Origin of the sequence: Kitasatospora sp. NBC_00039, assembly GCF_045160625.1 — a bacterium.
Taxonomy (GTDB): domain Bacteria; phylum Actinomycetota; class Actinomycetes; order Streptomycetales; family Streptomycetaceae; genus Kitasatospora.
The window spans coordinates 7,181,611-7,237,459 of record NZ_CP108289.1 but is presented as its reverse complement, the minus strand read 5'-3'; the positions used below and the strand labels follow the sequence as shown (position 1 = coordinate 7,237,459).

The 55,849-nt window shown below is 73.0% G+C and carries 52 protein-coding genes and 3 pseudogenes (2 of these 55 running past the window's edge); 21 read left to right on the top strand and 34 right to left on the bottom strand.

Annotation, left to right across the window (positions count from 1 at the left end):
- The 3 genes in view from OG286_RS32330 to meaB are tightly spaced (at most 12 nt apart) and all read left to right on the top strand, a layout consistent with a single transcriptional unit that may run on beyond the window.
- Positions 1-825 carry the final stretch of a methylmalonyl-CoA mutase subunit beta gene (locus tag OG286_RS32330; RefSeq protein ID WP_405359089.1) on the top strand. It extends 1,083 nt beyond the left edge of the window, so the window shows 825 of its 1,908 coding nt (coding positions 1,084-1,908); its start codon lies off the left edge, out of view; its stop codon occupies positions 823-825.
- Positions 822-3,029 carry a methylmalonyl-CoA mutase gene (scpA, locus tag OG286_RS32325; RefSeq protein WP_396323866.1) on the top strand — a complete coding sequence of 736 codons (2,208 nt, stop codon included), beginning with the start codon at positions 822-824 and terminating at the stop codon, positions 3,027-3,029. Before OG286_RS32330 ends, scpA begins: the two co-directional genes overlap by 4 nt.
- 12 nt (positions 3,030-3,041) lie before the next feature.
- Positions 3,042-4,037 (top strand): methylmalonyl Co-A mutase-associated GTPase MeaB, encoded by a 996-nt coding sequence (gene meaB, locus OG286_RS32320; protein ID WP_405365951.1) that lies wholly within the window; start codon positions 3,042-3,044, stop codon positions 4,035-4,037.
- Between the two features lie 310 nt (positions 4,038-4,347).
- On the opposite strand, the gene cyaB is transcribed toward meaB, so the two are convergent.
- The 7 genes from cyaB to OG286_RS32285 all read right to left on the bottom strand — a co-directional run bounded on the left by cyaB (position 4,348) and on the right by OG286_RS32285 (position 9,684).
- Positions 4,348-4,914 carry a class IV adenylate cyclase gene (gene cyaB / locus OG286_RS32315; protein WP_396323864.1) on the bottom strand — a complete coding sequence of 189 codons (567 nt, stop codon included), beginning with the start codon at positions 4,912-4,914 and terminating at the stop codon, positions 4,348-4,350.
- The gene (locus OG286_RS32310; protein WP_405359092.1) at positions 4,911-5,387 is read right to left on the bottom strand and encodes an aldo/keto reductase; all 477 of its coding nucleotides are present in this window, start codon (positions 5,385-5,387) and stop codon (positions 4,911-4,913) included. The genes cyaB and OG286_RS32310 overlap by 4 nt, the downstream gene beginning before the upstream one ends.
- A 14-nt stretch (positions 5,388-5,401) precedes the next feature.
- On the bottom strand, positions 5,402-5,998 hold the full coding sequence (locus tag OG286_RS32305) for an aldo/keto reductase (protein ID WP_405359094.1): 597 nt from the start codon (positions 5,996-5,998) through the stop codon (positions 5,402-5,404).
- A 14-nt stretch (positions 5,999-6,012) separates the two neighbouring features.
- Entirely contained in the window at positions 6,013-8,175 is a 2,163-nt protein-coding gene (locus OG286_RS32300) for a B12-binding domain-containing radical SAM protein (RefSeq protein WP_405359096.1), read from the bottom strand.
- Positions 8,176-8,261: 86 nt separating this feature from the next.
- Positions 8,262-8,678 carry a hypothetical protein gene (locus tag OG286_RS32295; protein WP_405359098.1) on the bottom strand — a complete coding sequence of 139 codons (417 nt, stop codon included), beginning with the start codon at positions 8,676-8,678 and terminating at the stop codon, positions 8,262-8,264.
- Positions 8,678-9,235: an ATP-binding protein gene (locus OG286_RS32290; RefSeq protein WP_405359100.1), complete on the bottom strand. Its 558-nt coding sequence runs from the start codon at positions 9,233-9,235 to the stop codon at positions 8,678-8,680. Before OG286_RS32290 ends, OG286_RS32295 begins: the two co-directional genes overlap by 1 nt.
- A 173-nt stretch (positions 9,236-9,408) precedes the next feature.
- Complete coding sequence (locus OG286_RS32285) at positions 9,409-9,684, bottom strand: hypothetical protein (RefSeq protein WP_396323858.1); 276 nt, start codon at positions 9,682-9,684, stop codon at positions 9,409-9,411.
- A 180-nt stretch (positions 9,685-9,864) separates the two neighbouring features.
- Between OG286_RS32285 and OG286_RS32280 the strand changes: the two genes are divergently transcribed.
- The 3 genes from OG286_RS32280 to OG286_RS32270 are packed head-to-tail and all read left to right on the top strand — an operon-like array spanning position 9,865 to position 12,361.
- Entirely contained in the window at positions 9,865-10,959 is a 1,095-nt protein-coding gene (locus OG286_RS32280) for a helix-turn-helix domain-containing protein (RefSeq protein WP_405359102.1), read from the top strand.
- A gap of 15 nt (positions 10,960-10,974) precedes the next feature.
- Positions 10,975-11,646 (top strand): YdcF family protein, encoded by a 672-nt coding sequence (locus OG286_RS32275; RefSeq protein WP_396323856.1) that lies wholly within the window; start codon positions 10,975-10,977, stop codon positions 11,644-11,646.
- Positions 11,588-12,361 (top strand): WbqC family protein, encoded by a 774-nt coding sequence (locus OG286_RS32270; RefSeq protein ID WP_405359104.1) that lies wholly within the window; start codon positions 11,588-11,590, stop codon positions 12,359-12,361. The genes OG286_RS32275 and OG286_RS32270 overlap by 59 nt, the downstream gene beginning before the upstream one ends.
- Before the next feature lie 200 nt (positions 12,362-12,561).
- Here the strand turns inward: OG286_RS32270 and OG286_RS32265 are convergent, their stop codons facing one another.
- A complete protein-coding gene (locus tag OG286_RS32265) occupies positions 12,562-13,164 on the bottom strand; it encodes a superoxide dismutase (protein ID WP_396323854.1) in 603 nt (200 codons plus the stop codon).
- A 163-nt stretch (positions 13,165-13,327) separates the two neighbouring features.
- On the opposite strand from OG286_RS32265, the pseudogene OG286_RS32260 reads away from it, so the two are divergent.
- Positions 13,328-13,853: pseudogene (locus OG286_RS32260) on the top strand (hypothetical protein); the annotation flags it as partial.
- A 176-nt stretch (positions 13,854-14,029) separates the two neighbouring features.
- On the top strand, positions 14,030-16,321 hold the full coding sequence (locus OG286_RS32255; RefSeq protein WP_405359106.1) for a M9 family metallopeptidase: 2,292 nt from the start codon (positions 14,030-14,032) through the stop codon (positions 16,319-16,321).
- 173 nt (positions 16,322-16,494) lie between these two features.
- Here the strand turns inward: OG286_RS32255 and OG286_RS32250 are convergent, their stop codons facing one another.
- The 7 genes from OG286_RS32250 to paaK all read right to left on the bottom strand — a co-directional run bounded on the left by OG286_RS32250 (position 16,495) and on the right by paaK (position 23,873).
- Positions 16,495-16,992, bottom strand: coding sequence for a DUF5990 family protein (locus tag OG286_RS32250; RefSeq protein WP_396323852.1), 498 nt, complete (start codon positions 16,990-16,992; stop codon positions 16,495-16,497).
- A 275-nt stretch (positions 16,993-17,267) separates the two neighbouring features.
- Complete coding sequence (locus OG286_RS32245; protein WP_405359109.1) at positions 17,268-18,134, bottom strand: helix-turn-helix domain-containing protein; 867 nt, start codon at positions 18,132-18,134, stop codon at positions 17,268-17,270.
- Between the two features lie 155 nt (positions 18,135-18,289).
- A complete protein-coding gene (locus OG286_RS32240) occupies positions 18,290-19,132 on the bottom strand; it encodes an SDR family NAD(P)-dependent oxidoreductase (protein ID WP_405359111.1) in 843 nt (280 codons plus the stop codon).
- A gap of 318 nt (positions 19,133-19,450) precedes the next feature.
- Positions 19,451-20,752, bottom strand: a complete 1,302-nt coding sequence (locus OG286_RS32235) for an MFS transporter (RefSeq protein ID WP_405359113.1) — start codon at positions 20,750-20,752, stop codon at positions 19,451-19,453.
- 227 nt (positions 20,753-20,979) lie between these two features.
- Entirely contained in the window at positions 20,980-21,354 is a 375-nt protein-coding gene (locus OG286_RS32230; RefSeq protein ID WP_396323847.1) for an ArsR/SmtB family transcription factor, read from the bottom strand.
- A gap of 466 nt (positions 21,355-21,820) precedes the next feature.
- Positions 21,821-22,486, bottom strand: a complete 666-nt coding sequence (locus OG286_RS32225) for a disulfide bond formation protein DsbA (RefSeq protein WP_396323846.1) — start codon at positions 22,484-22,486, stop codon at positions 21,821-21,823.
- 40 nt (positions 22,487-22,526) lie between these two features.
- Entirely contained in the window at positions 22,527-23,873 is a 1,347-nt protein-coding gene (paaK, locus tag OG286_RS32220; protein ID WP_396323845.1) for a phenylacetate--CoA ligase PaaK, read from the bottom strand.
- Positions 23,874-24,321: 448 nt separating this feature from the next.
- Between paaK and OG286_RS32215 the strand changes: the two genes are divergently transcribed.
- Together OG286_RS32215 and OG286_RS32210 are read left to right on the top strand one after the other, a co-directional pair.
- The gene (locus tag OG286_RS32215; protein ID WP_405359115.1) at positions 24,322-25,272 is read left to right on the top strand and encodes an ABC transporter ATP-binding protein; all 951 of its coding nucleotides are present in this window, start codon (positions 24,322-24,324) and stop codon (positions 25,270-25,272) included.
- Positions 25,269-26,876 carry a hypothetical protein gene (locus tag OG286_RS32210; RefSeq protein WP_405359117.1) on the top strand — a complete coding sequence of 536 codons (1,608 nt, stop codon included), beginning with the start codon at positions 25,269-25,271 and terminating at the stop codon, positions 26,874-26,876. Before OG286_RS32215 ends, OG286_RS32210 begins: the two co-directional genes overlap by 4 nt.
- A gap of 68 nt (positions 26,877-26,944) precedes the next feature.
- Here OG286_RS32210 and OG286_RS32205 read toward each other — a convergent pair whose 3' ends face one another.
- Entirely contained in the window at positions 26,945-27,898 is a 954-nt protein-coding gene (locus OG286_RS32205; RefSeq protein WP_405359119.1) for a LysR family transcriptional regulator, read from the bottom strand.
- Between the two features lie 143 nt (positions 27,899-28,041).
- Between OG286_RS32205 and OG286_RS32200 the strand changes: the two genes are divergently transcribed.
- Positions 28,042-28,737 (top strand): type 1 glutamine amidotransferase domain-containing protein, encoded by a 696-nt coding sequence (locus tag OG286_RS32200; RefSeq protein WP_405359121.1) that lies wholly within the window; start codon positions 28,042-28,044, stop codon positions 28,735-28,737.
- Between the two features lie 103 nt (positions 28,738-28,840).
- Here OG286_RS32200 and OG286_RS32195 read toward each other — a convergent pair whose 3' ends face one another.
- From OG286_RS32195 to OG286_RS32160, 8 genes and pseudogenes are all read right to left on the bottom strand, one after another.
- On the bottom strand, positions 28,841-30,394 hold the full coding sequence (locus OG286_RS32195) for an MBL fold metallo-hydrolase (protein ID WP_405359123.1): 1,554 nt from the start codon (positions 30,392-30,394) through the stop codon (positions 28,841-28,843).
- Positions 30,395-30,399: 5 nt separating this feature from the next.
- Complete coding sequence (locus OG286_RS32190) at positions 30,400-31,542, bottom strand: sulfite oxidase (protein WP_396323839.1); 1,143 nt, start codon at positions 31,540-31,542, stop codon at positions 30,400-30,402.
- A 173-nt stretch (positions 31,543-31,715) separates the two neighbouring features.
- Positions 31,716-34,025, bottom strand: coding sequence for a BTAD domain-containing putative transcriptional regulator (locus OG286_RS32185; protein ID WP_405359125.1), 2,310 nt, complete (start codon positions 34,023-34,025; stop codon positions 31,716-31,718).
- A 254-nt stretch (positions 34,026-34,279) separates the two neighbouring features.
- On the bottom strand, positions 34,280-35,020 hold the full coding sequence (locus OG286_RS32180) for a Mut7-C RNAse domain-containing protein (protein ID WP_405359127.1): 741 nt from the start codon (positions 35,018-35,020) through the stop codon (positions 34,280-34,282).
- A 129-nt stretch (positions 35,021-35,149) separates the two neighbouring features.
- A pseudogene (locus tag OG286_RS32175) lies at positions 35,150-35,266 on the bottom strand (AraC family transcriptional regulator); the annotation flags it as partial.
- 144 nt (positions 35,267-35,410) lie between these two features.
- Positions 35,411-35,947, bottom strand: a complete 537-nt coding sequence (locus tag OG286_RS32170; RefSeq protein ID WP_405365950.1) for a SixA phosphatase family protein — start codon at positions 35,945-35,947, stop codon at positions 35,411-35,413.
- Positions 35,948-36,053: 106 nt separating this feature from the next.
- Positions 36,054-38,297, bottom strand: coding sequence for a heavy metal translocating P-type ATPase (locus OG286_RS32165; protein ID WP_405365949.1), 2,244 nt, complete (start codon positions 38,295-38,297; stop codon positions 36,054-36,056).
- Between the two features lie 132 nt (positions 38,298-38,429).
- The gene (locus OG286_RS32160; protein WP_405359133.1) at positions 38,430-38,705 is read right to left on the bottom strand and encodes a heavy-metal-associated domain-containing protein; all 276 of its coding nucleotides are present in this window, start codon (positions 38,703-38,705) and stop codon (positions 38,430-38,432) included.
- 197 nt (positions 38,706-38,902) lie between these two features.
- On the opposite strand from OG286_RS32160, the gene OG286_RS32155 reads away from it, so the two are divergent.
- Positions 38,903-39,811 (top strand): hypothetical protein, encoded by a 909-nt coding sequence (locus OG286_RS32155; protein WP_405359135.1) that lies wholly within the window; start codon positions 38,903-38,905, stop codon positions 39,809-39,811.
- Between the two features lie 81 nt (positions 39,812-39,892).
- Here the strand turns inward: OG286_RS32155 and OG286_RS32150 are convergent.
- Positions 39,893-40,325, bottom strand: a pseudogene (locus OG286_RS32150) (aminoglycoside phosphotransferase family protein); the annotation flags it as partial.
- 71 nt (positions 40,326-40,396) lie between these two features.
- A complete protein-coding gene (locus OG286_RS32145; protein ID WP_396326126.1) occupies positions 40,397-41,260 on the bottom strand; it encodes a LysR family substrate-binding domain-containing protein in 864 nt (287 codons plus the stop codon).
- Positions 41,261-41,317: 57 nt separating this feature from the next.
- Here OG286_RS32145 and OG286_RS32140 point away from each other — a divergent pair, with 57 nt between their 5' ends.
- The 4 genes from OG286_RS32140 to OG286_RS32125 all read left to right on the top strand — a co-directional run bounded on the left by OG286_RS32140 (position 41,318) and on the right by OG286_RS32125 (position 43,475).
- Complete coding sequence (locus OG286_RS32140; protein ID WP_396326127.1) at positions 41,318-41,758, top strand: DUF5997 family protein; 441 nt, start codon at positions 41,318-41,320, stop codon at positions 41,756-41,758.
- 523 nt (positions 41,759-42,281) lie between these two features.
- On the top strand, positions 42,282-42,407 hold the full coding sequence (locus OG286_RS32135; protein WP_405359137.1) for a hypothetical protein: 126 nt from the start codon (positions 42,282-42,284) through the stop codon (positions 42,405-42,407).
- A 158-nt stretch (positions 42,408-42,565) separates the two neighbouring features.
- A complete protein-coding gene (locus tag OG286_RS32130; RefSeq protein ID WP_405366091.1) occupies positions 42,566-43,090 on the top strand; it encodes an Imm50 family immunity protein in 525 nt (174 codons plus the stop codon).
- On the top strand, positions 43,077-43,475 hold the full coding sequence (locus tag OG286_RS32125) for an Imm50 family immunity protein (RefSeq protein ID WP_396326130.1): 399 nt from the start codon (positions 43,077-43,079) through the stop codon (positions 43,473-43,475). Before OG286_RS32130 ends, OG286_RS32125 begins: the two co-directional genes overlap by 14 nt.
- A gap of 106 nt (positions 43,476-43,581) precedes the next feature.
- Here the strand turns inward: OG286_RS32125 and OG286_RS32120 are convergent, their stop codons facing one another.
- The 3 genes from OG286_RS32120 to OG286_RS32110 all read right to left on the bottom strand — a co-directional run bounded on the left by OG286_RS32120 (position 43,582) and on the right by OG286_RS32110 (position 45,551).
- A complete protein-coding gene (locus tag OG286_RS32120; protein ID WP_396326131.1) occupies positions 43,582-43,980 on the bottom strand; it encodes a nuclear transport factor 2 family protein in 399 nt (132 codons plus the stop codon).
- A gap of 124 nt (positions 43,981-44,104) precedes the next feature.
- A complete protein-coding gene (locus OG286_RS32115; RefSeq protein ID WP_405359139.1) occupies positions 44,105-44,665 on the bottom strand; it encodes a GNAT family N-acetyltransferase in 561 nt (186 codons plus the stop codon).
- 160 nt (positions 44,666-44,825) lie between these two features.
- A complete protein-coding gene (locus tag OG286_RS32110) occupies positions 44,826-45,551 on the bottom strand; it encodes a dienelactone hydrolase family protein (protein WP_396326133.1) in 726 nt (241 codons plus the stop codon).
- Positions 45,552-46,000: 449 nt separating this feature from the next.
- On the opposite strand from OG286_RS32110, the gene OG286_RS32105 reads away from it, so the two are divergent.
- Positions 46,001-46,498, top strand: coding sequence for an LGFP repeat-containing protein (locus tag OG286_RS32105; protein WP_396326134.1), 498 nt, complete (start codon positions 46,001-46,003; stop codon positions 46,496-46,498).
- 72 nt (positions 46,499-46,570) lie between these two features.
- Here OG286_RS32105 and OG286_RS32100 read toward each other — a convergent pair whose 3' ends face one another.
- Together OG286_RS32100 and OG286_RS32095 are read right to left on the bottom strand one after the other, a co-directional pair.
- A complete protein-coding gene (locus OG286_RS32100) occupies positions 46,571-46,765 on the bottom strand; it encodes a DUF397 domain-containing protein (protein WP_405366090.1) in 195 nt (64 codons plus the stop codon).
- Between the two features lie 11 nt (positions 46,766-46,776).
- Positions 46,777-47,604, bottom strand: a complete 828-nt coding sequence (locus OG286_RS32095) for a helix-turn-helix domain-containing protein (protein WP_405359143.1) — start codon at positions 47,602-47,604, stop codon at positions 46,777-46,779.
- Positions 47,605-47,748: 144 nt separating this feature from the next.
- Between OG286_RS32095 and OG286_RS32090 the strand changes: the two genes are divergently transcribed.
- Both OG286_RS32090 and OG286_RS32085 read left to right on the top strand, forming a co-directional pair.
- Entirely contained in the window at positions 47,749-47,985 is a 237-nt protein-coding gene (locus OG286_RS32090; protein ID WP_405365948.1) for a hypothetical protein, read from the top strand.
- A 273-nt stretch (positions 47,986-48,258) separates the two neighbouring features.
- A complete protein-coding gene (locus OG286_RS32085) occupies positions 48,259-48,747 on the top strand; it encodes an NUDIX domain-containing protein (protein ID WP_405359147.1) in 489 nt (162 codons plus the stop codon).
- A gap of 61 nt (positions 48,748-48,808) precedes the next feature.
- Here OG286_RS32085 and OG286_RS32080 read toward each other — a convergent pair whose 3' ends face one another.
- Both OG286_RS32080 and OG286_RS32075 read right to left on the bottom strand, forming a co-directional pair.
- Positions 48,809-49,627: a class I SAM-dependent methyltransferase gene (locus tag OG286_RS32080; protein WP_396325552.1), complete on the bottom strand. Its 819-nt coding sequence runs from the start codon at positions 49,625-49,627 to the stop codon at positions 48,809-48,811.
- A 238-nt stretch (positions 49,628-49,865) separates the two neighbouring features.
- Entirely contained in the window at positions 49,866-50,744 is an 879-nt protein-coding gene (locus OG286_RS32075) for an S-methyl-5'-thioadenosine phosphorylase (RefSeq protein ID WP_405359149.1), read from the bottom strand.
- Between the two features lie 276 nt (positions 50,745-51,020).
- On the opposite strand from OG286_RS32075, the gene OG286_RS32070 reads away from it, so the two are divergent.
- Both OG286_RS32070 and OG286_RS32065 read left to right on the top strand, forming a co-directional pair.
- Positions 51,021-51,812 (top strand): ABC transporter ATP-binding protein, encoded by a 792-nt coding sequence (locus OG286_RS32070; RefSeq protein WP_405365947.1) that lies wholly within the window; start codon positions 51,021-51,023, stop codon positions 51,810-51,812.
- On the top strand, positions 51,809-54,553 hold the full coding sequence (locus OG286_RS32065; protein ID WP_396325555.1) for an FtsX-like permease family protein: 2,745 nt from the start codon (positions 51,809-51,811) through the stop codon (positions 54,551-54,553). The genes OG286_RS32070 and OG286_RS32065 overlap by 4 nt, the downstream gene beginning before the upstream one ends.
- Positions 54,554-54,641: 88 nt before the next feature.
- On the opposite strand, the gene OG286_RS32060 is transcribed toward OG286_RS32065, so the two are convergent.
- Positions 54,642-55,849, bottom strand: the final stretch of a protein-coding gene (locus OG286_RS32060; RefSeq protein ID WP_405365946.1) for a TIR domain-containing protein. The gene runs 4,699 nt beyond the window's last position; the window shows 1,208 of its 5,907 coding nt (coding positions 4,700-5,907); its start codon lies off the right edge, out of view; it ends in the stop codon at positions 54,642-54,644.

The window sequence follows — 55,849 nt, the reverse complement described above, 5'->3', positions numbered from 1 at the left end:
TTCGCCCGCCGGATCGCCCGCAACACCCAGTCGATCCTGCTGGAGGAGTCCCACCTGGCCCGGGTGATCGACCCGGCCGGCGGCTCCTGGTACGTCGAGCAGCTGAGCGAGGAGCTGGCGCAGGCCGCCTGGGCCTGGTTCCAGGAGATCGAGCGGGCCGGCGGCCAGCGGGCCGCCCTCACCGACGGGCTGGTCGGCGAGCGGATCGCCGCGACCTGGGCGGAGCGGTCCGTCCGGCTCGCCAAGCGGCGCGAACCGGTCACCGGCGTCAGTGAGTTCCCGCACCTGGGCGAGCAGCCGCTGGTCCGCGAGCCGGCCCCGGCCGCACCGCACGGCGGGCTGCCGCAGGTGCGCCGCGCCGAGGCGTACGAGACGCTGCGGGACCGCTCGGACGCGGTCCTGGCCGCCACCGGCGCCCGGCCCACGCTGTTCCTGGCCTCGATCGGCACCGCCGCCGCGCACACCGCGCGCACCACCTTCGCCGCCAACCTGTTCCAGGCCGGCGGCATCGCGACGACCTCGCTGGAGTCCGTCGACCCGGCCGCGTTCGCCGAGGCCTTCGCCGCCTCCGGCGCCACGGCCGCGTGCCTGTGCTCCAGCGACGCGCTGTACGGCGAGCACGCCGAGGCCGTCGCGGCCGCCCTCAAGGCGGCGGGCGCGCGCCGGGTGCTGCTGGCCGGGCGTCCCGGCGAGCAGCGCGCGGCCTACGAGGCGGCGGGCGTGGACGGCTTCGTAGCGGCGGGCGGCGACGCCGTCGCCACGCTGACCGGCCTGCTGGACGAGATCACCGACGAGAACATCGCCGACGAGAGCAAGGTGGCGTGATGATCCCCGACTTCACCGGAATCGGGCTGGACGGCGACGCCGCCCGGGACGTCACCGACGAGAGCTGGCAGGCCGCCTGGCGCCAGGCCACCGGCAAGGACGTCGACGAGCTGCGCTGGGACACCCCCGAGGGCATCGGCGTCAAGCCGCTGTACACCGCGGACGACCTGGCCGGCCTGGACTTCCTGGGCACCTACCCCGGCGTCGCCCCGTACCTGCGCGGCCCGTACCCGACGATGTACGTCAACCAGCCGTGGACGGTCCGGCAGTACGCCGGGTTCTCCACCGCCGAGGAGTCCAACGCCTTCTACCGCCGCAACCTGGCGGCCGGCCAGAAGGGCCTCTCGGTCGCCTTCGACCTGCCGACCCACCGCGGCTACGACAGCGACCACCCGCGGGTGACCGGCGACGTGGGCATGGCGGGCGTGGCGATCGACTCCATCTACGACATGCGCCAGCTCTTCGACGGCATCCCGCTGGACAAGATGTCGGTGTCGATGACCATGAACGGCGCGGTGCTGCCCGTCCTGGCGCTGTACATCGTGGCGGCCGAGGAGCAGGGGGTGCCGCCGGAGAAGCTCGCAGGGACCATCCAGAACGACATCCTCAAGGAGTTCATGGTCCGCAACACCTACATCTACCCGCCGCAGCCGTCGATGCGGATCATCTCGGACATCTTCGCGTACACCTCGCAGAAGATGCCGCGGTACAACTCGATCTCCATCTCCGGCTACCACATCCAGGAGGCCGGGGCCACGGCCGACCTGGAGCTGGCCTACACGCTGGCCGACGGCGTCGAGTACCTGCGGGCCGGGCTGGACGTCGGGCTGGACGTGGACGCCTTCGCGCCGCGGCTGTCGTTCTTCTGGGCGATCGGCATGAACTTCTTCATGGAGGTCGCCAAGCTGCGCGCGGCCCGGCTGCTCTGGGCCAAGCTGGTCAGGCAGTTCGACCCGAAGAACGCCAAGTCGCTGTCGCTGCGCACCCATTCGCAGACGTCCGGCTGGTCGCTGACCGCACAGGACGTGTTCAACAACGTCACCCGTACCTGTGTGGAGGCGATGGCCGCGACGCAGGGGCACACCCAGTCGCTGCACACCAACGCCCTCGACGAGGCGCTGGCGCTGCCGACCGACTTCTCGGCCCGGATCGCCCGCAACACCCAGCTGCTGCTCCAGCAGGAGTCCGGCACCTGCCGGGTCATCGACCCGTGGGGCGGCTCCGCGTACGTCGAGAAGCTCACCCACGACCTGGCCCGCCGCGCCTGGCAGCACATCCAGGAGGTGGAGGCGGCCGGCGGTATGGCCAAGGCGATCGACGCGGGCATCCCGAAGCTGCGCGTGGAGGAGGCCGCGGCCCGCACCCAGGCCCGGATCGACTCCGGCCGCCAGCCGGTGATCGGCGTCAACAAGTACCGGGTGGAGAGCGACGAGCAGATCGACGTGCTCAAGGTCGACAACTCCTCGGTGCGCGCCCGCCAGATCGAGAAGCTGCGCCGCCTGCGCGACGAGCGCGACGAGGCCGCCACCCAGGCCGCGCTGCACGCGCTGACCCGGGCCGCCGAGGCCGGTCCGCAGCGCGGCGGTTCGCTGGACGGCAACCTGCTCCACCTGGCGGTGAACGCGGCCCGGGCCATGGCCACCGTCGGCGAGATCTCGGACGCCCTGGAGAAGGTGTACGGCCGGCACTCGGGCCAGATCCGTACCATCTCGGGTGTGTACCGAGACGAAGCCGGGGCGTCGGCCCCGCTCCAGCGCACCCGCGACCTGGTCGAGCGGTTCGAGCAGGCCGAGGGCCGGCGGCCGCGCATCCTGGTCGCCAAGATGGGCCAGGACGGCCACGACCGCGGCCAGAAGGTGATCGCCACCGCCTTCGCCGACCTCGGCTTCACGGTGGACGTCGGCCCGCTGTTCCAGACCCCGGCCGAGGTGGCCCGCCAGGCCGTCGAGGCGGACGTCCACATCGTCGGCGTCTCCTCGCTGGCCGCCGGACACCTCACCCTGGTGCCGGCCCTGCGCACCGAGCTGGCCGAGGCCGGCCGGGAGGACATCACCATCGTGGTCGGCGGGGTCATCCCCCCGGGCGACTTCGACGCGCTGTACGAGGCGGGCGCCGCGGCGGTCTTCCCGCCCGGCACGGTGATTCCGGACGCCGCCTACGACCTGCTCAAGTCGCTGGCCGCCGACCTCGGCCACGAGCTCTGAGGCGCTGAGCCGATGGCGCCCCGGACGATCGACCTCGACCAGTACGCCCAGGGGGTGCGGGAAGGCTCGCGCGCGTACATCGCGCGGGCCATCACCCTCGTCGAGTCCACCCGGCCCGACCACCGCGCGCTGGCGCAGCAGCTGCTCACCATGCTGCTGCCGCACGCGGGCGGGGCGGTCCGGGTGGGCATCACCGGCGTCCCCGGTGTCGGCAAGTCGACTTTCATCGACGCGTTCGGCACCATGCTCACCGGCCTCGGCCACCGCGTCGCGGTGCTGGCCGTCGACCCGACGTCCAGCCGCACCGGCGGCTCCATCCTGGGCGACAAGACCCGGATGGAGCGCCTCGCCGTCGACCCTAACGCCTTCGTCCGCCCCTCCCCCACCTCCGGCACACTCGGCGGCGTGGCCCGGGCCACCCGCGAGTCGATGGTGGTGATGGAGGCCGCCGGCCACGACGTCGTGCTGATCGAGACGGTCGGCGTCGGGCAGTCGGAGACCACGGTGGCCGGCATGGTCGACTCCTTCCTGCTGCTCTCGCTGGCCCGCACCGGGGACCAGCTCCAGGGCATCAAGAAGGGCGTGCTGGAACTCGCCGACGTGATCGCCGTCAACAAGGCCGACGGCCCGCACGAGACCGACGCCAAGGCCGCCGCCCGCGAACTGGCGGGCGCACTGCGGCTGTTGCAGTCGCCGGACGCGCCGTGGACGCCGCCGGTGCTCACCTGCAGCGGCCGCGACGGCAGCGGGCTCGACGTGCTGTGGGAACGGCTGCAGCAGCACCGCAAGGTGCTCGACGCGACCGGCGCCCTGACGGCGAAGCGCCGCGACCAGCAGGTCGAGTGGACGTGGGCGATGGTCCACGACCAGCTCTTCGCGCGGCTGCACGCGCATCCGGAGGTCCAGAGGCTCGCCCCCGGGCTGGAGCAGCAGGTCCGCGCGGGCACGCTGCCGGCGGGGTCGGCTGCCCAGCAGATCCTGGAGGGCTTCTTCGGCCCCTCGTCCTGACGGTCACAACCGGCCGCGAACCCGGCCGCCACGGCGGCAGAGAAGAGCAGCCCACCACACGAGCCGCCCACGGCCTCCACTACGCCACCTGGCACAGATCGTGACGGTTGAGCGCCGTGCCCCGCCCATGCGTGGGGCACGGCGTTCCAGCAGTTTCCAGGTACTTGAACCTGACGCCCCTTAACCGCCCAGGGCCGGACGTCGGTGTCTCGGCGCTGCCGAGACACCGACGCATCTGTTGGGGGATCCGCTGATTGGCGCTGAGGCCGGTGCTCGTCCGCTGCGAGCACCGGCCCGTCCACGCGCTCGATCAGGCAGTCGCAGGCGTGATCCCCAGTGCCATGTGCGGGTAGCCAGCATGGATTCGGTCGCCCAGCTTGATGCCCAGCCCGGCGATGAACGTCTCGATCTTGGCCGTGGCCTCCTCAATGGTGCCGGCCTCGCCCTTGAACTCGAACTCGATGAACTCGCCCAGGCCGGCCACGGTGTCGAACGCCACCGCGATGCCGTCCGTGACCCACTCCTCCCTGACCTTGTCGACCGTGGTCAGGTGGGTGAAGGCGAGCGCGCCGAGGAGCCGGGTGACCGCCTCGGCGTCGGCAACGGCGGTCTCGAACTCGTCGCAGTGGGTCTTGATCTTTTCCTCCAGTGGGTACCACCGCTTGAAGTTGAGCGACGATCCCCCGTCCTCGACCCGCACCCGCAGCCACTCGGAGATGACCTCACCGGCCAGGAAGTCGCGGTGGGGCGCGTTGTAGTAGGTGTCCACCTGGCGCGAAGCCGTGTCGGCCTTGGCCCCACGGGCTGTGAGCGTGGCCTTGAGATCGTCCGGCGAGCTCAGCAGCTGGAACTTCTGCTCGACCTCGATGTACTTCATGCGCTGTGCTCCTGATGGGAGTTGGAGATGGCGGGTCCGGACGCGGCAAGCATGTCCCGGACGGACGACATGGCGAGCTGAATCGCGCCAATGTCCTCCAAGCTCAGGGGTTCACCCAGGCAGGTGACGTTGCTGCCGATCTGCCGGGCGTTGCGGAAGCCGAGCAGAACCACGGCGTTGGGGTCTCGCTGGAGGGCATATCGCACGGCCACTCGCGTGAGGTCTGCCTGGCCACCGCCGAACCGCTGACACAGCTGGTCCAGCCCGGCGTGGATAGCCCGCAGCGCGGTCGCCGTGAACAACGGGCCGCCTTGGCGGTGGTCTCCGGCGGGAAAGGCCATGGGCGAGCTGGGGCTGCGCGCGCCGATGAGCAGGCCTTGGCCGAGTACCTGCTTGAGCAGCAGGCCGACCTGGTGGCGGCGGGCGAAGCTGAAGACGTCGGTCTCATCGGGGGCGTACAGCGGGCTGAGCAAGTTGTAGCGGACGGTCAGGACATCTGGCTTGATCCGCTCGAACAGGGCCAGGAATCGAGCGCTCTCGGCCGCCTGCGGGTGGTTGGGGTCAGTTGCCCACTCGGCGGCGAACCGTGCGGCGCGCGCATCCCGACGGCGCCGATCAGGCCGTCGCGACGGAGGCGCTGGACGGTCTCCACCGCCTCGTCCAGGTAGCGGTCGTCCAGCCCGAAGTCGCTGGAGTGGAGGAAATAGACGTCCAAGTAGTCGGTGCCGAGGTTGCTCAAGGAGGTGAGCAGCTGCCGCCGCATCTGAGCCGCGGCGTACGGGTGGATGGCCGTGCCGGCGAAGTAGCCGACCTTGCTGGAGATGACCAAGCGGCTGCGGTTAACCAGCTTCAGGAGGCGGCCGATCAGCCGCTCCGACTGGCCCAGGCCGTAGACGTCAGCTGTGTCGTACAGACTGACGGCGAGATCGTGCGCCCGGACCAGGGCCGCGAGGGCCTCGTCGGCGTCCACCCCAGCCCAGCCGATCGGGACGCCCCGGTTGGTGGCCGGCCCGCCGATCGTCCAGCAGCCGGCGCCGACGGCTGAGACCTCATGATCCAGGCCGGGAAGGTGTCGTCGATCCATCTGGGCCGCCCTCATCAGGTGCCACACGGGTCGTTGGCGTTGATCGAGTGCCACCTGGTGTTGCGGGACCAGCGGCCGTGCTCAAAGACCAGCGTGCGGGCGTGGTCCGGCGGAAGAGTGCGGCCGACCTGCTCCACCACGTCTCCCATCCGTTCGGCCAGGGTTTTGATCTCGGCCTCCAGCCACATGCGCAGCCGGGCGGACAGCTCACCGCCGCCGACCTCGGCCCCGACCGCCTCGCTGGTGGCTTCAATCTCGCGAATCATGTGCCCGAAGATGGTGTAGGCGGCGTCCTTGAGCACCACGCGGGCCGCCCGGACGGCACGGCGCGGGTCGCCATCGAGAATCTTCTCCAGCGACTTGAAGGTGTAGTCGAGGGCGAAGTTGCGGTCCACCCACAGCTGCGCCCACTCGCTTGCCACGCCGATGCGCCAGTCCGCGAAGCGAGCGTCCACCCGGCCCATGGACGGCCGGACCTCACCGGTCAGGCCGGCGGCCTGGGCCTGCTTGGTGTAGGCCGCCCCGATCAGGTTCTCCATCGAGACGAGCATGTAGGAGATGCCGCTGTAGAACGGCCGACCGGTCGAATGAGCCGCCACCCAGTCGGGGTCGACGACGCCTTCCACGATCTCCTCGGGACTGAGCCCCCGCAGGGGCAACAGCAGCAGGTCGGTGCGGCTCTGGTAGGCGTAAGTGGCTTTGAGTTCCTCGAAGGTCATGAGCTGGTCGAAGCTGATGTACGTGAACCGGGTCGGCACGCCGAGCGCCGACAGCGTCCGAATGGCCACGGCGTTCTGTTCGCCGCCGGTCTCCTTGTTGAAGCGCTCCAGAATCGAGTCCACCCCGGATTCGACGCCGAACAGGCAGCGGCGGAGGCCACGGTCGACCAGCCCGCGCCACATGGCAGCGCGCTCGACATGCCAGGCGTGGTCACGGTCGGGCTTCGTCACCTGGTCGATGCGGCAGCTGGTCTCCCACTTGAACCCGGCCTGGTGCAGGGTGTCGGCCATGGCCAGGGCTCGCGGGACGGCGTCGTGGCCCCGGCCGATGAACTCCTCATCCACCAGGTAGAGCGTCCGCGAGATGTGGGGGCAGCGGTCGTAGACCCGGCCGATCTGGTCCAGCAGCCACGGGAAGGCCTCGGGTTGGCCGCCGAACCACTGGCCTTTGTGGCCGCGCGGGCAGAAGGAGCAGTAGTTGGTACAGCCGCGGGAGCCTTCCGCCTGGCCGACGCCGTGGTGATCGAAGGTGTCGGGTAACAGGTCCAGCTCGGGGAAGATGTCGTCCTGCGAACTCGACACCGGCTTGGCGGTCCGGCGCCGGCCGACAGTCAGGGTGCCGGATCCACGAGCCGCCCCGTTGTAGCCGATACCGCGGATGTCCTCGCGTGCGATGTCGCCGTGCCAGTGGGCCAGCACGTCTTGGATGGTGGCCTCACCGGCCCCACGGGCGATGAGCAGATCGGGGTACTGCTCCAGTAACAGCGCTTCGTTGCGGGCGGTCAGGCTGCCACCGGCCACCACCAGTGGCGGTACGGCCAGGCTGTACGTGGCGTCCAGCAGCTCGGTCATGAGGTCGTGCTGCCCGAAGGTGGCCGAGATGCCGAGGATGTCGGGGGCGTCCTGGGCCACACCCTTGACCAGATCAGCCATGGTGACGCCGAGTTGCATGTCAGTCGGCGTCACCTCGCCCATGAGGGTCGAGCGGCCCGCTCGAGCCACGTCGCTGATTCCCAACGGAAACCGGGGCAGCGGAAAGTACTCAGGGTGGTAGAGCGCCGCCAGCAGCAGCCTCGGTCGGCTGAAGCGGTGGACGGCGTAGTCATCCACGACGGCCAGCGACAACCAGGAGTCCGGCGTCTCAAGGTCCAGGTGGCCGCCGGTCCAGCTCGGCCAGTGCCGGGAGTCGTGCGGCTGGCCGGACAGGTCGGCCACCACCCACTTCGTGTCAGGCCGCTCGATCAATACCAACCGTCGGTCCAAGGTGCCGGTCACCCGGATACGGCCGATCTGGCCCGCCAGGTGGTGTTCGAGGTGCAGCCGCAGGCGGGGCGGTGCGATGAGGAGCCGATCCGCGCCAACAGAAGCGATGGTCGGGGCCTCGGGCAGCACCAACTGGATCGCTTCGACCAGCCGGTCGACCTGCGGCGTGGGCCGCGGGGTGGTGACGATAGTCATTCGAGCCTCGTTTCTCCGGTGAGATGCGGGCGTGACGGCTCACCTGGCGGGCGCAGAGCCCGTCGGGGAGGTGGTGGTTAGGAAGATCAGGAAGCGGCCGGGGCTGCCAGGACGGTCAGGGTGATCACGGGACGGGCCCCGACCTGGAGGCGCAGGCCGCCCGAAGGCAGCGCCAGCAAGATCGCCTCGCCTTGGATGAGGCCAAGGACGGCCGCGTGATAGCCGGCCGGGTCGTCCAACCACTCACCAGCCAGCCGCTTGGCGTGCTCGTCCAGCACCGGGGCCAGCCGCCGAACCGCCCGGCGCAGCCAGCGCATGGCCTGACCGGGCGAATCAGCGAAGTGGCTCGGCGGCAGCCCTTGAGCCACCTGCTCTCCGTCGGCCAGGACGAGCTCGTACTGGCCGAGGTAGCTACGTCTGGCCGCCGGAGCCCGCAGCAGCGAAGCCAGCTGACCTGGTGTGAGCGGTTTGTGATGTTCAGCCAGCTGAGAAACCGGTGCCATTACAGTGCTCTCAGCCCGACGAGTGTCCTGGCCACGAGGAGCGAAGAGGCCTTTTCCTCTTGGCCGAACGACGAACGCTGGAGCCCAGCACCAGGAATCGACGGCTGAGTGGCCGGTGCCTCCAGCAGTAGCTCGGACCAGACGACCTTGCCGCTCACAGCGGCCGGGACGTAGTAGCCCCAGCGGGCACTCATGTGGGCAACCAGGAAGACGCCGCGGCCGTTCTCGGCATCCAGGCCGACCTCCTTGAGCACGGGCACGTCGGGCTGGTAGTCGTGCACCAGCAGCAGGAGCCGGTGACCATACAGCCGCAGCGTCAGCGTGAAGGTGCTGACCGACGTCAGCGCCGAGTACGGCGCCGCCTCTTCATCCGGCCCGAGACGGCGTATGGCATTGGTGGTCAGCTCCGAGACGATCAGCTGAGCCGTGTCGACGACGCTGGTCGGGACTCGCCAGTGGCGCAGGACGGCGACGGCGTGTCGCCGGGCCCAGGACACGGCATTGGGGGTGTCAGCCAGCGCCAACTGACTAAGAGCAGGACGGGTTTCGTTGGGCACGGGAAGTGCCTCCCGGTTCGGGAGTAGCGCAGCGACAGGGGGAAGGTGAACTCATTCGAGGTCGTAGCTGGCCGCGCCGTCGAGATGCGACAGGCCAGGACTCGCAGTTGTCGGGCGGCGGATCAGCTGCAGCCGGACGCCGGCTATGCCGATCTGCTGTTTGCGTTCGGCGGCTATCGCCCGGGGCCGAGATGTGTAGCCGCGGGCAGGACCCCGCCGTAGGTGTCCGGCAGCGCCAGGACGTCGAGCAAGCCGGTGAAGGCCGCGGACTTCGAGGCGGAGGTGCAATCGCGCTCGGTAAAGACACCACTCAGCGTCAGTTCATGCTGCGTGCAGTACTGAGTGAGGACTTCGGACGACGCCCGGTGACGGGCGACGGCAGTGGTCGTCATCCGCAGGAAGCCGTAGACGACCGGGCCGTGGACCAGGCGATGTTCCGTGAGTTCCATCTGCGCGACCATCCAGGACGAAGGGGGCTTGAGAGACCGGCCTGCTGGGGCGTTGGCCTTGCGCTCAAGCCTCCTGGCATTCGGTGGGCGCTGAAATGACCTGCTGTTGCACTTGCGTGGCACTTCTGACTCACCGTCTGCGCGCTTCGTGCTTCGATGACTTCCCGAAAGGAGGGCCGCGTGGCGACCGTGCAACAGTGGAGTGGCCTGGAAGCATGGGCCCTCAGGCGTGCGCTGCGCATGAGCGTCCGGGCCTTCGCTGAGCACCTTGGCGTGGCAGTGCGGACGGTCTCCAAGTGGGAGAAGCTCGGCGTCGACACTCAGCCCCGCCCTGACACCCAGGCAATCCTCGACACCGCCCTGGCCAGGTGTGACGCAGCCGCCCATCTGCGATTCGAGACCCTGCTCTCCGAGGCTGGCAGGGCCACTGCGCGGCCAACGACTACCACGGCTGGTCCTCGGCTGTGGGACTTCGAATCCTGGACCGATGACCTTGAGCGCACGGTCGCGGCCCTGAGCCGGCAGAACTTCATCTTCGCCACCAGCCTTCTCAACCGGTGGCTGACTCGCTACGAGCCGCGCAGCCTGGACGAGAAGGGCCTCTATCTCTACGCCCGCTCCACCGCCTTGCTCGGTGACTTGCAGCGAGACCAGGGCTCCGTCCTCGGCCCGCTGTCAGCCCCGCACTCATACGCTCAGGCCCGCTCGGTCTTCACCCAGCTCGACATTCCCCGTCGGGTGGCCCAGCTCGACCTCTCCCTGGCCGTCGTCGCCGAAATGTCCGGCAAGCTCGATCTTGCGGCCCACCGGTACGAACTGCTCGCCACCGACGACCGGCTCAGCCGCCGCGATAGGGCCAGAGCCCGCCTCTGGGTAGGCACCGCACTGAGCAAGGACGGCAACCACGACTACGCGGCCCGCGTCATGACCACCGCCACCCGCGAGTTCGAAGACCTGTCCGAGCCCGAGGACTGGTCAGTCGCCCACCAGAAGCTCGCGCTTGCTTACCGTGGCGCCGGCGAGCTATCCGGTGCCTTGCAGTTCATCGAAATCGCCCGCCAGACAGGCACCACCGACGCACCGATGCAACGCGTCCGCCTGGACACCGCCCACAGTCACATCCTGCTGTCCGACGAGGCCACGGCCGCCGACGGCCTGGCCGTGCTCAGCCAGGCTGCCACACTCGCGGCCCAGTACGGTATGAGTCACCAACTGCGAAGCATTGAGGGCATTCGGCAGAGCTACGAGCGGCCGAGCGGCCTTCAGCCTCGGTGACCAGGGAGAACATGAGTGACGGACAGCCAGCAGCCTTCGATCACCGACGGACAGTGGGCCGATGCCACGCGGATCTGGGACTACCACCAGATGCACCACCAGCTCCGGCCGTGCGACGTAGCGATTGGCCTCGGCAGCCACGACCTCGGCGTGCCGGCCTACGCGGCCGGACTCTTCCATGCCGGGCTGTTCCCAACCCTCGTCTTCAGCGGCGCTAACAACCCCACTCGCCCTGAGCGTTTCCCACGCGGCGAGGCGGTTCACTTCCGCGAGCACGCTGTCGATCTTGGTGTTCCAGGCAGCGCAATCTTGCTTGAGCCCAAGGCCACCAACACCGGACAGAACATCAGCCTCTCGCGGCAGGTCTTGGCTGCCGCTGGCATCGAGCCCGCGTCGGTCATGCTGATTGCGATGCCGTACATGGAGCGGCGAGCATACGCGACCTGCCGCAAGCTCTGGCCCGAGGTTGACATCGTCTGCGCGTCCGCGCCGATGGCCCTCGATGACTACGTCAAGGTCATCGGAGACGACAAGCTCGTCATCGACTTGCTCATGGGCGATCTGCAACGGGTGATGGAGTACCCGAAGCTCGGCTTCGCCATCGAGCAGGAGGTTCCGGGGGAAGTCCATGCTGCTTACCAGCGTCTCCTCGCCGATGGATTCGACAGCAAGCTCCTGGTCGGCTGAGGAGCTCCCGTCGCCGGGTGGCGTGTGCGCCATCCACCAGCCAAATCTGTTCCCCAGGCTCTCAACGCTGGCAAAGCTGTTCGCGGCGGACTACTGGATTGTCCTGGACGACGTTCAGTTCGCCCGCCGCGACTACCAGCATCGGGCCCGATTGGCCGCCCTGGACGAGCCCGGCCGGCGCCAGTGGCTGTCGATCTCGACCCACCTGCCGCAAGGCCGCGCCACCCTTATCCGTCAGATGCTGATCACCGAGCCGGAGCGCTGTCAGAAGCGCACCGGCCAGATGATCCGGCAGCACTACTGCTCCAGCCCACACTGGCCCGAGCTGAGCGACGCACTCGATCCCGTGCTCGACTTGTTCGCCACCACTGATCGCACGGCCGTGGTCGCGGAGGCATCCACCCGAGCTCTGCTCGACATGCTCGGTTGGCCTGGAGTGATCCTTCACAGCAGCAGCTTGGAGTCGCGGCCCGACCGCTCACAGCGCCTCGCCGACTTGGCTGCCGCAACCGGAGCCAGCTCATACCTGTGCGGAACCGGTGGTATGCGATACCTCGACCCCACGGCCTTTCACCAGCACGGCATCGTGGTGACACCGTTCCAAACCGCCACGGACGGTTTCTGGGCCGCGGCCCGCACGATCAGCAGCCTCCAGCCCCTCATGGCACTTGGGCCTGGGCCCTTGGCGGCGCATCTAGGCCGCCCCACAAGCTGAGAGGCCGAGCCCACGCTGTACACAGCCGATGCGGCCCGCCGGTGCGGCGCTCTGCGGCTCGCCTGGCAGCACCGAAAGGTGCTGGTGTGCAGCTCCCTGATGATGCCGGGGCGCTCCCGCGACGGGGCGATGCGGTAGGGGAATGCAGGGACGGCCCCGGACCGCCCAACCGGTCCGGGGCCGTCTGCCTGAATTGGAACTCAGACGGCCGTGACGGCCGCGAAGCGCTGCGACACGTCCTGCCAGTTGACGACGTCCCAGAGCTTCTCGACGTAGTCCGGGCGGACGTTGCGGTACTGCAGGTAGTACGCGTGCTCCCAGGCGTCGAAGGCCAGCAGCGGGGTGGTGCCCTGGCCGACGTTGCCGTGGTGGTCGTAGACCTGCTCGACGATCAGGCGCTTGCCGAGCGGCTCCCAGGAGAGGATGCCCCAGCCGGAGCCCTGGACGCCGGTGGTGGCGGTGGTGAGCTGCTTGCGGAAGGCCTCGAAGCTGCCGAAGTGCTCGGTGATGGCGTCGGCGAGGGCGCCCTGGGGGCGGTCGCCGCCCTCCGGGGAGAGGTTCTCCCAGAAGAGCGAGTGCAGCACGTGGCCGGACAGGTGGAAGGCGAAGGTCTTCTGCAGGCCGACCAGGCCGCCGAACTGCTCCTTGTCGCGCGCCTCGGCGAGCTGCTCCAGGGTGTCGTTCGCGCCCTTGACGTAGGCGGCGTGGTGCTTGGAGTGGTGCAGCTCCAGGATCTCGGCGGACATCGCCCGCTCGAGCGCGGAGTAGTCGTACGGCAGGTCGGGAAGCGAGTAGGTGCCCATCAGGAGACGGTCCCTTTCAGCGAGTTCAACGGTGACGATCGTGCCGGAAACACACTATTGCGTATGAGTTGCAGAAACGAAGAATGAGCTCCTGCATATTCCTCACACCCCGTCGGGCGCAATGGTCACACGTATATGTAATGACCGATGAGGGCGAGTGACCATGACCGGATCGCCGGTGGTGCTGGGGATCGAATCCTCCTGCGACGAGACCGGCGCAGGCCTCGGCCAGGACGGACGGCTGCGCGGACAGGCGGTCGCGTCCTCCATGGACGAGCACGCGCGGTTCGGCGGTGTGGTGCCGGAGATCGCCGCCCGGGCGCACGTGCACGCGGTGGCGCCGGTGGTCCGGGAGGTGCCGGACCGGGCCGGACTGACCCCCGGCGACGTCGCCCCCGACGTGGCGGCCGCGCTCCAGGAGGCGATCGCCGACGTGCTCACCCGCAAGGCCGTCAGGGCCTGCACAGACCAAGGGATCTCGACCGTGGCGATGGTCGGCGGCGTGGCGGCCACTCCCGCGTCCGGGCGCTGGCCGAGGAGCGCTGCGCCGACGCGGGGATCACCCTGCGGGTGCCGCCGCTGCGGCTCTGCACGGACAACGGCGCGATGGTCGCCGCCTGTCGATCGACCCGTCGGCGCCGCTGGAGTACGCGGCACTGACGCCGATCGCCCCGGTGCTGGCCGGCGCGGCGCAGTGGCGACCACCCGTCGGCCTGCGGGTTCCTGACAACGTTTCGGTTGCGGTCGCGATCAATCCCGCCCGAGGCCTTCCCGTCGCGATGCGCCATGTGCCATTTTACATGTCACACATCGAGCGGTCGCGCCCCCAACACGCGGCCCCGAACGGCCCCGGAGGCCCCCACAGATGCGTCCCTTCCGGATATCCAAGGCCCAGGCGCGAAGGGTACCGGCGCTCGGCGCCGCGTTCTTCATCGCGCTCGGCCTGTTCGCACCGCAGAGCCAGGCCGCCCCGATCGGTCAGGCGTCCGCCGCCGCGCCGGCCGCCAAGGCCGCAGCCCCGCGGGCGATCCCGGTCCCCAAGTCCCCCGAGGCCACGACGGGAGGCCGTCCGCTCGCCTCGGAGACCGACGGCACCGCCGGCACCCCGAAGGCGGCCGCCGCCGGCACGCCGGCCAAGTCCGCCAAGCAGTTCTCGGCCGCCGCCGCGGCCAACGGCTGCGACACCTCCGCCTTCACCAACGCCACGGGCAGCGCGCTGGTCGCCAACGTCAAGGCCGCGAGCCTCGACTGCATCAACTCGCTCTTCCTGCTCACCGGTACCGACGCGACCAGGGCGTTCGGCGAGGCCCAGATGGCCACCGTCGCCAACGGCCTGCGCGACGCCTCCGCCGGCTACCCGGGTGACAACTCCACCTCCGTCGGGCAGTTGGTGCTCTTCCTGCGCGCCGGCTACTACGTGCAGTGGAAGTACCCCAACGACGTCGGCCAGTACGGCAGCACGCTGCAGACCGCGATCCGCGGCGGGCTCGACGCCTTCTACGCCGCTCCGCACAGCAAGGACGTCACCCAGGCCAACGGCGACACCCTCGCCGAGGCCGTCACCCTGATCGACAGCGCCTACGAGAACGGCCACTACACCGGCGTCGTGAAGCGGCTGCTCGCCGACTACACCACCAGCTGGCCCAGTTCGATGACCACGGCCGTCGCCAACACCGAGACGGTCATCGAGAACGGCTTCGACCGGGACGGCTTCATCCCCGCCCTCCAGGCCGATCCCGGCTTCGCCACCACCATGTCCTCGTTCGTGACGCGGAACGCCTCGCTGATCAACGGCGGCGACATGGTCACCTCGATCGGCATCCAGATCGGCAACCTCGTCGCCCACGACGAGCTCAGGGCCCAGGGCCGCCCGATCGTCAAGGACCTGGTCAGCCGCTACCCGCTGGTCGGCGCCACCGCCCCGCTCACCATGAACCTGGTCTGGTTCACGGAGAACAAGGACAAGGGCAACTGCTCCGTCTACGGCCTCTGCGACCTGCCCACCCGACTCCCCCCGCTGGTGCTCACCAACGAGCGCACCTGCAACGCCAACCTGCGCGTCCGCGCCCAGGAGATGACCGCGCAGCAGCTGGCGGACACGTGCACCAGCCTGATCAACGAGGACGCCCTGTTCCATAAGGTGATCCAGGACAACGGCGCGATCCCGGGTGACGTCAACACCAACCTGGAGGTCGTCGTCTTCGACGACTACTACGAGTACAGCCTCTACGCCGGATCGATGTACGGCATCGCCGTCGACAACGGCGGCATGTACGAGGAGGGCAACCCGGCCAAGGTCGGCAACCAGGCCCGCTTCATCGCCCACGAGGCCAGCTGGCTGCGCCCGGACTTCCAGATCTGGAACCTCAACCACGAGTACACCCACTACCTCGACGGCCGCTACAACATGTACGGCGACTTCGACGCCGGCATGACCACCCCGACCATCTGGTGGGTCGAGGGCGTCGCCGAGTACATCTCGTACACCTACCGCAACGTGCGCAACGCCGACGCGATCGCCGAGGCCGGCAAGAAGACCTACAAGCTCAGCGAGCTCTTCGACACCGTCTACGACCAGACCCCCGACGCCAACGTCAACTCCAACCGGATCTACCGGTGGGGCTACCTGGCCGTGCGCTACATGTTGCAGTCGCACCCGGACGACGTGAAGGCGGTGCTCGCCAAGTACCGTACCGGCGACTGGAACGGTGCCCGCACCCTGCTCAAGAGCACCATCGGCACCAAGTACGACGCCGACTTCGCCACCTGGCTCACCGCGTGCGCGGCCGACAAGTGCGGCACCCTGCCGCCCGTCAGCCAGGCCCCGCTCTGCACCGCCGCCGACACACGGCAGTTCGACAAGAACTGCCGTCGTGACAACCTCGCGGCCACCACCGGCAACTACAGCTACCACTTCCTGTACCTGCCGGCCGGCGTCAAGCAGCTGACCATCACCAGCAGCGGCGGCAGCGGAAACGCCGACCTCTACTACGGCGGCAGCAACTGGGCCACCACCAGCAGCTACCAGGCGAAGTCCACCAACGCCGGCAACGGCGAGAGCCTCACCATCGCCAACCCGCCGTCCGGCTGGGTCTACTTCAGCCTCTACGGCCAGCAGACCTTCGGCGGCGCCGGCGTCACCACGCAGTACCAGTAGGCAGTAGCACTAGGCTCCCGTTGTGATCGCTGCGCCCCGCCCGTGCCCGCCACGGCGCGGGGCGCACGCGCATCGCGGCGGGCTGCGTGCACGTCGAGGCGGGGTGCGGCTTCACCTCGGCGAGGCGCACACGCATCGCGGCGGGCGCAACCTCATCGCGGCCGGGTGCCCCCTCAGGCGGACCAGATGACCAGGGGCGGTCGGACGGCGGCGCAGAGCGGGTGCCCCTTGGCGTCGGTCAGGCCGAGCCGGGCCACCAGCAGGCCGCTGCGGACGGCCGCCTCGACCGTTGCGGCCGGCACCGCGTCCAGCATCAGCTTGGCGCGGCGGAACATGGTGAGGCCGTCCGCGTCGGCGTTGACCCAGGACAGGTAGACGAAGCGGGCCCCCGGGCCGCCCTGGACGTACGGGCCGAGGAGGTCCGGCCCCGCCTTGACCGTGCACTCCAGCGTCCAGACGGCGCGCGGTGCGTCACCGGGGACGGGGTCGAGCAACTCGCCCGGCTTCCCCCGGCGTTGGACGGCGACATGGATGTCGTCGTAGCCGGGGGAGCCCGGCGCCGGAGCACAGCTGCGCCCCGGCAGGCCGGTGGCCTCGATCCTGATCCGCACGGTGCTGCTCCGCGTGGTGGTGTCGGGCGTGCCGCTGTTGGGCAGGGCGCTGTTCGGCATGCTGCCATCCTGCCCCTTCCGGCCCCCTGCGGGACGCAGGCGCCAGCTGCTCCGCGCGACGACGACGAGCGCGACGACGATCTCGAAGAGGACGCCGACGGTGATCCCGGCCGCCGTGGGCGTCGGCCGGCCCCGCAGCTCCTTCGGCGGCCGGACCCGTGCGGCCCGGCCCGTGCGGCAGTGTCCAACCGGCCGGGTCCGTACGGCCGGGTCCGTGTCTTCGGCGCCCCGAGGTCGGCCAGCGGTCGGGCCGCCCTCCTGCGGCTCAACCACCCTCATTGGCCTTGGTGTTCGGACACCGGGGCGGCACCCCAGGCGAGGAGCATGCGCAGGGCGTCGTCGGACGGCGTTCCGGGCTCGGCGGCGTAGGTGATCAGCGCCTGGTCGGGGTCGGAGGCCGGGCGCAGCGTGTCGTAGTCCAGCTCCAGGGTGCCGACCAGCGGGTGGTGGAAGACCTTGCGGCCCGAGGTCTTGTCGCGGACCGGGTGCTCCGCCCACCAGTGCCGGAACTCCTCGCTCTGCATGGAGAGTTCGCCGATCAGCTCGGCCAGCCGGGGATCGTCGGGGCGGCGGCCGGCCTCCAGGTGGAGGAAGGCGACGCTCTCCCGGGCGCAGGTGGTCCAGTCGGCGTAGAGCGAGCGCGAGGCCGGGTCGAGGAAGGTGATGCGGGGGATGTTCCGCTCGTTCGGGGCGAGGGCGCCGTAGTCGCCGAGGAGGGCCGCGGCGGCGCGGTTCCAGGCGAGGACGTCCATCCGCCGGCCGATCACCAGGGCCGGGACGTCCGGCAGTTCGGCCAGCAGCCGGGCCAGCATCGGCCGGGCTCGCTGCGGGGCGGACGGTGTGCGCCCGGCCCGGCCGTCCACCCGGGTGCGGGCGAGCCGGTGCAGGTGCAGGGCCTCCTCCTGGTCGAGCTGCAGTGCGCGGGCCACCGCATCGAGCACGGAGTCGGAGGGGTTGCGCACCCGGCCCTGTTCGAGCCGGGTGTAGTAGTCGACGCTGACCCCGGCGAGCTGGGCGAGCTCCTCGCGGCGCAGGCCGGCCACCCGGCGGCGGCCGCCGAAGTCCGGCAGGGCCACGTCCTCGGGCCGCAGCCGGGAGCGGCGGGTCCGCAGGAACTCGTTGAGGCTGATCGCGGTGGTCATGGGAGGATTCTCGTCTCCCTGTGGCCGGGCAGCCTGGTCCTGTCAGAACCAGGCTGCCGAGGCCACTGCGGGCACTGCGAGCACCGCGGCGCCGGCCGGTACGGCGAACACGGCCGGCACGTCGGGCACCGCGGCGCCGGCCGCAGGGTGACCGCTCAGCCGGCCGGGGCCGCCGAGACCAACCCACCGTCGATCACGAAGTCCTGGCCGGTGAGGTACGAGGAGCGCGGCGAGAGCAGGAAGGCCACCGTCTCGGCGACGTCCTCGGCCTGCCCGAACCGGCCCAGCGGCACCCGGGCCCGGACGGCCTCCCGGTCGGCGACGGGGACGTTCGCCTCGAACATGTCCGTGACGATGTAGCCGGGGCTGACCGAGTTGACCCGGATTCCCTGACCGGCGAGGTCGCTGCCGAAGGTGCGGGCCAGGCTCTGCACGGCGGCCTTGGTGGCCGAGTACACCGGGGCGACGGCGAGGCCGCGGTGCGCCGTCCAGGAGGCGTTGAGGACGACCGAGCCGCCGCCGGCCGCCGCGAGCAGCGGCAGCGCGTGCCGAACGGTGAAGAAGACACCCTTGACGTTGACGGCCATCAAGCGGTCGAACTGCGCCTCGGTGGCCTCGGCGACTGGTTGGAAAACCGCGATCCCGGCGTTGGCGAACACCCCGTCCAGCCGTCCGTACCGCTCGCCGATCACACCCGCCAGCCGCTCCAGCTCGGCCGGCACGGCCGCGTCGGCGCGGACGGGGAGAACACGGCCCGGGGCGGCGCCCGTCGGGGAGCCGTGCCCGCCGCCGGTCAGTTCGGCCGCGGCGCACGCCAGCCGGGCCTCGTCGCGTCCGGTGATCACCACGCTCGCGCCGCCCGCCAGCACCAGCCGAGCGGTGGCGAGGCCCATCCCGCCGCTGCCACCGGTGATCAGCACCGTCCGGCCGGCGAACTCGCGGGCACCGTCGGGATTCTGGTTGTTCTCGTGCGGAGAGGTCGGGTTCGCAGAGGTCATGCCCCCACCTTCGCGACCGACCGCCCCCGTCCACCAGGCCCGCCGGAACCGGGGTCCGCCAGGACCACCCTCCCGGCCCACGGGGCCCGGAGGCCGGCCCGGTCCGTGGTGGCGGTCAGGACGGCGGGGTAGCCGTCGTCGCGGACGAGGCGGTCCATTCCCTGCCGGACGACGCCGCCGGAACCGCGGGCCCGTGCCGTCGCCCCGGGCACGGCGACGGCGAGGCGGCGGCCGTCGCGGCCACCAGCGTGATTCCCCGACGCGGCCGGCGGACGAGGTGCGGGCACGGCGAGGCTGGTGGGAACGGTCGGCCGCCCGCTACACCTGCGAGGCCCTCCTGTGCCGGTGCCGGCCCACCGCCGCCCGGCCGGTGACGCCGGAGCGGGGATGCGTCCGGGCCTCGGGGGCGGGCGCAGGGCGCCAGACCCGGGTGGCTGCCCCGGCCGCCCCCAGCGCGAGCGCGCCCAGCGCCACCGTGGCGGCCGGGAGGCCGGCGCTGGCGCCGAGCCAGCCGGCCAACGGGTAGGTGAGCAGCCAGCAGCCGTGGGAGAGGGAGAACTGGGCGGCGAAGACGGCGGGCAGGTCGGCCGGGCCCACCGCGTCGCGCAGGAGGCGTCCGGTCGGGGTGAGGATCAGCGAGCCGGCGGCGCCGAAGGCGGCCCAGAGCGCGAGCAGCGCGGGCCAGCGCCAGCCGGCCGTACCGTACGGGCCGGCCACCGCGAGTGCCGCCAGCGCGCCGAGGAGTCCGGCGGTGCCGAACGCCGCCGGGAGCATCACCGCGCGGTCGGTCACCCGGTCCAGGACGCGGGGCAGCAGCAGGGCGACGGCCATCGAGCCGCCGCCGTACGCGCCGAGCGCGAGGGGGACGTCGCCGGCGGGGCGGCCGAGCTGGTCACGGACGTAGACGACGGTGTTGACGATCACCATGGCGCCGCCGGCGGCGACCGCGAGGTCGAGCGCGAGTAGGGCGCGCAGCCCGGGGGCGGCCAGGAAGAGGCGCGCGCCCCGGGCCGAGCGCTCCAGGACGCCGCCGGGGCGGTCGGCCGGCACCGGCTTGGGGAGGACGGCGGATACGACCAGGGCCGCCGAGGCGAGGAACCCGGCCGTGGTGCCCCAGAACAGCCAGTGGTACCCGACCAGTGCCAGCAGTCCGGCCGCGAGCATCGGCCCGGCGAGACTCTCCAGGTCGTAGGCGAGCCGGGAGAGCGACAACGCGCGGGTGTAGTCGCGTTCCGCCGGCAGCACCTCGGGGATCACCGACTGGAACGCCGGGGTGAACGCCGCGGAGGCGGACTGGAGCAGGAAGATCAGCAGGTAGACCTGCCAGACCGTGGTGACGAACGGCAGCGCGACGGCGACCGCCGCCCGGGTCAGGTCGGAGGCGACCATCAGCCGGCGGCGCGGGATCCGGTGGGCCATCGCGCCGACGACCGGCGCGATCCCGACGTAGGCGACCATCTTGATCGCCAACGCCGTGCCGAGCACCGAGCCGGCGTCCGCCCCCGCGAGGTCGTAGGCGAGCAGGCCGAGGGCGACGGTCGCCAGGCCGGTGCCCACCAGGGCGACGACCTGGGCGGCGAACAGGTGCCGGTAGGTGGGCTCGCGCAGCACGGACAGCATGGGGACCCCGCTCGGACTCGGCGCGCACGGCGGCGGCGCGCAGGACGACAGGGCACCGGCGTGGCAGCTCGGGCAGCGGAGCGGCAGGCGCCGGGGCGACAGCCTCAGCATAGGACAACATGTACGTACGTGTGCACCTATCGGAGGGAAGAAGCCGGGGAGGAGGACCGCGAAGGGACTGGGGAAGAGCCCCGGCTGGAGACCCTCCCCACAGCAGCCGGGCCGGCTCAGTCGTGCGGCGGCAGTCCGCTGATCTGATGGTCTGCGACGTTCAGCGCCTCGTTGACCAGCCGGCGAAGGTGTCCGTGCCGCAGCGCGTAGACGACCCGTCGCCCGTCCTTGCGGGTGGTGACCAGGCCGGCCAGCCGGAGCTTGCTCAGGTGCTGGCTCACCGAGGGCCGGGCCGCGCCGCAGGCCTCGGTCAGCGTCGTCACGTCGGCCTCCCCCTCGCCCAGTCGCTGCATCAGCGCGAGCCGGGTGCGGTCGGCGAGCAGGGCGAGGATCCCGGCGGCCGTGTCCAGCCGCTCGTCGTTCCGCAGCCGTTCGCCCGCATCCGGCTCCTGCGACCGATGTGCACCTGATAGCTGAAGGCTCCCGCTCATGGCCTCATCGTAGAGGGCGCACCATGGCGGCTCACCCGCTCGCACACGGCGCCACCGGCCGACCCGCGCCACCGGTCCGCCCCCGGCACCCGGGCCGCGCCCCCAGCCGTACACCCACCCGACCCGCACCCGGGCGCCCACCCCCGCCCGGGCGATCGAGCAGGTCGGCCCCTCGGGACGTGGCACGCCCTCACAGCGAAGCGGCGGCCCCCGGCTCCGGGACCGGGAGCCGCCGGGCGCCCCCGGCGCCGGTGGCACGCGGCACCGGGTGGGTCACCGGGCCACCGGCAAGGACGACCGGCCGCCCTGACACGGCTCTGACACTCCCCTTGCGCCCCCTTGACGACGCCTCACTCACCCGGGGTTCGGCGCCGTCTCATGCGGCGCCGTCTCATGCGGCGCCGTCTCATGCGGCGCCGTCTCATGCGGCGCCGTCTCATGCGGCGCCGTCTCATGCGGCGCCGTCTCAGGAGAAGTCGAGCGACCCCGTGCGAGTGCGCTTGAGCTCGAAGAAGTGCGGGTGGCCGGCCAGCAGCCGCACGCCGTCGAAGACCCTCACCGCGTCCTCGCCGCGCGGGATCGCGGTGAGGACCGGGCCGAAGAACGCGGTGCCGTCCACGTGGATGGTGGGCGTCCCGACCTCCTCGCCCACCGGGTCCATGCCCTCGTGGTGGCTCTTGCGCAACGCAACGTCGTACGCGGTGCTGTGGGCCGCGTCGGCCAGTTGCTCGGGGAGGCCCGCCTCGACCAGGGCCTCGCGCAGGACGGTCTCGTCGACGGCCCGGTCCTGGTCGTGCAGGCGGGTGCCGAGCGCGGTGTAGAGGCCGCGCAGGACCTGCTCGCCGTGCAGCTCGGCGGCGGCGATGCAGACCCGCACCGGGCCCCAGCCGATGTCGAACAGCCGGCGATAGCGCTCGGGGAGGTCCTCGCGGCCCTCGTTGAGGACGGAGAGGCTCATCACGCGGAAGGTGAGGTCCAGTTCGCGGTGGCGCTCGACCTCCAGGATCCAACGGGAGGTGATCCAGGCGAACGGGCAGATCGGATCGAAGTAGAAGTCGACTTTGTTGCTCACACCGCCGATCCTAGGGAGCTGGTGGTCCGCCGGACAGGACCAGTCCGGCTCATGATCCATGGGCCACTTGGCGCACGGGGACGGCCGCGGCCCGCCCGGGTCAGCCCTCGCGCAGGTCCGCGATCCGGCGGATCTTGCCGACCGAGCGCTCCAGGCTGTAGGGGTCCAGTACCTCGGCCTCCACCGTCACCCCGACCCCGTCCTTGACCGCCCGGACGATCGCCTCGACGGCGGCCTCCCGCTGCTCGGGCCCGGCGTCCGGGCGGGCCTCGACGCGGACCGTCATGTGGTCCATCCGGCCGCGGCGGGTCAGACGCAGCTGGAAGTGCGGCGCCACGGCGGGGGTGCGGAGCAGGATCTCCTCGATCTGGGTGGGGAAGACGTTCACCCCGCGCAGGATGATCATGTCGTCGCTGCGGCCGGTGACCTTCTCCATCCGCCGGAACGCCGGGCGGGCGGTGCCGGGCAGCAGGCGGGTGAGGTCGCGGGTGCGGTAGCGGATGACCGGCACGGCCTCCTTGGTGAGCGAGGTGAAGACGATCTCGCCGCCCTCGCCGTCGGGCAGCACCTCGTCGGTGATCGGGTCCACCACCTCGGGGTAGAAGTGGTCCTCCCAGATGTGCAGGCCGTCCTTGGTCTCCACGCACTCCTGGGCGACGCCCGGGCCCATCACCTCGGAGAGGCCGTAGATGTCGACGGCGTGGAGGTCCATCCGCTCCTCGATCTCGCGACGCATCTCCTCCGTCCACGGCTCGGCGCCGAAGATGCCGACCTTCAGCGACGTGTCACGCGGGTCCACGCCCTGCTTCTCGAACTCGTCGAGCAGGGTGAGCAGATAGGACGGGGTGACCATGATGATCTCGGGCCGGAAGTCCCGGATCAGCTGCACCTGCCGGGCCGTCATGCCGCCCGAGGCGGGGATGACCGTGCAGCCGGCCCGCTCGGCGCCGTAGTGCGCGCCCAGGCCTCCGGTGAACAGCCCGTACCCGTAGGCGATGTGCACCTTGTGACCGGCCCGGCCACCGGCCGCGCGGATCGAGCGCGCGACCACGTCGGCCCAGACCGAGAGGTCGTGCTCGGTGTAGCCGACCACGGTGGGCAGGCCGGTGGTGCCGCTGGAGGCGTGGATCCGGCGGACTTCCTCCATCGGGACGGCGAACATGCCGAAGGGGTAGGTCTCCCGCAGGTCGGCCTTGGTGGTGAACGGGAAGCGGGCCAGGTCGGCGAGGGTCCGGCAGTCCTCCGGCCGTACGCCGGCCGCGTCGAACTTGCGCCGGTACAGCTCGACGTTGTCGTACGCGTGGTGCAGCGTGCGGCGCAGGTGTGTGAGCTGGTGCGCCCGCAGCTCCTCGCCGGTCATCCGCTCGCCGGCGTCCAGCAGCTCGTCCGGGAGCGGCTCGCCCAAGCGCGTCCGCGCGGGCTCCGGGCCGGTCGGCCTGCTGGTCATCGCGTCTCCTCCACCGTCCGAGGGCCCCGACTGCGCCACGTGCCGACCGACCATTCGGTCAGCTCTCGGGCATGGCCAAGTAATCCAGCACCCGCACCGGCTGTCAAGGGTTGCCGCGCAGGTCGGGGGCCCGCCGGGGGGCGGACCGGGCCGGGCGGCGGGGCGGCCCTGCTGCTGGGGCACGGGGTGGCGGGGGTACCTGGGTGGCCGGGGGCACGGGGGCGCCGGCTACCGGGGCACCGGAGTACCCCGCGGCGGCCGGAGCACGGGGTTGCCCGGGGCACGGGGTGGCCCGGGCACCGAAACCTTGACGAACGACCGGGGCGCCAAGCGCCCGGGATCTGTCGAAAGTCCTGCGCGCATCTCTGCCGAACGGCAGATGGCAGCGGGCCGCCGATCCGGAAGGCTCGACCGCGTCGCCACCGGCCCGACCGAGAAAGCGGATCGCATGCTCGAACTGATCGACATCACCAAGGTCTACAAGGGCGGGAAACGGGCCGTCGACGGCCTCTCCCTGCACCTGGGCCCCGGCATGCTGGGCCTGCTCGGCCCCAACGGCGCGGGCAAGTCCTCGCTGATGCGGATCGTCTCCACGGTGACCAGGCCCACCTCCGGCGGGCTCCGCTACCGGGGCAGCGACGCGCTCGCCCGACCCGACGAACTGCGCCGTCACCTCGGCTACCTGCCACAGGACTTCGGCGTCTACCCCAACCTGACCTCCCGCGAGTTCCTCGGCTACCTCGCCGCCGCCAAGGGGCTCTCCGCCCGCTCGGCGCGGGCCCGGATCGAGGAGCTGCTCGCCCTGGTCAACCTCACCGAGGCGGTGAAGCGGCCGCTCGGCGCGTACTCGGGCGGCATGCTGCGCCGGGTCGGCATCGCCCAGGCGCTGCTGGCCGACCCCGAGGTGATCGTGGTCGACGAGCCCACCGCGGGTCTCGACCCGGAGGAGCGGGTGCGCTTTCGCAACCTGCTCAGCGAGCTCTCCGCGGACCGCGTGGTGCTGCTCTCCACCCACATCGTCTCGGACATCGAGTCCGTCGCCTCCGACATCGCCGTCGTCGCCGGCGGCCGGCTGCTGCGCCGCGGTACCCCCGAGCAGCTGGCAGGCGAACTGTCCGGGCGGGTGTGGGAGTTGCTCGTGAGCCCGGCCGAGGTCGCCGCCGTGCAGAGCCGCCACCCGGTCAGCCGGATGGTGCGGACGGCGGACGGCGTCCGGCTCCGGGTACTCGCCGACCGGGCCCCGACCGGCGACGCCGCCCCGGCCGCACCGGACTTGGAGGACGCCTACCTGGGCATAGTCCGGCAGGCCGCCCCCGCCCCCGGCCCTGGCGCCGGCGCCGAGCCCTCGCCCCCGTTCTCCCCCGGCGGCCCGCTCCGGCAGCAGGCGGTGCGGCGATGACGGCGCTCGCCCTGGCCGGCCTGGCCGCCGGCGACTTCCGCGACCGGGTGCGGCGCCCCGTCTACGCCGTCACACTGCTGGCCGCCGTCGGGCTCGGCTACCTGGCCGTCCCACCGGTCGACGGACACTGGGTGATCCTGGCGGTCGGCCGCTACCGCGGCGAGTACGACAGTGCGTACGTCGGGCTGGCGACAGCCCTCGCGGGCGCGCTCTGGCTCACTCTCGGCGGGTTCTACGTCGTACGCAAGGGCATCGGCCGGGACGAGGAGACCGGGGTCGGCCAGATCCTCGCCGCCACCCCACTGCGCACCTCCGCCTACCTGGTGGCGAAGTTCCTCAGCAACCTGCTGGTACTCGGCTCGATGCTGGGCGTGCTGGCGCTCACCGCGGCGGCCATGCAGCTGGTCCGGGGCGAGCACCGCGCGATCGACCCGGTGGCGCTGCTGACGCCCTTCGTGGTGACGGCCCTCCCGCTGCTCGCGGTGACCGCCGCGGCAGCCGTCCTCTTCGAGACGCTGCCGCTGCTGCGCAGCGGGACGGGCAACGTGGTCTGGTTCTTCGTCGCCCTGGCCGTCACGATCGGCGGGCAGTCCCCCGGCGCACCGTTCGGCGGGCTCGGCGTCGGCCAGGCCGCCGAGTCGCTGCGCGCGGCCGCCCTGGCCGCCGGGGCCGGCCCGGTCGAGGGCGAGGAGTTCAGTCTCGGGCTGACCAAGGTGGACACGCCGCTGGTGCCGTTCCCCTGGGCCGGCGCCGGCTTCGACGGCGGCTTCCTCCTCCAGCGGCTGCTCCTGGTGCTGCTCTCGGTGGCACTGGTGGCGCTCCCGGCGCTCTGGTTCGGCCGCTTCGACCCGGCCCGCGGACTCCCGGCCGCCGCTGCCGCCCGGCCGTCCGGCCGGGAGTCCGCGCCGTCCGGCCGGGATTCCGCCGGGGAGGCCGCGCAGTCCGGCCCCGTTCCCGTGGCTTTCACGCTGCCCCGCACCGCCCCCGCGTCCGGCCGCACCTTCGGACGGCTGCTCGCGGGCGAGGTGCGCATCCTGGCCGGTGGGGTGTCGCCCTGGTGGTGGCTGGTCACCGCCGGGCTCACGGTGGCCGGCCTGACCGCCCCGATCGGCGCGGTCACCGGCGTCATCCTGCCCGCGCTCTGGGTCTGGCCGGTGCTGGTCTGGTCCGGCCTGGGCAGCCGTCATGCCGAGAACGGCCTGGAGGTCCTGCTCGGCGCCTACCCGGCCGCCCGCCGTCGCCTGCTGGCCGAGTGGGCCTCCGGCGTGGTCCTCGCCGCAGTGACGGGCGCGGCACCGCTCATACGCCTCGCCGTCGCCGGTGACGCCGCCGGCGTGGCCGCGTGGACCGCGGGCGCCGTCTTCGTCCCCTCCCTGGCGACGGCGCTCGGTGTCCTCTCCCGCACCCACCGGCTCTTCCAGGCCCTCTACCTCCCGCTCTGGTACCTGGTGGTCAACCAGGTCGCCGCCCTCGACTACATGGGCGCCGTCCGCACCGACGGCCACCCCGCCGGCCCCGCCCCGCTGCTCGTCCTCGCCGCCGCACTCGCCCTGCTGGGCACCGCCTTCCTGGCCGGCGCGGCCCGCCGGGAGGTGAAGGGATAGGGCACGCCGTCGGCGGCTCCACCTCGGCGGCCACCCTGCTCACGGCTCTCCGGGCCCGCCCGCGCGGGTCACCAGGTGCGGGCGGCAGCCAGGAGGTGGTCCCGGACGTGGACGAGGTGGGGGTTGGTGGGGGTGCCGGGGCGTTGGACGAGGTAGCCGGTGTTGATGGGCGGGTCCTCGGGGTCATCCAGTCGGACGAGGGCGCCGGAGTCGAGCAGGGGTGCGCAGAGGTAGCGCGGCACGACCGCGAAGCCGGCTCCGGCGGCCACGGCGGAGACGACCCCGCGCAGGTCGGGCACGGTCAGCGCGGCGCGGCAGTTGAGGCGCCGGCCGAAGACATGGCGCCAGTAGCGGCGCGCGATCGGCAGGTCCTCGGCGTAGGCGACCAGCGGCACCTCGTGCAGCGCGGCCGGGCCCTCCACGGCGAGCCGGCCGTTCAGACGGCCGGCCCAGCCGGGCGCGGCGACCAGGACGAACTCCTCATCGGCCAGCGGCACGGCGGTCAGGGTGCGGCCGCGCGGGCGGGAGGTGGCGATCACCAGGTCGTGGCGGCCCGCCCGCAGCTCCTCCAGCAACGGGTCGGTGAGCCCAGCGGTGACCCGCAGCCGGATGCCGTCGGCGACCAGCGGGGCGAGGGCGGGCAGGACGAGGGTGCAGAGCAGTTCGGCGGGGCCGGCCAGGTGGACCGGTTCCGCACCCGCGTCGGGCCGGGCGCCCGGTCCGGCGGCGGCCGCGAGCGCGTCGAGCGGTGCGGAGATCCGGGCGGCCAGCTCGTCGGCGACGGGCGTCGGGGCGACGCCGCGCGGCCGCCGCTCGAACAGCTCGCGCCCGCCCTGCCGTTCCAGCGTGCGGATCTGGGTGGTCACGGTGGGCTGGGACAGGCCGAGCACCTGGGCGGCGGCAGTGAACGAGCCGGCCCGGTAGACGGCCAGGAAGGTGCGCAGCAGGTTGAGGTCGGTGGGCCCGGCAGGCTCGGGAGGCCCGGTGGGCAGGCCGGCCTCGGCGGGGTCGTGGTCGTTCACCCGGCCAGCCTACGACCCGGCACCCATAGGAATGCCTATGGCAGCCATCGGCTCTGCCATTGGTGGACCGCAGATCGCTCGGCCTATGGTCGGTTCCATCATCCGGGCCCCGCCGGGTCCGCCTGCAGAGAAGAGCTCCCAGCATGTCGAAGATCCTGTTCGTCGTCACCGGCGCCACCTACTGGACGCTCGCCGACGGCACCCAGCACCCCACGGGCTTCTGGGCCGAGGAGGCCGTCGCCCCGCACGAGGCGTTCACCGCCGCCGGTCACGAGGTCACCGCCGCCACCCCGGGCGGTGTGGTCCCGACGGTCGACCAGGGCAGCCTGGCCCCCGCGGTGAACGGCGGGCCGGAGGGCGCCGCGCGGATCGCGGCCGGCCTGGAGGCCTTCGCGGGGCTGCGGCACCCGGTCAAGTTGGAGGAGGTGGACCTCGCCGACTACGACGCCGTCTTCTACCCCGGCGGCCACGGCCCGATGGAGGACCTCGCCGTCGACCCGGTCTCCGGCCGGCTGCTCGCCGACACCCTGGCCTCCGGCAAGCCGCTCGGTGTGGTCTGCCACGGCCCGGCCGCACTGCTGGCCGCCACCCGCGCCGACGGCACCAACGCCTTCGCCGGCTACCGGCTGACCGGCTTCACCGACGCCGAGGAGACCCAGGCCGGCCTGGCAGACAAGGCGAAGTGGCTGCTCCAGACCCGCCTCGTGGAGGCCGGCACCGACTTCCAGGAGGGCGAGCCGTGGGCCCCGCACGTGATCGTCGACCGCAACCTGGTGACCGGCCAGAACCCGGCCTCCTCCGCCCCGCTCGCGGCCGAGCTGCTCAAGAAGCTGGCCTGAGGCCCACAGCACCGACCACAGAACGGGCGCAGCGCCGGGCCTGAGCGATGCGGGCCGGTGGGCGGCCAACCGGAGTGCACCGGCCGGCGCGCGCCCGGCGGGCTCACCGCCGGAGTTCGTCCACCAGGTCCTGGGCGCCGCCGCTGACCACGGCCGTCACGGGGATGCCCGCGGCGGCCAGCAGGCTGGCCGCGACGGTGGCCCGGCGGCCCCGACCGCAGACCGTCCAGTACTCCCGGCCGGGCGGCAACGTGCCGATCCGGTCGGGCAGTTCGGTGAGCGGGATGGCGAGGGCGCCGGGCACCGGTGGATCGGCGGCAGGTCGCACGTCGAGCACCTGGACCGGCCGCCCGCCCTCCGGCCCGCCAGGCACGTCATACCCTCCACGCCCGTCAGGCCCGTCAGGCCCCCCATGCCCGTCACGCGCGTCAGGCCCGCGCGAGCCGGAAGGCCCAGAAAGCCCGGAAGGCCCAGGAAGCCCGGAAGACCCTCGCGCGAGGGCTCCGCGCACCTCGGAGACGTCGGCCGTCCGGATCGTGGCGAGCGGGCGCCCGCTTGCCCGCCAGCGTTCCACCCCGCCGTTCAACTCCCCTACCAGCCAGGCGTCATAGCCGATCCGCAGCAGCTGCAGGACGGCTTCGCGGGCGGCGTCGGCGAGCGGCTCCGGCAGCACCAGGACCAGCGGTGTGCCGAACGGCACCACCTCGCCGACCAGCGCCGCGAAGGAGCCGTCCAGCTCGTCACCGAGCGAGCCCGGCAGGTGGGCGTCGGCGAACGCCCGGCGGTCCCGCGCGTCGACCACCAACGCGTCACGCCAGAGGGCCTGTTGGACCTCTTCTGGGGTCAGCGGCAACAACCCGGGCGGGCCGCCGAGGACGGCCGGGCCGGCCCGGTTCAGCGGCCCCATCCGCCGGTAGTAGGCGGGCGCGGGCGGCAGACCGAGCAGGCGGGCGGCCACGAACGCGTCTTCGTCGCCGGCCAGCAGCGCCGGGTTGGCGAGCCGCTGATCGCCGACCGTGCTGGTCCGCTCGCCGGCAGCCGCGCCGATCGAGCAGGAGCTGCCGGCCCCGTGCGTGGGCAGCACCCGGGTGTCGGGGGGCAGTTGGGCGAGCCGCCGGAGCGAGCGGTACTGGGCGCGGGCCAGTTGCTCCGTCCGGGCAGCGCCGGAGAGGTCGGTCCGGCCGGCGCTGCCGACCAGCAGGCTGCCGCCGGTGAACACCGCCGCCGGGCGCCCCCCGCCCGGGCCCTGACCACCGTCCAGCACCAGGTAGGCGGTGTGCTCGGCGGTGTGACCGGGCGTCTCCAGCGCCTGGACGCGCAACCCGCCGAGGGCGAGCTCGTCGCCCTCGGCCAGCGGCAGGTGATCGAACCCGTAACCGGCCCGGGCCGGCCCCGCCACCGTCGCCCCGGTCACGGCCCGCACCTCCAGGGCGCCGGAGAGGTAGTCGTTGTGGACGTGGGTCTCCAGGACGTACCTGATCCGCAGCCCGCGCGCCGTGCAGGAGGCGAGCAGCGGCCAGCAGTCCCGCTGCGGGTCCACCACCAGGGCCTCGTCACCGGAGGTCAGGAGGTAGCTGGTGTCGCCGAGGGCAGCGGTGGTGACGGGTTCGATGGTGTTCCCGCCGGTACCGCTCCTCGTACCGGGGTCGCCGCCCATGGCCCTCAGCCTCCGCCCGGCCCGTCCCCGGGCCGCTCCCGTCCGCCGTCCGGCCCGCCGGCGGTGGCGGCCGTGACCACCACGACCTCCACCCCGGCCACCGGATTGCACCCGTACCCCTGCTCGTTCCACGGCGCCCGCAGCGGCTGGGTGCGTCCCTCGGCATCGGTCGCCCGCACCAGCAGCAGCCGGGGCCCCGGCACCCGCGGCGTCCACCGGTACGTCCACTCCGCCCAGGCGTACGGGCCCCGGGCTGGGGCCAGCTCGGCCGGCCGCCACCCGGCACTGCCGACCCGCACCTCCACCCGGCGCACCGGCACCCCGCCCGACCAGGCCCGCCCGCGCACCGTGCAGGGCAGGCCCAACGGCAGCCGGGCCCCCGGCTCCGGGCCGGTGATCAGCGACTTCACCCGGATCTCCCCGACCGGCCCCTCGGGTGTGCCGCCGCGGACGCCACGCGAGCCCCGGTAGACGTACTCCTCGGCCTGGAACGGGCCGGCGAACGGCCGCGCCACCGCCCGCACCCCGACCAGCCACTTGACGTCCGCCACCCCGTACCGGCCGGGCACCAGCAGCCGGACGGGCGCGCCGTGGCCGGGGGTGAGCGGGGCGCCGTTCATGTGCGTGGCGAGCAGGGTGTCGGGGTGCAGGGCGAGGCCGGCCGGAAGGCTCCGTTCGAAGGCGGTGCGGCGGCCGTGCAACGCGCCCTCGTCCGCCCCGGTGAACACCAGCTCCACCGCCCCCGGCCGCAGCCCGGCACGCTCCAGCACCGACCTCAGCGGCACCCCGGCGAACCGGGCGCACCCGACCGCCCGCTGCCCCCACGGCAGGCCGGGCGGGCGCGGCTCCATCAGGCTGCGGCCGTTCCCGGCGCACTCCACCACCACGTCCAGCTCGCGCACCGGCAGTGCGCGCAACTCCTCGTATCCGAGGTCGAGTTCGGCGTCCACCAGTCCGCCCACCCGCAACCGCCAGCCGGCCCGGCGCAGGTGCGGCACCCCGAAGTGGTCACGGACGAAGAACGCTCCGGTGGGCGTGAGCGGCTCGGCCAGCGCCGCCGCCGGCGTCTGGGCGTTGTACGGCTCGGCGCTGACTGTCTCGGGCGCCCAGTGCGGGGCGGTCGTCCCGTTGCGGGCTGTCGTCGTCATCCCGGCTCACCACCTGTGTGTTGTCCCTCGTTCCCGTCCAACCACCGCGTCCACCGGCCATGGCGGGCATCGGCCATGGCGGCCAGCCGCTGTGGCGGCCATCGGCCGTGGCGACGCGCCGCCCGCGGGCCGCGACCGAGCGCCCGGGCCGCCACAACGCGCTGCCTCCGCCCTCACCCCGGCTCACCCCCTACCGTCACCCACCCAGCCGGCTGCCCCGCCGCCTGTCCCGACTCCCGCACCCGGGCCAGAGCGCGGCGGGCGCCCAGCGTCTCGAACAGCGCCGCCGCCTCCGCCCGGAGCCGCCGGTCCGCCTCGCCCGTGCCCGCCCCGACGGCCACCGCCGCCGCCTGAGCCTTGGCCCGCGCGGCCCAGTACGGCTGTCGCGCCCGGCCGTACAGCCCGGCCGCCGCCACGTGGTGGGCCCGGGCGCCCTCCGGGTCATCCCGGGCCGAGGTCAGCGAGCCGAGCGCCGACTGCGCCATCGCGCGCCAGGCCGAACTGTCGGACCGGGCCGCCACCCGCCGCGCCGCCTCGGCGTGCTCGGCCGCGCCGTCGGCGTCGCCCAGGGCCGCGAACGCCTCCGCCGCCACCGGGTGGAGCAGCGCCGTGCAGGTCGGGCACTCGCCGTGCCGGGCTGCGGAGGCCGCAGCGGCCAGCGCCGCGCGGACGGCCTCGCCGGGTTCACCGCGCTCGACGGCGTCCAGTGCGGCGGTCGCGTGGAGCCGCCCGACGGTGTGCCGGGCCGACGGGGAAGCGACGGCGACGGCCATGCCCTTTCGCAGGCAGGCCGCCGCTTCGGCGCTGTCGCCGCGCCCGGCCGCGTATTCGGCGAGCCGCTGCCAGGGGAGGGCGCCGCCTCGGCCGCCTAGCTCCTCGTGCAGGTGGGCGCTGCGTTCGAGGCAGCCGGGCACCTCGTCCCAGCGCCCGCGCAGCAGCAACGACTCGCCGAGCAGGCACCAGGCGAAGGCCTCCGCCCGGCGCGCACCGCGGGCGATCGCCAGGTCGACGGTGTGGCGGGCGTACTCCTCGACGCTGTCGCCGAGCCCGTCCCCGTAGAGGTGGTACTGGCTCAGACAGCAGTGGATGTCGAAGATCCGGGCGAGGCGGGCGTCCTCGTCAGCGGCGGCGCCGAACCGGTCGATCTCGCTCCGCAGGACCTCCGGCCAGTCGCCGCGGAGGTGGTGGACGGTGGCGAGAGCCTCGTGGGCGGCGGTCAGGTCGTCGGCGGTGCCGTGGTCCCGGGCGAGGGTCAGGCCGGCCTCGGCCGCTCGCCGGGCCTCCTCGTAACGGCCGGACGCCCGGAGCCAGTCGGCACGGGCGCTGAGCAGCCGGCCGGTCTCGGCAGGGTCGCCGCCGGCCTCGGCGAGCGCGGTCTCGGCGGCGGCCAGGTGCGGTTCGGCTGCGGCTACTCCTGCCAGGTGCGGTTCGGCCGCGGTCGCGGCCTCCCCGGCCAGGTGGGCGGTGGCCGGGGCTTCTCCCGCCAAGAGGGCCATGACCGGCGCTTCTCCGGCCAGGTGGGCGGTGGCTGCCTTGCGGTGCAGCCGGACCGCTCGCAGGCCGGTGCCGTCGGCCGCCCGCCCGGTGAGGACGCCCGGCGAGGCCGGCAGGTCCACCACGCCCGGGTCGAGGGCGGAGCCGTACGCGGCCGCGGCGCCGGCGGTGTCGCCGGCCGCCATCCGCTGGTCCCCGACGTGTTCCCAGAGCTCGCCGGCGAGTTCGGCCCGGACGTCGCCGCCGGTCCGGACCTGTTCGCGGAGCCGCTGGGCGGCGGGCCCCGGCCCCTCGGCGCCGTCCGAGGCGTGGTCCAGCGCGGCCGAAAGCCGGTCGTACTCGTGCAGCGCCTCGTGCCGGCGCCCGGCCAGCGCGTAGACCCGCATCAGCGCCGGCGACGCCTCCTCGTGCAACGGGTCGGCGGCCACCGCGCGGCGCAGTACGGCTGCGGCGCCGTCCAGGTCGGCGCGCGCCTCGCGGAGCGCGCCGAGTTCGACCAGGAGCGCCAGGTACTCGGCGTGCAGGGCCTGTTCGCGTTCGACCGCCCATTCCTCGTACCGGTCCTCGGGCAGCAGGTCCCCGCCGTACCGGGCGACGGCCCGCTCGTACGCGTCGGGGTCGCGGCTTCGGCGGGCGTGCAGCGCGGCCTGCTCGAACTCCTGGACGTCGACCCGCAGCGGTCCGCCGTGCAGGGCGAGGCTCTCGCCCGACTCCAGGTAGCGCCGGCCGGCGGCCGGGTCCGGGTCCGGGTCGAGGGTGTGCCGGGCCTCGTGCACGGCCGTGCGCAGCAGGCCGGCGCCGGCCTCGGGCCGCAGCTCGGGCCAGAGCGCAGCGAGCACCTGCGACCGGTGCAGCCGGTGGCCTGGGGCGAGCGCGAGCAGCTTCACGAGGTTCCGGGGCTTCCGCAGGCGCCAGGCGTCGGCGGCGATCTCGCGCGGGCCGACCCGCACCCGGAAACCGCCGAGGAGGCGGATACGCAGTTCGAGCATGCGCCGGACGCCTTCCGTACGGACACTACGAACCTACGTCGGCGGCGGCCCACCGGCGAGTCCGGGAAGCCCACGAGACCCGCGGGAACGCGCCACCCACGCGGCAGCCCCCGCGCGGCAGCCCCCGCGGTGCCCTCGCAGCACACTCCGCGCGGCCTACGCCGCACGCCGTGCACGGGGTCCTCGCGCCCTCCACCTCACGCGCCGCGCAGGCCTCAGGCCATCCCCCTCACGCCACGCGCACACCCTCCCCCTCACGCCCCGGAGAGCGCCTGGCCGCCGAACTCGCGGACGGCGTCGGCCACGATGGCGTCCAGGCTGGCGTGGTGGGCACCCCGCCAGTAGGCCTGGCCGCACTCGGTGCACTGGGCGAACGCGTCGTAGGAGCGCTCGGTGCCGTCCCGGAGCTGGTCCTGCACGGACGTCTTATTGACGCTGCGCAGCGTCCCGTTGCATGTGGTGCACCGGCTCCAGGGGGCGAGCGGCGGCGCGAACCGGGACAGGACGTCCCGCAGCTGTTCCGCGGGCCGGTGGCTGTAGACGTAGGCGCCGGCCCAGAGTTCGCGGCGCCGCAGCAGGCCTCGGTCGCGCGAGAGCATGACGCGCTGCTCGGCGGCCGAGCGGGCGGCGAGCGCGGCGTCGCCGATGTCCGGGTTCTCGTAGGCGGCGTCGATGCCCAGCAGCCGCAACCGGCGCGTGAGCGTCCCGAGGTGGACGTCGAGCAGGAACCGGACCGGGGCGGGCGAAGGCTGCGGCCGGGGTACGGCCTCGACGGAGATCCGCTCCCCGTCGGCGGGGACGTGTGCGACGCCCACCGGCCGCCCGTCCGCGACCAGCGCGCCGACCTCGGTGAGCGGGACGCCGAGCGACTCCACCACATGCCCGAGCGTCGAGGCCCCGTCCACACGCAGCGCCGTGGGCGCCCCCCGCCGCGCCGAGGCGACGAAGACGTGCAGCTCGGGCGCGAAACTGAGCCAGATCTCCGGTCTCTCCACCTGGCCAGCATGCCAGCGGCCGGCCGATGGCGGCCAGCGTTTTTCCCCGTCCCGGTGCTGTCGGCCACCCACGGCCACCCACTTCCGCCCGCGCCGCGAAGGCACGCCGGTAGTCGGTCGGTGTCACTGCGCGGTCGCCCGGCGCCCGTCCGGGATGCCGGCGGCGGCGAGCGCGAACGCGCCGGTGCAGAGCGACACCATGCGCGCCCCCGCCAGCCCCGCCCGCCGCAGCTCCGCCACCAGCGCCGCCCGTCTCTTCCCCGACGCCCCCACCGAGGCCGGCGACCTCACCCACGCCCCGGAAACCCTCCTCCGGTGCGCCGGCCGAAGCCCCCTACCAGGCCGGCCCCGACTCCCCACCGGCAACATCACCACGTCACATCCCCACCGTCAGGCGTGGGGCGCCCAGAGGGCGACGAGCCGGGCGGCGCCGTGTTCGAGGCCCTTCCACGAACCGGTGAGAGTGAGCACCGCGAGGGCGGAGGCCGGGAACCCGGAGCGGTTCATCCGGGGCAGCAGGTCCGCCTCGGCCTCGCCGGCGAGGGCGTCGGCGAGGGCGTGGACGCCGGGGTTGTGGCCGACCAGCAGCAGGTCGGCCACCTCGTCGGACGTCTCGTTGAGCACAGCGATCAGTTCCCCGAGGCTCGCCTCGTAGAGCCGGTCCTCGAAGACGGTCCTGGGCCGCTGGGGCAGCTCGGGGACGATCAGCTTCCAGGTCTCCCGCGTGCGCGCCGAGGTGGAGACGAGCGCGAGGTCCGGCACGATGCCCGTACCGGCGAGCCACCGGCCTGCGACGGGAGCGTCCTTGCGGCCCCGCGCGGCCAGCGGGCGCTCCTGGTCGTCGGCGTCGCTCCACTCGGCCTTGGCGTGCCGGACCACGACGATCCTGCGGGTCGGTTCGCTGCTCACGACGGTCTCCTCCTCCATGCGGGACGTCGGTACCCGGCCGACGCTGGGCACCCATCGACCGAGCCTCGGACATGACAATCCGCCCCTCACTCGAAGGAGTGAGGGGTGGACGGCGGACGGGGAGTCAGCGGAAGGTGCGCAGGCGCAGGCTGTTGCCGACCACGAAGACCGAGGAGAAGGCCATGGCGGCGCCGGCGATCATCGGGTTGAGCAGGCCCGCGGCGGCCAGCGGCAGGGCGGCGACGTTGTAGCCGAAGGCCCAGAAGAGGTTGCCCTTGATGGTGGCCAGGGTCCGGCGGGAGAGCCGGATGGCGTCGGCGGCGGCGAGCAGGTCTCCGCGGACGAGGGTGAGGTCGCCGGCCTCGATGGCGGCGTCGGTGCCGGTGCCCATGGCCAGGCCCAGGTCGGCCTGGGCGAGGGCGGCCGCGTCGTTGACGCCGTCGCCGACCATGGCCACGACCCGGCCCTCGGCCTGGAGGCGCCGCACGGTGGCGACCTTGTCCTGGGGCAGCACCTCGGCGATCACGTCCTCCGGCCTGATGCCGACCTCGGCCGCCACCGCCCGGGCCACGGCGGCGTTGTCGCCGGTGAGCAGCATCGGGGTCAGCCCGAGGGCGCGCAGCCGGGCGATGGCCTCGGCACTGGTGGGCTTGACGGCGTCGGCGACCTCCAGGACGGCGCGCGCTTCGCCGTCCCAGCCGACGGCGACGGCGGTGCGGCCGGCGGCCTCGGCCGTGCGCTTGGCCTCGGCGAGCCGCGCCGGCAGGTACTGCGACCAGTCGGCGAGCAGCTGCTCCCGGCCGACCAGGACGGCGTGCCCGTCCACCACACCCTGGACGCCGAGGCCGGGGACGTTCTCGAAGCCCTCCACGCCGGGCAGTTCGCCCGTCCGGTCGGCGGCGGCCGTGGCGACGGCGCGGGCGATCGGGTGCTCGGAGGCGTGCTCCAGGGCCCCGGCCAGGCGCAGCGCCTCGGACTCGGTGATGCCCTCGGCGGTGTGGACGGCGAGCAGGGTCATCCGGCCGGTGGTGACGGTGCCGGTCTTGTCCAGGACGACGGTGTCCACCCGCCGGGTCGACTCCAGCACCTCCGGGCCCTTGATCAGGATGCCGAGCTGGGCGCCGCGCCCGGTGCCGACCAGCAGGGCGGTCGGGGTGGCCAGGCCGAGCGCGCACGGGCAGGCGATGATCAGCACGGCGACGGCGGCGGTGAAGGCGGCGCTCCAGCCCTCGCCGGTGCCGAGCCAGTAGCCGAGGGTGGCGAGGGCCAGGGTGATGACGATCGGGACGAAGACGGCGGAGATCCGGTCGGCGAGCCGCTGGGCCGCCGCCTTGCCGTTCTGCGCGTCCTCCACCAGCTTGGCCATCCGGGCGAGTTGGGTGTCTGCGCCGACGCGGGTGGCGCGGACCACGAGCCGGCCGCCGGCGTTGACGGTGGCACCGGTGACGGCGTCGCCCACGGCGACCTCGACCGGCACGGACTCGCCGGTCAGCATCGAGGCGTCCACGGCGGAGGCGCCCTGTTCGACCACGCCGTCGGTGGCGATCTTCTCGCCCGGGCGGACCACGAACAGCTCACCGGCGGCGAGTTCACCGGTCGGGATGCGGACCTCGGCGCCGCCGCGCAGCACGGTGACGTCCTTGGCGCCGAGTTGGAGCAGCGCCTTCAGGGCGGCGCCGGCGGTGCGCTTGGACCGCGCCTCGAAGTAGCGGCCGGCCAGGATGAACGCGGTGACGCCGGCCGCGGCCTCCAGGTAGATGTTGGACGAGCCGTCGCTGCGGGCGATGGTGAACTCGAAGCCGTGCCGCATGCCGGGCATGCCGGCGTGACCGAGGAACAGCGCCCAGAGCGACCAGAGGAACGCGGCGCCGGTGCCGAGCGAGACCAGGGTGTCCATGGTCGCGGCGCCGTGCCGGGCGTTGGTCCAGGCGGCGCGGTGGAACGGCCAGGCGGCGTAGGTGACGACGGGCGCGGCGAGGGTGAGCGAGAGCCACTGCCAGTTGTCGAACTGCAGCGCCGGCACCATGGCCATCGCGACGACGGGGACGGCGAGGGCGAGCGCGGTGATCAACCGCTGCCGCAGCGTTGCGAGTTCGTCCGGCTCCTCAGGGACGTCGCCGGAGGGTCCGGCGACCGCGGGCTTCGGCAGGGCGGCGGTGTAGCCGGTGGCCTCGACGGTGGCGATCAGGTCGGCGACCTCGACGCCGTCCGCGACGACGACCCTGGCCTTCTCCGTGGCGTAGTTGACGGTGGCCTCGACGCCGTCCATGCGGTTGAGCTTCTTCTCGATCCGGGCGGCGCACGAGGCACAGGTCATGCCGCCGATCCGGAGTTCCACCTCGGTGGAGGCGGGTGCCTGGGTGGTCATCTGGGCTCCTCGTGGGTCGTGGATCAGGGTGGGCCGGGGCCGGGTCGGGCCCGGGTCCGGGGTCCGGATACCCCCAGGGGGGTTGCGCGGGGGTCCGGGCCCCGGCTGCCGGGGCGGATCGAACAGCAGCCGTCAGGCGCGGCCGGTCAGCTCGTAGCCCGCGTCGTCGATGGCGGCGCGCAGGGCCTCTTCGTCCGGCTCGGCCTCGGCGGAGACGGTGACCAGGCCGGCCGTGACGTCCACACGCACGGCGGTGACGCCGGCCAGGGCGGAGACCGCCTTGCCGACGGCCTGCTCGCAGTGGCCGCAGGTCATCCCGGCGACCGCGTAGACGGTGGTGACGGCGGCGGGCGCCGTCTCGATGGTGGCGGTGGTGGAGCAGGTGCCGTCGGTGGAGCAGCAGGACATGGGTTCCTCCGGTGGATTCGGCCTTGGATACCCGGCGGGGGTATTGATCGGTGCGTGCTTCGTTTATACCTATGGGGGGTATCTAGCGCAACCCCTCCCCGATCGTCGAAGCTCCTTGACTTCATACCCCCAAGGGGTATCTACTCCAGATCTCGGAGCCCCGCCCGAGGATCCGGTCACCACCGAAGGAGCACGCCATGAACACCGCGCTGAAGATCGCCGCCTTCGCCACCGGCCTCACCACCGCGTTCGGCGCCGCGTACGGGGTCGGCCACGCCACCGGCACAGGCCCGCGCCCGACCGCCTCCACCACCGCCGCCGGCGCGCATGCGGGCCACACCCCGGAGGCGCCGAACGCCGCCGAGCACCTGCCCGGCGGGCTCCAGGTCTCGGAACGCGGCTACACGCTCAGCGTCGACGACCCGTTCGTCACCGCCGGCGCCACCCCCACCGACCTGCGGTTCCGCATCCTCGGAGCGGACGGCCACCCGGTCACCGACTACCGCCCGGCGCACGAGAAGGAGCTGCACCTGATCGTCGCCCCGCGCGACCTCACGAGTTTCCAGCACCTGCACCCGACCCGGGCCGCCGACGGCACCTGGAGCGCGGCGGCCGCCCTCCCCACCGCAGGCGAGTACCGGGTCTTCGCCGACTTCACCCCGGCCGGCGCGGCCGAGGGGCTCACCCTCGGCGCCGACCTCCACGCGGCCGGCGACCTGCGCCCCGCACCCCTGCCGGAGACCGGCCGCAGTGTCACCGTCGACGGCTACACCGTCACCCTCGGCGGCGACCTCAACCCCGGCCGGCCCGCCCGGCTCACCCTCACCGTCACCCGGGACGGTCGCCCCGTCACCGACCTCCAGCCCTACCTCGGCTCCTACGGCCACCTGGTCGCACTGCGCGCCGGCGACCTCGCCTACCTCCACGTCCACCCGGAGAGCACGACGCCCGGGCCGGAGGTCGCCTTCACCGCGACCACGCCCAGCCCGGGCGCCTACCGCCTCTTCCTCGACTTCCGGCACGGGGACGCCGTCCGCACCGCGGCCTTCACCGTCACCACCCCGGGTGGCGACGCGCCCACCGAGGCCGACGCCCACCGGCACTGAGCGACCACCGGCACTGAGCGACCACCGGCACCGAGCGACCGCAGCGCCTCACGCGCCTCAGCCTCACGCGCCTCACGCTCCTCAGCCGTAGCGCTTCAGCATCTCCTCGACGTAGTCCTCCAGCCGCTCGGCCAGCAGTGCGGGGGTCAGGTCCGCGCGGCCGAGCTCACGCCAGCTCACGCCGACCTTCTCCGCGTCCGGTGCGAAGGCCAGGGCGTCGAGCAGGCGCCAGTACAGGTGGTCGGACGGGTCCTCGGCCAAGGCACCGCCGGACGCCAGGTAGCGGTCGGCGAACCCCATCCCGACCGGCACCCCGTACAGCAGGGCCAGCGCGGTGGAGCCGTGCGCGACGTCCAGGTCGGCGGGGCCCTGAGGTCTCCGCTCAGTCCACCACGCCGGTGATCCTCAGCCCGCCCGCGTCACGGCCGCCCTCGCCGCTCCCACCGCCCTCGGCGCCACCTCCGCCGTCGCCGCCACCGAAGAGCACGTTGCCCGGGTGGTAGTCCCGGTGCAGGACTCAGGACGGACCGGGCTCAGGACGGACCAGGCTCAGGACGGACCAGGCTCGCGATGACCGGGAACCGCCTACCGCCCCGGGCGGCCCCGGCGGGCGCCGCCGGACTTTCCGCCCGGTGCCTTTCCGGTGCCCGGCCTGCCGGTGCCCGACCGGCCGCCGGCGGACTTCCCGCCCGCCGCCTTGCCACCCGTCGCCCGGCCGCCCGCTGCCTTGCCACCCGCCGGCTTCGCACCCGTCGACTTGCCGCCGGCCGGCTTGCCCGAGCCGCCGCGCGGGCGCCCGGCCGCCGGGGCGGGCTTCTCCTCGGGCTGCGCCGCGCCGGCCCGGCCACGCGAACTGTTGACCGTCCGGCCGCGGACGATGCCGATGAACTCCTCCACCAGGTCGGTCGTCCTGTCCTGCAGCCAGGAGAGCACCACCTGCGACTGGGGCGCGTCCGGCACCGGGCGGTAGGTGAGGTCCCGGCGGTGGTGCAGCCGGGCGAGCGACTGCGGCACGAGCAGGACGCCCACGTTCGCCGCGACCAGCTCGATCGCGTCCCCCGTCGTCGCCGGGCGCTCGATCGCGGGCCGCCCGGGGAGGGTCTGCCAGCCGAGGGAGTCGTCCATCGGGTGGAAGACCACCTCGTCGGCCAGGTCCGCGAGCGGCACCTCCTCGGCCGCCGCCAGCCAGTGGTCCTTCGGGAAGACGACCACGGTGGTCTCGGTGTAGAGGGGGATCGCGCTGAGGCTGTCCCGGTCGACCGGGAGGCGGACCAGCCCGGCGTCCGCACCACCGACCAGCAGCGTCGGCTCGCCCTCCTCCACCGGCACCGCGACCAGGGTGAGCGGGACGTCGGGCAGCCGCTGCTCCCAGACGCGCACCCACTTACCGGGCGTCACGCCGGGAACATACACCAGCCGGAACGAGGGGTTCGCCTGCATCTCTGTCACGCAGCAAGGCTACCGACCGTGATCGGGGCCGCCACTCACTCGCTTACCCTAGTGACCATGACATCGCTCAAGCCGAAGACCACCCAGACCATGAAGCCGGCCACGGCGGCCAAGAAACTGGGCATCTACCTCGACGCCGCCCCCGCCGACTTCCAGGAGGGCGTGGTCTCCCGCGAGGAGCTGAACGCCCTGCAGGCCGAGCCGCCGCAGTGGCTCCAGGACCTGCGCCGCAACGGCCCGCACCCGCGCCCGGTCGTTGCTGCCAAGCTCGGCATCTCCGTCTCCGGCCTGGCCCGCGGCGGGGTCACCGAGGCCCTCACCACCGAGCAGATCGACGCACTCAAGGAGTCCAACCCCACCTGGCTGGAGCGCGAGCGCACCGTCCAGGCCGAGGTCCGCAAGGAGGCCGTGCGGATCAAGGAGAAGCAGGAGAAGGACCAGCAGAAGGAGCAGCAGAAGCAGGCGGCCCCGCAGGCCAAGCCCGCCAAGAAGCGCTGACACAACCCGGCGGCACCGGCACCGCCCCGGGGCGCTGACACCGCCCGGAGGCACCGACACCACCCGGAGACGCTGGCACCACCGGAAACCTGCCGGCGCCGCCAGGGGCTCCGGAGCCGACGGCCGGGGCGGCGGCGCGCACGTCCGCAGGGGGATCCGCCTGACCGGGGGAAAGGCGCCGGCCTGCCCGGCCTCGGGGCTCAGCTGGGCGCCGCGCCCGCCGGGCACCACGACGCGGCCGGAGCTCCCGGGGCTGCGACGTCCCCGCCGGCGGCGACCGCGGCCGCACCCCTCCGGATGCCGGCGGGCGCGGCGGACCTGCCGGCCACCCCGGCCCGCCTCTCCCCCGAGACTCCGAGGCCCCGCAGCCCCGCAGCCCCGACCATTCCACCCGGTCCACCCCGTCTCCACGCCTCGGCTGCTCTGGCGCCGGGCTCGTACCGACGGACGGGGTGCCGGCGCACCGGGCGCCGGTGTCGAGGGACTCCCGCCCGGCCCAGGGGCCGGCGTTCAGGTTGTAGCTGTGCTCCAGGCCTCGGTCACCTTGTTCTCCGGGCTGTGGACCAACCCCGGGCTGCCGGTGACGTGGTACGACGGGTCCGGCGTCGTCCAGTCCGTCCGTGTTCCACGCGCCGCCGTCGGCGCGTAGGCGCTGTAGGCGTGCGCGAGGACTCCGTCGGCGCCGACGGCGAAGGTCTCCTGACCTGATCCCTCCGGACGGACCGGCTCGGCAGGCGGGCCGCCCCAGGGCCGCCCGTCGCGGCGCTACGGTGTGCCAGGACCGCCCCGGAGGAGAGGAGCACGACCATCACGACCCCGAGCTGGGACGAGCTGCTGCTGCACAACCGGGACACGCTGGCCGGCCTGTACACCGAGGTGCCGCCCCTGGAGGACGTGGTCCTCCGGTCGGTGCACTTCAACGTCTACGGCCCGACGCTCGTCTGCCGCCTCGAACTCCCCCGCTTCCCCGACCTGGCGCCGGACGACTGGCGGGCGGCGGGCTGCGACCGGTTCGAGCTCCAGCTCCACTTCGTCCTCGGCCCGCAGGAGGACCTCCGGATGCAGGGCATGCCGAGCGGCCGCACCGTGACCGTCCGGCATGAGCGGTCGGGCGGACTCGGGCAGCGGTTGCTGCGGGTCTCGATCGACGGGGAGGGCTGCGCCATCCGCTTCAGCTGTTACGAGGAACTCCAGGCCGCGCACCTCAACGCCTACAACTCCTCGGACGGCGACGCCTCCAGCGCACCACGCCGGTTCGCCGGCCGCGTCGACCAGCGCCTGTACGAGACCCTGCCCCCGCCGACCAGGATGCCCTTCTATGACTCCCTCTGACCCCGACTGGTCGGCCGCGCTGCTCAACCCGGAGGACGTTCGCGCGGTGCTGGGCACGCCGCCACCGCCCCTGACGGACTACGCGCTGACCACCGTGCACCTCGACGAGCGCGAGGCCTCCGCCACCCTGCGCTTCTTCGCCTTCGGCGTCCCCGCGGGAGCGGCGGCGGCCTGGGAGGAGGCCGGGCACAACGCCGTCACGTTCTCCCTGCTCTGCACCGGCGTGCGGAACCTCGTGGTGGACGGCTGGAGCACGGATCCGCTCACCGGCATCGCCCTCACCGCCGATTCCGTCGAACTGTCCGGCAGTGGCAAGCGGATGACGTTCGACGCCGCCACGATCACCGCCACCGCGCCCACCGGCTCCCGCGCCGGTGGCTTCTGAGCAGACGCCCCCGAGCCAACGGCCCCGAGCCGGCGGGGTCACGGTTGCCGGTACGCGTGGCCCCCGACCGGACGTCCGCCCGGGGGCCGTGCCGCGTCATCGCCGGTCAGGGCCGGTCGGACCAGGAGAAGGCGACGATCCGCCAGCCCTCGGCGGTACGGACGAACTGGAAGACCTTCGTCCCGCTGCCCTCGTAGGGCTGGCCGTTCATCATCCCGGACTTGCTGTACTCGCCGACCCGCGACGCGACGTCGCCGACGATCTCGGTCCGCTCGGACGTCTCCCACTCGGAGAACTCGACCAACCGGCCGTCGCTCAGCAGCTTTTCGCGCGGCTCGACGAACTCGTCCACGGTGTAGACGGTGAGGGCCGGCCCGGTGTTGACGATCACTCCCCCCGGAATCAGCAGCCGGCGGAGCCGGGCCACATCGGCGGGCTTGCCGCCCCGGTTGTCGAATGCGCCGAAGAACTCGGCGGTCAGCGCGTCAATCTCGACCTTGGACATGATCCGACAGTAACACTGCAATGGCACGGCAGGACCGGAGTTGCCGCACCTGCCCGACCACCTCGACGGTCACCGCGCACCCACGAGCCCGCCCGGCACCGTGAACCGGCCGGAGAATCGGCCGTCAGAGGGCTCCAGAGGCTCCAGTGCCTTCCGCCGCGCGCCGGAGGGTGATCCAGTACCGCTGCACCGGGCCGAACCTGGTGTCCCGGATGTCCTCGAAGACACCGCCATGGTGCGTGATCGTCCTCGCCGAGGCCGTGTTGTCGACCGCGCAGCCGAGCAGTATCCGGTCCATGCCCAACTGCCGCGCCTCGTCCAGCATCCGGCCCAGCGCCCAGGTGGCGAGCCCACGCCGACGCGCGGACGGGCGGATGCCGTAACCGATGTGCCCGTACAACGGGACATAGCCCTCGGGCCCGTGCCGCAGCGCGATCCCGCCGAGCACCCGGTCGCCCTCGACGATCCACCGGTAGGTGCAGCCCTTCCCGCCGTGCTCGGCGCGCTTCGCCGGATCCGACGCGTCGGCCAGCCGCGCCACCCAGGCCGCGAACCCGGCCGGCGAGCCGGTCTCGTCGGCCGGCAACAGCCCGAACCCGTCCTCGTGGATCCCCGGCCCCCACTCGTCGTGCGCTTCGAGCCAGGCGGACTGCAGGCGGACGGTGGGCGCGATCAGTTCAGGCATACGGCGACGATACCGACCCGGTCGGCCACGATCCACGGCCGCCGACCTGTTGAACAACTTGCCAGTCTTGAACGCTTGTTGACGGAGTGCAACCAGAGACGATCCGGGACGCCGATGCCGCCCGGGGCTACGACAAGCTCCCACGCCTGGAGCGGCCGGATCACTCCGTCACGGGCAGGCACTCGGCGAGCAGGCCTACGATGTCGCGCCAGGCTCGCTCCGCATGCCGCGGGTGGTAGCCGACGCCGGGGACCACGTGGTGGTCGACCGGCGGGTGGTGGAAGGCATGCAAGGCGCCGCCGTAGACCACGAGGCGCCAGTCGACGCCCGCGGCCTGCATCTCGGCGGCGAACGCGTCCCGTTGCGCGGGCGGCATGATCGGGTCTTCCGACCCGACGCCGGCCCACACCGGGCAGCGAATGCGCGCCGCCTCGCCCGGTCGGCCCGTGGTCAACGCGTTGACCGTCCCGATCGCGCGCAGGTTGACGCCATCGCGCCCGAGTTCAAGCCCGACAGCGCCCCCGGTGCCGTAGCCGACGGCGGCGATCCGGTCCGGGTCGGTCCGCGGTTCGGCGCGCAACACGTCGAGCGCCGCATGGCCGATGCCCCGCATCCGGTCGGGGTCGGCGAGCAGTGGCATGCAACGGGCCAGCATCTCCCCGGGGTCACCCAAATAGCGCCCGCCGTGAAGGTCGAAGGCCAGCGCTACGTATCCCAGCTCGGCGAGCGCATCGGCGCGGCGGCGCTCGACGTCGCTGAGCCCCATGCCCTCGGGCCCGACCAGGACCGCGGGCCGGCGACCGACACCGGCCGGGAGCGCGAGGTGCCCGATCATCGTCAGGCCGTCGGCAGGGTACTCGACCGTGCGCGTAGCAATTGTCGCCATGGGACTGAACCGTAGTGGTCGTCGAGCCCGGTCGAGCCGGTGTTCACCGCCGGCAGAACAGCGCGCGTGCGCCTGTGAATTGCGGCGCCGGCTCCCACCAGGCCACACCCGATTACGAGGGCACTGCACCCCCGGGTTCGCGTTGAAGATCCTTCGGTTTCCGCGAACTCGCGGAGGTCCAGGGGCCCGGCCGAGGTGCCCGAAGAGCCCACCTTGAGACGATCACGGCCAGGGGTACGCCGGCCCGTGGCGCCGCTCGGCCCCGGGCCGGGTTTCACGACGAGCACAGAGCAACGGCCCCGCCAGTCCGCGATCATCTCACTATCGGTTTTTACGGCTTTGGCCTGAATTGCCGTACCCGCCCTCGGCGGTCTTGTAAGGACCACGCAGCCGCAATGACAATTGCACACCGATCGTGAGCAGCCCCTGCAAACGGAAGGTGGGACGTGATGTACCTCGGTGCAGCCCTCCAACGAAGGATTCGAGGCCGGATCGGCTCAGGACTTGGGGTCCTGACCCTGCTGGCGAGCCTGATCGTCGTCGCGGCCGCGTCGCCCGCGCAGGCCGGCGACACCTACTGCGGCAACGGGAAGAACGTTGTCGGTGACATCGAGAAGAGGTACATCGAGATGAACGGCCCCGACGGGCCGCTCGGGTGTCCTCTCACGGACGAGCTGGTCAACCCCGACGGGTTCGGCCGACGAACGCAGTTCCAGAACGGCACGATCTACTGGTCCCCGCGCAGTGGCGCCTGGCCGGTCTGGGGAGCCATCGGCGGCGCCTGGTGCGACCTCGGGTGCGAACGGGGATGGCCCGGCTACCCCACCTCCTACGAGGTCAAGGCGGGAGACCAGATCCACCAGAACTTCCAGTGCGCGGTGATCTACTTCCAAGCCGTTGGCGGCGGGGCGTCGAAGACCTGGACCAGCGAGAACCTCTGCCTCTGACGCTCCGCACAGGCCACCAGTGACACATCAGCCCGACCGGGGTTCCGGTCGGGCACTGATGTGCAGGCAGGGTCAGATCGCGCCGAAGTCGCCGGCCCGGACGCCGGTGACGAATGACTGCCAGGCGTCGGCGGGGAAGACGAGTGCAGGGCCCTCGGGGTCCTTGGAGTCGCGGACGGGGATCAAACCCGGAAAGTCAGGCGAGATCTCGACACAGTTCCCCCCGTTGCCGCTGTGTCGCGACTTCACCCACCGGGCGCCGGTCATGTTGATGGGCGTCATTCAAGGTCCTTCCGAACAGCGCGGATCATGGCGAGTGAGGCCACCGTGGACAGCGACTCCACCTGCAGCTGATCGTAGTCCTCCTCCCAAGCCGTGATCGGAGCGCGCCCGCGTTCCAGGTACCCCCGCAGCTGGGACTCGGCGTATCCCACAACCGATCGATCCGGCAGGGTGAGCAAGACCACCGGCAGCATGAACGGCCGTTGCTCAGCAAGCTCGAACGGCGCTACCTGAACCGTGATGTTGGACCGGTCGGCCAGCGACTCAAGATGGTCGAACTGGGCTCGCATCACAGCGCGGCCACCAATCGGCCGCAGGAGACAGCTCTGATCCAATACGGCGTGGATCGTCGGCGGCGCCTTCTGTTCCAGTAGCTGCTGGCGCTGGACGAGGAACGCCACTCGTTCATCGGCCTGGTCCTGGCTGATGCTGCCACGACGGACGCTTGCGGCTTCAAGTGCTGCGGCATAGGCAGGAGTTTGAAAGAGTCCGGGGATCACTCCCAGCTCGAACGTGCGCAGCCGCCGGCATCGCGCCTCAGCCTCCGCGAACTCGGCGAAGCCCTCAAGCAGGCTGGCACGCGAGTAGCGACGCCAGAGCTCATAGAAGGTGCCACCGGTTCCGAACACTTCGTCAGCCCTAACCGCGAAGTTATGAGTTACGGGCTTCTTCGCTCGTTCGACGTACGAGACCATGGCATTCGAGAAGCCCATGCGCCGCCCCAGCTCGGTTTGCGACCATCTCATGGCCCGCCGTGACCTGCGAAGTTCTGCCCCGAAACGAACCAGCGGCGATGATGCAAGGTCAGATTCACTGCTCTGCATGGGCGTTGCCACCTATAACCAGACGAAACAGTCAAGGGTTAGACACTGGCCATCGTAAGCCCAATCAGGTCAGCATGGCTACACCCGGTAAGAGATCGGGGACCCAGAGCTACCACTGGAGCCGACATGCCCAGCTGCCCCCGCATGCCTGCCTACAGGCCCGAGGTCGGGGAAGTCGTCCGCGACCTCGCCCACCGCGCAGCCACCGGCCACCCCACCGAAGGCGTCTACATGGACACCCTCGGCGGCCTCGCCTACCTGCGCCCCGCCGCCGGCGGCTGCGAGTGGACCACCAAGCCCGAGCACCTCCAGCGGCTCGACCACCCCCGCCACCTCACCGTCCAGCACCCCAGCAGGCCCCGCGCGCACGACGCCGCATGAGCCCGACCCCCGGACTCCTCGCGGCCGTCACCGCCGTGCCGCCGTCAGCGCAGGCGCAGCCGTCCTCGCCTGTTGGCCGATCCGCGACGGGCCCTGCGGGCCGCGCCTGCTCATCGTCGCTCTGCTGCTCGTGACCGGCATCGTCGCCGGCCTTCCGGCCTGCTCCCCCTGGCTCCCGGCGGCGACCGAACCCGACCGAGCCACCCCCAACTCCCGCCCGGTTCACGAACCGGGCGTGCCCCTCACCACCAACTCGACCCCAAGGAGCCCGACTTGCTGTACCCACTCCCCGAGATCCTCACCAACCCGCCCCGCCGCCGGCTCGGCCACCAGGCGCTCGTCCTCAACTCGGACGGCGCCGTCCTCCTCCTCGAAACCACCCACAAGAACGGCCACACCCTCCCCGGCGGCAACGCCGAACGCGACGAACTCCCCCACCTAGCCGCCCGCCGCCACACCGAGACCCAGACCGGCCTCGTCCTCCCCCTCCGCACCCTCCTCGCCACCGACTACACCGACACCCGACTCCTCCCCGAAGCCGTCCACTTCGTCTACTGGGGCGGCCGCCTCACCCGCGCCCAGGAGACGACCGTCACGCGCCACCTCCCACCCCCGCACGTCACCGGCCTGCACTGGGTCCCCGAAGCCCGGCTCCCCGACGTCATGGCCACCCACCAGCACCGCCGCACCACCCAGGCCCTCACCGCCCTCGCCCGCGGCGCCCACCTCCCCTTCCTCCTCCGCGGAATCCCCGCCGAGTAGCCCCGCCGACCCAGCCCCGCCGAGTAGACAGGTCGGACAACCTCGCCGGGCAGCCCCCGGCTCACCGCGCCCGGGCGAGGAAGAGGTCGCTGAGGAGGTCCATGGCGATGCTCCCGCCGTGGGCGTCCAGGACCCGCGCGGTGTCGGCGAGGACGTGCTCGCGCCGGTCGGGGGGAAGGAGGCGGTAGCGCGAGAGCGAGGCCAGGTAGCCCAGGTAGCGGGCGGTGTCGTAGTGCTGCTCCTGCCGGTACCGGATGCTGCGCAGGTCGGTGAAGCGGCCGTCGCGGCGGCACTCGTCGTCAGGCCAGCCGGGCAGCCCGGCCCAGTTCCCGGCTGCCTCGCCGTAGGCCGAGGTCAGGTCCTTGTGCGGGGAGTCGGTGATCCCGTGACGGTGGTCGACCTCGGCCAGGGCGGCGTGCAGCTCCGGATCACGGATCCCCTGCGGGTTCCAGAACAGTGCCACCGCGCCGCCGGGCACGAGGGCCTCGTGGGCGAGGTCCCACCGCCGCTGCGGGTCCACCCAGTGCCAGGACATCGCGGCGAGGAGCAGCCCGAAGCCGCGGCCGTCCGGCTGCCACTCCTCGAAGCTGCCGGCGTGGACCCGAACGCCCGGATACGGCTCGGTGTTTCGTCGGAGCACGTCCGCCATCCGCGGGTCGGGCTCGATGCAGACGAGCGGTGTGCCCAGCGCGGCGAACGGCAGCGTGGCCTTTCCGGTCCCGGCGCCGACCTCCACCGCCGCCCGGTCGCCCAGGGCCGCGTACGCGAGCACCTCCGCGACCAGCGCGTCGGCGTAGCCCGGGCGGGCGGCGTCGTAGAGCTCCGCCACCTCGCCGAACACCCGGCTTCGCGCCGCGTCGACGTGTCCCTGTTCGGTCATGCGCACCCCCTCCGGTTCCCCGGTGACTTCACCGACGACGTCCTCGACGCCGTCCCCGACGGCTCCCCGACCGACGGGCGGTCACCCTATCGACGATGCGGCAGCGGTGTCCGTCGACGGGGCAGCAGTACCGGTGGAACCGGGCCCGAACGGCAGGGTGCCGGCCGCCACCGCCGGGCTCGTCCCGCTGCTCGCAGGTGGGCGATGGCGGCCGGTCCCCGTGGCCGCCGAGCGGGCGTCAGACGCCGGGCAGGCCTGTCGTGAGGCCGTCCAGGGTGCGCGAGCAGACGCAGTCCCGGGTGACGGGCAGGCTCTCCAGGGCCTTGAACAGCACGGTGCGCAGCCGGTCGACGTTGCGCGCGAAGACCTCCAGCACCTCGGCGTGGGTGACGCCCTCGCCGCTCTCCACGCCCGCGTCGAGGTCGGTGACCAGGGCCATCGAGGTGTAGCAGAGGCCGAGTTCGCGGGCGAGGACGGCCTCCGGGTGGCCGGTCATGCCGACCACCGACCAGCCGTTGGCGGTGAACCAGCGGGACTCGGCGCGGGTGGAGAAGCGCGGGCCCTCGATCACCACCAGGGTGCCGCCGTCGACCGGCTCCCAGCCGGCGTCGCGGGCCGCGGCCGCGGCGGTGTGCCGGCCGGCCGGGCAGTACGGGTCGGCCATCGAGACGTGGACGACCTCGGGCACCTCGCCGCCCGGCAGCGGGAGGCCGTCGTAGAAGGTCTGGGTCCGGCCCGAGGTGCGGTCCACGAACTGGTCCGGGACGAGCAGGGTGCCGGGGCCGTACTCGGGGCGCAGGCCGCCGACCGCGCACGGCCCGATCACCTGCCGGACGCCGAGGGCGTGCAGCGCCCAGAGGTTGGCGCGGTAGTTGATCCGGTGCGGGGGGATCCGGTGGCCGCGGCCGTGCCGGGGCAGGAAGGCGACGGTGCGGCCGGCCACCTCGCCGAGGAACAGGGAGTCGCTGGGCGGGCCGTACGGGGTGTCGACGGCGATCTCGGTGACGTCGTCGAGGAGCGCGTACAGGCCGGAGCCGCCGATCACGCCCAGCTCGGCGCGATGGGCCGTGTTGTCCGCCATTCCCGCCATGCCCGCAGCGTCCGCCATACCCGCCATCTCGATGATCCTTTCGTCCGGAGAACTGGCCCCGCCAGCCTAGGCGGGCAGCGGCCACGGGGTGCCGGAACCGTTCCCACCGGTCACGGACGGCGGCCGGACCGGAACCTCTGCCGACATATGTCGGCGGACTGCATATACTTTTCCCTGGCAGGTGCGGTATACATACTGGGTATGCAGGCCGGACCGGGCCGCGGGGAGTCCCTGCCGGTCCGGGAGCCTTCCGTCGCCATGCCGCATCCCGGGCGCCATGCCACTTCCAAAGGGGGAACACCCATGCCTCAGACCAATCCCAGCAGGAGCGCCACCGCACCCGTGCTGCACCTGGACCACGTCACCCGGGTCCACGGCCGGGGCGCGGCCGAGGTGCAGGCGCTGCGCGGGGTCGACCTGGCGGTCCAGCCCGGCGAGTTCGTCGCCGTCATGGGCCCGTCCGGCTCCGGCAAGTCCACCCTGCTGAGCCTCGCCGGCGGGCTGGACACCCCCAGCACCGGCCAGGTCCTGGTCGAGGGCGTCGCCCTCGGCGAGCTCGGCCGCAAGAAGCTCGCCGAGGTCCGCCGCCGCTCGGTCGGCTACGTCTTCCAGGACTACAACCTGATCCCGGCACTCACCGCCGCCGAGAACATCGCCCTGCCTCTCGAACTCGACGGCGCCGCCGGGCGGGCGACGCGCCGCAAGGCCGTCGCCGCGCTGGCGGAGATGGGCATCCCCGAGCTCGCGGACCGCTTCCCGGACGACATGTCCGGCGGCCAGCAGCAGCGCGTCGCCATCGCCCGCGCCCTGATCGGCGACCGCCGCCTCGTCCTCGCCGACGAGCCCACCGGCGCCCTCGACTCCGCCACCGGTGAGGCCGTCCTCGCCGTCCTGCGCGCCCGCTGCGACGCCGGCGCCGCCGCCATGATGGTCACCCACGAACCCCGCCACGCCGCCTGGGCCGACCGCGTCGTCTTCCTCAGCGACGGCCGGATCGTGGACGAGAGCATCGGCCAGGACGCCGACTCCCTGCTGCGGATCGCCGCCCGCCACGGCCGCGCGCACCAGGCCGACGGGATCGGGGCCGTCCGATGAAGCTCCGCTCCCTCAAGGTCACGCTGCGGATCGCCCGCCGTGACGCCCTGCGCGCCAAGGGCCGCAGCGCCCTCGTCGTCGCCATGGTCGCCCTGCCCGTCCTCGGTGTCGCCGGCGCCGACGTCGTCTACCGCAGCGGGCAGCTCACCACGTCCGAACGGACCGAGCGGCTGCTCGGCGGGGCCGACGCGTACGTCACCGCCTACGCGCCCGGCAGCACCGTGCACCAGCTCCCCTTCGCCGAGGACGGGGCCTACGCCGTCGCTCCCCGGGACGGACAGGCCCCGACGCCGGAACAGGCCCGCGGCGCCACCTCCATCCCGGCCGACCTGCTGAAGGAGCTGCTGCCCGGCTCCACCCTGCTGCCGGCCGGCCCCGGCCCCACCGCGAGCGCCGCCTCCAGGGAGGGCCTGCTCCAGACCGACACCGCCGAGGCCGACCTCGCCGACCCGGCCTGGAAGGGCAGGATCACCCTGGTCGAGGGCCGGGCGCCGAAGGGTCCGCACGAGGCCGCCGTCACCCGGGCATTCCTCGACGAGTCCGGGCTCGGCCTCGGCTCCACCACCACCCTCAAGGGGCTGGAGAAGACGCCGTTCACCGTGACCGGCGTGGTCGAGCGCCCCGGTGACCTCGACAAGGTCGAGTTCGTCGGCCGCCCCGGCGAGGTCCTCGCGCCGCTCGCCGCCCTGGCCCCCGCCGCCAAGGCCCCGATCGGTGGGTCCGAGCAGGCCGCCGACAAGGCGTCCTGGCTGGTGAAGCTGCCCTCCGGCAAGCCGCTCGACTGGGCCGGCGTGCAGCAGCTCAACCAGTACGGCTTCACCGCCACCTCGCGCACCGTCGCGCTCCACCCGCCGGCCGAAGCTCAGGTGTCGTACCGCGCCCAGAAGGTCAGCCTGAGCGACTCCACGCGCAAGAACACCGCCGTCGTGGTCGCCACCGTCGCCGGCATGGCCCTGCTCGAAGTCGCCCTGCTCGCCGGGCCCGCCTTCGCCGTCGGCGCCCGCCGCTCCCGCCGGCAGCTGGCCCTGCTCGCCGCCGGCGGCGGCGACCGCGGGCACGTCGCGGCCGTCGTCCTCGGCGGCGGCCTGGTGCTCGGCGTGGCCGGGGCCGCGGCCGGGGTGCTGCTCGGCACGGGTCTGGTCGCCGCGCTCCGGCCGTGGATCGAGGAGACCGCCGGCAGCCGGTTCGGCCACTTCGGCCTGCAGGCCTCCGACCTGGCGGCGATCGGCGCCGTCGGCCTCGTCACCGCGCTGCTCGCCGCCGCGCTGCCCGCTCTCCAGGCCGCCCGGCAGAGCGTCACCGCCGGGCTCAACGACCGCGACACCGTCAAGCCGCCGAACCGCCGGACCACCGCCCTCGGCATCGTCCTCTTCGTCGCCGGCGCGGCCACCGCCCTGCTCGCGGTGGGCACCAACGACGGCACCGGCCGCGGCATCGCCGTCTTCGCCGGCCTCGACAAGATGACCCTGATGGTGCTGGCCGGCTCCGCCGCCGCCGAACTCGGCCTGCTCGCCCTCACCCCGCTGCTGATCGCGCTCTGCGGCCGGATCGCCCGTCATCTGCCGCTCAGCGGGCGGCTCGCCCTGCGCGACTCCGCCCGCCACCGCGGGCGCACCGCCCCGGCCATCGCCGCCGTCATGGCCGCCGTCGCCGGCTCGGTCGCCGTCGGCCTCTACACCGCCAGCACCGAGGCGCGGGACCGTGAGGCCTACCGGCCGCACACCCCGGTCAACGCCGTCACGCTCGCCGTCCCCGCGGGCGACCCGCAGCTCCCCCGGCTGCGGTCGGCCGTCGAACGGGACATGCCCGGTCTCGGCGAACGCGCCGACCTCTCCCAGGCGTTCTACTCCTGGTGCCAGGGCTGCTCCAGCGCGGTCACCCTCAAGGACAGTGGTGGCGGCTTCGGGCGGAACTCCCTCGTCGTCGGCGACGCGGCCGTCCTGCACAACGCCTTCGACCTCCGCGACCCGGCCGCCGACCAGGCGCTCGCCGCGGGCAAGGCCGTCGTCTTCAACGCCTCCCGGATCCACGACGGCAAGGTGGTGCTCCAGCTCACCGGCGGGTTCACCAGCGCCCCGCAGCCGGGCACCAACCCCGGGCAGGACATCAAGGAGATCGCCGTCGACGCCATCCTGGTCGACAACCCCGCCGCCGACCGCTACGGCGCCGCCGTCATCGGCGCCAAGGCGATCGAGAGCCTCGGTCAGGGCGTCAGCGTCCGGCCCGTCGGCGCGGCCTGGCTGCCCGCCACCGTCCCCGACCGCCGGGCGCAGCAGCGCGCCGTGGCGACCGCCGACCGGCTCGTGCCGATGGCCCAGCTCGAGGTGGAACGCGGCTTCCAGGCCAAGGACGACCTGCCGACCCTCGCCCTCACCGGCTTCGCCGCGCTGGTCGTCCTCGGCGCCGCCTGCATCGCCACCGGCCTCGCGGCCGCCGACTCCCGGCGCGACCAGGCCACCCTGGCCGCCGTCGGCGCACCGCCGGGCATCCGCCGCCGGCTCTCCGGCGTCCAGTGCGCGGTGATCGCCGTGCTGGGCGCGGTGCTCGGCACCGTCAACGGGTTCGTGCCGGCGCTCGCCCTGCTGAAGACCCGGGACATCGACTACCCGGGCGTGACCAACCCGGTCGTCGTGCCCTGGGGCGAGATCGCCCTCACCGCGCTGGTCGTCCCGCTCCTCGCGGGCCTGCTCGCCGGCCTCTTCACCCGCTCCCGCACCCCGCTCACCCGCCGCCTCGGCTGAGGCCGCGGCCGACCCCCGCCCGGCCCGGCGGCGCGCCCGATGTCAACGGACGCGCCGCCGGGCCGGGTCGTCGTGTTCCGCCGTCACCTCACAACTCCGCCTCGGGCGGCAGCCGGTGGACGCCCGGGAGGTGGGTGTCCAGCTCGCCCGGCTCGAAGCGGCACATGCCGATCGCGTGCCAGAACTCGCCGACCACGTCGCCCTCGTACTTGTAGGCGCCGGAGGGCAGCAGCGCCGCCCAGCCGTCGGGGGCGCCGAGGAGGGTGGCCCTGGGGGTGGGCAGGCCGGTGGCGGGGACGTTCCAGAGGCGGACGGTGCCGTCCTCGCCGCCGCTGGCGAGCAGGGAGCCGTCGGGGCTGAAGGTGACGGCCAGGATCCGGCCGGTGTGGCCGCGGAGCCGGCCGGCGTCGCGGCCGGTGTGAGGGTCCCAGAGCCGGACGACGCGGTCGTCGCCGGCGGTGGCGAGCAGCGGGCGCCGGGGGTGGACGGCGGCGGTCCAGAGCCGGCCGACGTGACCGCCGAGGCGGTGGCGGGCGGTGCCGTCGGCCCAGATCACGGCGTCGCCGTCCCAGGAGGCGCTGGCCAGCCAGGCGCTGTCGGCCGCGAACGCCACCGCGTACACCCGGTCGTGGTGGCCTTCGAGCCGGGTCTCTATCCGGCCGGCCGCGATGTCCCAGATCCGGACCCGGCTGTCGTCGCAGCCGGTCGCGAGCCGCCGACCGTCCGGGCTGAAGGCGATGGAGCGGACCCTGCCGCGGTGTTCCCGCAGGGTGGCGACGTGGGCGCCGGTACTGCGGTACCAGATGCGGACGGTGTCGTCGTCGTTGGCGGTGGCGACGAGGACGCCGTCGGTGCTGAACGCCTCGGCCCAGACGTGTTCGGTCTCGACGTCCATCTCGCGCAGGTACTCGCCGGTGCGGGCGTTCCACAGGTAGAGGTCGCCGTCGTTGCTGGCGGTGGCGATCAGCGGGCCTTCGGGGCTGAACTGGGCGGAGACCAGCCGGCTGCTGCGGGCGGCGAGCTCCCTGGCCCGGCGGCCGGTGGCGGGCTCCCAGAGGCGGACGACACCGTCGTTGCCGCCGGCCGCGAGGAGCGTGCCGTCGCCGTTGAAGGAGAGCGAGCCGATCCGCCGGCCGTGGCCGCGCAGCAGCAGCCGGCTGCGGCCGGAGCCGGGCTCCCAGAGCCGGACGGCGCCGTCGTTGCCGCCGGTCACCAGCAGTGCCTCCGCGTCCGGACCGGCCGGTCCGCCGGCCGCCCCGCCGTCCGGACCGGCGACCGGACGGTCCGCCGGCCTGA

Bases quoted from the DNA above. Each gene is read 5' to 3' on its own strand.
- OG286_RS32200 (WP_405359121.1), top strand. From the start codon at position 28,042: ATGTCGAAGATCCTGTTCGTCGTCACCGGCGCCACCTACTGGACGCTC.
- OG286_RS32195 (WP_405359123.1), bottom strand. From the start codon at position 30,394: ATGGGCGGCGACCCCGGTACGAGGAGCGGTACCGGCGGGAACACCATC.
- OG286_RS32070 (WP_405365947.1), top strand. From the start codon at position 51,021: ATGCCTCAGACCAATCCCAGCAGGAGCGCCACCGCACCCGTGCTGCAC.
- OG286_RS32215 (WP_405359115.1), top strand. From the start codon at position 24,322: ATGCTCGAACTGATCGACATCACCAAGGTCTACAAGGGCGGGAAACGG.
- OG286_RS32160 (WP_405359133.1), bottom strand. From the start codon at position 38,705: ATGTCCTGCTGCTCCACCGACGGCACCTGCTCCACCACCGCCACCATC.
- OG286_RS32170 (WP_405365950.1), bottom strand. From the start codon at position 35,947: ATGGAGGAGGAGACCGTCGTGAGCAGCGAACCGACCCGCAGGATCGTC.
- OG286_RS32285 (WP_396323858.1), bottom strand. From the start codon at position 9,684: ATGGAACTCACGGAACATCGCCTGGTCCACGGCCCGGTCGTCTACGGC.
- OG286_RS32305 (WP_405359094.1), bottom strand. From the start codon at position 5,998: ATGGATCGACGACACCTTCCCGGCCTGGATCATGAGGTCTCAGCCGTC.
- OG286_RS32105 (WP_396326134.1), top strand. From the start codon at position 46,001: ATGTACCTCGGTGCAGCCCTCCAACGAAGGATTCGAGGCCGGATCGGC.
- OG286_RS32120 (WP_396326131.1), bottom strand. From the start codon at position 43,980: ATGTCCAAGGTCGAGATTGACGCGCTGACCGCCGAGTTCTTCGGCGCA.
- OG286_RS32235 (WP_405359113.1), bottom strand. From the start codon at position 20,752: ATGCTGTCCGTGCTGCGCGAGCCCACCTACCGGCACCTGTTCGCCGCC.
- meaB (WP_405365951.1), top strand. From the start codon at position 3,042: ATGGCGCCCCGGACGATCGACCTCGACCAGTACGCCCAGGGGGTGCGG.
- OG286_RS32095 (WP_405359143.1), bottom strand. From the start codon at position 47,604: ATGCAGAGCAGTGAATCTGACCTTGCATCATCGCCGCTGGTTCGTTTC.
- OG286_RS32165 (WP_405365949.1), bottom strand. From the start codon at position 38,297: ATGACCACCCAGGCACCCGCCTCCACCGAGGTGGAACTCCGGATCGGC.
- OG286_RS32265 (WP_396323854.1), bottom strand. From the start codon at position 13,164: ATGGGCACCTACTCGCTTCCCGACCTGCCGTACGACTACTCCGCGCTC.
- cyaB (WP_396323864.1), bottom strand. From the start codon at position 4,914: ATGAAGTACATCGAGGTCGAGCAGAAGTTCCAGCTGCTGAGCTCGCCG.
- OG286_RS32225 (WP_396323846.1), bottom strand. From the start codon at position 22,486: ATGGATCATGAGCCGGACTGGTCCTGTCCGGCGGACCACCAGCTCCCT.
- OG286_RS32240 (WP_405359111.1), bottom strand. From the start codon at position 19,132: ATGACCTCTGCGAACCCGACCTCTCCGCACGAGAACAACCAGAATCCC.
- OG286_RS32075 (WP_405359149.1), bottom strand. From the start codon at position 50,744: ATGGCGGGTATGGCGGACGCTGCGGGCATGGCGGGAATGGCGGACAAC.
- OG286_RS32140 (WP_396326127.1), top strand. From the start codon at position 41,318: ATGACATCGCTCAAGCCGAAGACCACCCAGACCATGAAGCCGGCCACG.
- OG286_RS32115 (WP_405359139.1), bottom strand. From the start codon at position 44,665: ATGCCTGAACTGATCGCGCCCACCGTCCGCCTGCAGTCCGCCTGGCTC.
- OG286_RS32300 (WP_405359096.1), bottom strand. From the start codon at position 8,175: ATGACTATCGTCACCACCCCGCGGCCCACGCCGCAGGTCGACCGGCTG.
- OG286_RS32185 (WP_405359125.1), bottom strand. From the start codon at position 34,025: ATGCTCGAACTGCGTATCCGCCTCCTCGGCGGTTTCCGGGTGCGGGTC.
- OG286_RS32270 (WP_405359104.1), top strand. From the start codon at position 11,588: ATGCTGCTTACCAGCGTCTCCTCGCCGATGGATTCGACAGCAAGCTCC.
- OG286_RS32100 (WP_405366090.1), bottom strand. From the start codon at position 46,765: ATGACCGGCGCCCGGTGGGTGAAGTCGCGACACAGCGGCAACGGGGGG.
- OG286_RS32230 (WP_396323847.1), bottom strand. From the start codon at position 21,354: ATGAGCGGGAGCCTTCAGCTATCAGGTGCACATCGGTCGCAGGAGCCG.
- OG286_RS32080 (WP_396325552.1), bottom strand. From the start codon at position 49,627: ATGACCGAACAGGGACACGTCGACGCGGCGCGAAGCCGGGTGTTCGGC.
- OG286_RS32090 (WP_405365948.1), top strand. From the start codon at position 47,749: ATGCCTGCCTACAGGCCCGAGGTCGGGGAAGTCGTCCGCGACCTCGCC.
- OG286_RS32295 (WP_405359098.1), bottom strand. From the start codon at position 8,678: ATGGCACCGGTTTCTCAGCTGGCTGAACATCACAAACCGCTCACACCA.
- OG286_RS32250 (WP_396323852.1), bottom strand. From the start codon at position 16,992: ATGCCGAACAGCGCCCTGCCCAACAGCGGCACGCCCGACACCACCACG.
- OG286_RS32125 (WP_396326130.1), top strand. From the start codon at position 43,077: ATGACTCCCTCTGACCCCGACTGGTCGGCCGCGCTGCTCAACCCGGAG.
- paaK (WP_396323845.1), bottom strand. From the start codon at position 23,873: ATGACCAGCAGGCCGACCGGCCCGGAGCCCGCGCGGACGCGCTTGGGC.
- OG286_RS32255 (WP_405359106.1), top strand. From the start codon at position 14,030: ATGCGTCCCTTCCGGATATCCAAGGCCCAGGCGCGAAGGGTACCGGCG.
- OG286_RS32110 (WP_396326133.1), bottom strand. From the start codon at position 45,551: ATGGCGACAATTGCTACGCGCACGGTCGAGTACCCTGCCGACGGCCTG.
- OG286_RS32190 (WP_396323839.1), bottom strand. From the start codon at position 31,542: ATGACGACGACAGCCCGCAACGGGACGACCGCCCCGCACTGGGCGCCC.
- OG286_RS32210 (WP_405359117.1), top strand. From the start codon at position 25,269: ATGACGGCGCTCGCCCTGGCCGGCCTGGCCGCCGGCGACTTCCGCGAC.
- OG286_RS32155 (WP_405359135.1), top strand. From the start codon at position 38,903: ATGAACACCGCGCTGAAGATCGCCGCCTTCGCCACCGGCCTCACCACC.
- OG286_RS32245 (WP_405359109.1), bottom strand. From the start codon at position 18,134: ATGACCACCGCGATCAGCCTCAACGAGTTCCTGCGGACCCGCCGCTCC.
- OG286_RS32065 (WP_396325555.1), top strand. From the start codon at position 51,809: ATGAAGCTCCGCTCCCTCAAGGTCACGCTGCGGATCGCCCGCCGTGAC.